This is a genomic window from Streptomyces sp. NPDC087215, from assembly GCF_044744885.1.
Lineage (GTDB): Bacteria > Actinomycetota > Actinomycetes > Streptomycetales > Streptomycetaceae > Streptomyces.
The window spans coordinates 338172-395842 of record NZ_JBIUZD010000002.1; the positions used below are offsets into that span (position 1 = coordinate 338172).

A 57671-nucleotide genomic window follows, 5' to 3' on the forward strand; every position below is an offset into this window, starting at 1 on the left:
CCGTCCACGTCGTCAGCGGACCCGCGCTCGTCCGCCGGGTCCTCACCGACCACCGGGGCTTCGACCGGGACGGCGTCCTCTACGACAAGGTCCGCGCCGTCCTCGGCGACGGACTCGCCACCTGCCCCCACGCCGAACACCTCTGGCAGCGCAGGACCCTCCAACCCGCCTTCCACCACCGGCTCATGGACCGCCACACCGCCGTCATGACCGCCGAGATCCGGGCCCTCACCGACCGCTGGCGGCCCGGGACGGTCGTGGACGTCACCGAGGAGGCGTTCCGGCTCACCACCGCCGTCACTCTGCGCGCCCTGTTCTCCGCCGGGCTCGCCCCCGCCGCCGCCGAGGAGCTGCGCGCCGCCCTCGACGTCCTGCTGCGCGCCGTCTACACCCGGGTCGTCGCCCCCGCCGTCGACCTGGTGCCCTCCCCGGCCCGCCGCCGCTACCGCCGCGCCCTCGCCGTCTGGCACGCGGGCGTCGGCGCCCTCGTCACCGCCCGCCGGGCGGCCGGGACCGACCGCGACGACGCCCTCTCGCTGCTCCTCGCCGCCCGCGACGACCGGGGGCGGCCGCTCTCGGACGGTGAACTCGGCGACCAGGCCGCCACCTTGGTCCTGGCCGGTGCGGAGACCACCTCCTCGGTCGTCGCCTGGGGCCTGCGGCTCCTCGCGGACCATCCCGGGCCCCGCGCCCGGCTGCACGCGGAGACCGACGCGGTGCTCGACGGCCGTCCGCCCACCGGGGCCGATCTGCCCCGGCTGCCGTACGCCGGTGACGTCGTCCGTGAGGTGCTGCGGCTCTACCCGCCCGCCTGGGCCGTCGCCCGGACCGCCGTCCGCCCGGTGGAGCTCGGCCCCGGAGCCACCGTCCCGGCCGGTGGAACGGTCCTGTGCTGTCTGTACCTCGTCCACCGGCGGCCCGATCTGCACCGTGACCCGGCGCGCTTCGACCCGGACCGGTGGAGTGCGGGCGAGGTGCCGCGCGAGGCCTTCCTGCCGTTCGGGCTCGGCGCCACCAAATGCGTCGGCGAGGCCTTCGGCACGGCCGAGGCCACCCTCGCGCTCGCCGCCGTCGCCGCCCGCTGGCGGCTGACCCCGGTCTCCTCGCGCCCGCCCCGCCCGGTCCCGCGCCTCGTGCTCTCCCCGGGCCCCCAGCGGATGCTGCTCACCGCCAGGACGGGGAGGCCCGAGGGCGAGCGGGAGCCCGAGGGGCGTCCCGCCGGGTAGCGAGGGCACCGGCCCGTACGGGCCGTGCGGCCGGGCCCGTACAGCGGGGGCCGGTGCTCGGATCGCGGCACGTCAGGGCCCCGCGTTCATCAAAACGTAAGGATCGAAATCCCTGGACGCCCCTATACTCACACCATGTCCGAGTTCACTGTCCGGCGTGCCACCGCCGAGGATTCCCCGAGGCTCACCCGGCTCGTCCGGACCTCCGGCGCCTATCGCGGAGACTACGCCTCGATGGTCGAGGGGTACCAGGTCGGCGGCACCTACATCGAGCACCACTGCGTCTTCGTCGCCACCGGCGCGGACGGCCGGGTCGTCGGGTTCTACGCGCTGCTCGTCGAGGAAGCCGAGCTCGACCTCGCGTTCGTCGCCGACAGCGCCCAGGGCCTCGGCGTCGGACGGCTCCTCATGGAGCACATGACCGAACGGGCCGGGGCCGCCGGACTCCGTACCGTACGGGTCGTCGCGCACCCGCCCGCCGAGGAGTTCTACCTGCGCACCGGAGCCGTCCGCACCGGAACCGTGCGACCCGCCGGACACGTCCACTGGGACCGCCCCGAGCTCCGGTACGACATCGCGTGACCGCCACCCAGCCGCCCCCGGGACCCGGCTCCCGGCCGGAGGGGCCCGCCACGGAACCGGCGGAGCCCGGCCGCCGCAGACTCCTCGCGGACCTCACCCCGCTGCGGACCTCCCCCGACTTCCGCAGGCTCTGGTTCGGCGGCGCCGCCTCCTGGGTCGGCCAGGGCATGACGACGCTCGCCATCTCCCTCCAGGTCTACGACATCACCCGCTCGACCTTCTCCGTCGGGCTCGTCGGTCTGTTCTCGCTGGTCCCGCTCGTCGTCTTCGGGCTGTACGGCGGGGCGGTCGCCGACACCGTCGACCGCCGCAAGCTCGGCCTCCACAGCGCCTGCGGCTCCGCCGCCCTGTCGATCGCCCTCGCCGCCGCCGCGTTCGCCGGATTCCACCACGTCTGGTTCCTGTACGGGATCGTCGCCCTCCAGGCCGTCTGCGCCGCGCTCAGCGCCCCCGCCCGCTCCTCGATGATCCCCCGGCTGCTGCCGCCCGAGCAGCTGCGCGCCGCCAACGCGCTGAACTCGATGGTCACCACCTTCGGCACCCTCGTCGGGCCCAGCCTCGGCGGTCTGATCGTCGGCCTCGCCGGATACCAGACCGCGTACCTCATCGACGCCGTCGCCTTCACCGCGAGCCTGTACGCGATGTGGCGGCTGCCGTCGATGCTCCCCGAACGGACCGGCGGCAAACGGGCCTCCGTCCTCGACGGGCTGCGCTTCCTCGCCACCCGCCCCAATCTGCGCATGACGTTCTTCTCCGACTTCTGCGCGATGATCCTCGCCCACCCCCGCGCCCTGTTCCCGGCCATCGCCGTCCTCTGGTACGGCGGGGACGCCAGGACCGCCGGACTCCTGGTGGCCGCGCCCGCGTTCGGCGCGCTGCTCGGCGGGGTCCTCTCCGGCTGGCAGGGCCGCATCCGCCACCACGGGCAGGCGATCCTGATCGCCGTCGCCTGCTGGGGCACCGCCATCGCCGTCTTCGGGCTCACCCGGAACCTGTGGCTGGGGCTGCTGTTCCTCGCCGTCGCGGGCTACTCCGACACCGTCTCGATGATCTTCCGGAACACGATGATGCAGGTCGCGGCGCCGGACGAGATGCGCGGCAGGCTCCAGGGCGTGTTCATCGTGGTCGTCGCGGGAGGGCCCCGGCTCGGGGACTTCCTCGCGGGCTCCGTCGCCGGTCTGACCTCGCCCGCCGTGGCGATCACGGGCGGCGGGACGGCCTGCGTCCTCGCCGTCGGCGCCCTCTCGCTGTACGCGCGCGGCTTCCGCCGGTACGACGCGCTCGACCCGACTCCCTGAGGAGCCGGGCCGTTCATCGAATCGCCCGCCCGTCTGCCCATCCGCCTGCCCGTCTGCCCGCCCGTACGTCTGCCTGCCCTTCCGCCCGTCCGGCGCACCCGGTCCGGCTCGGTGGCCGGGTCCGCCGGACGGTCCCGAACACCCCCGATACGGCCCGAACGACCCCTCCCGGTCTGGCGGTTGACCGCCACGGCGCATAACCGCCAGGGGCGACAGGCGTCAACTCCCGCCCCAGGGGCCAAGACTCCTCGCGGCACCCGGAAACACCCCCGACCCCGGGTCCGCGAGGAGTTCGAACGATGACGTCGAGGTCCACACCCTTCGGCAGAGGCAGGGCCGCCCTGCTCGCCGCGGGCGTCTCCCTCGTGATGCTCTCGGCCGGGCAGACCGCCGCCGCCGGGACCACCGCCCCCTCCGTACCGGACACCTTCAAGAAGGCGGCGGCGAGCAGCACCACCGTCACCCTCGTCACCGGCGACCGCGTCACCCTCACCGAACTCGGCGACGGGCGGCGGACCGTCACCGTCGACCGGGCCGAGGGCGCCACCGGCGCGATACGCAGCCGGATCACCGGCGGCCGGGTCACCGTCGTCCCCGACGAGGCCCGCCCCTACCTGGCCTCCGGCGCGCTCGACCCGCGTCTCTTCGACGTGACCGGTCTCGTCGAGCAGGGCGTCACGGGCGACCTGCCGCTGATCGTCACGTACGGCAAGGGCCCCCGCGCCGCCGCAGCCCCGCGCGGTACCGAGACCGTCCGCCCGCTGCCCAGCATCGGCGGCGCCGCCGTCACCGCCACCGACCCCGCCGCCTTCTGGGGCGCCTTCACCGCCACCGGGGCCGCACGGACCGCCGCCGCCCCCGGCAAGGTGTGGCTGGACGGCCGGGTCGAGGCCGCCATGGCCGACTCCAACGCCCAGATCGGCACCCCGAGGGCCTGGGAGGCCGGACTCACCGGCAAGGGCGTCAAGGTCGCCGTCCTCGACACCGGCGCCGACCTCACCCACCCCGACCTGGCCGGCCGGATCACCGAGTCGAAGTCCTTCATCGAAGGCCAGGAGGTCGCCGACCGCGACGGTCACGGCACCCACGTCACCTCCACCGTCGGCGGCAGCGGAGCCGCGTCCGACGGCAAGGAGAAGGGCGTCGCCCCCGGCGCCGTCCTCGCCGTCGGCAAGGTCCTCAGCGACGAGGGTTCCGGCACCGAGTCCCAGATCATCGCGGGCATGGAGTGGGCCGCGAAGGACATCGACGCGAAGATCGTCTCGATGAGCCTGGGCTCCCGGGAGCCCAGCGACGGCACCGACCCGATGGCCCGGGCCGTCGACACCCTCAGCGCCGAGACCGGCGCCCTCTTCGTGATCGCCGCGGGGAACTCCGGCGCGCCCGGTTCCATCGGCTCGCCGGGCGCCGCCGACTCCGCGCTCACCGTCGGCGCCGTCGACTCCGCCGACGAGGCCGCGTACTTCACCAGCCAGGGCCCCCGCCACGGCGACCAGGCACTCAAGCCCGATCTGTCGGCGCCCGGCGTCGGCATCCTCGCGGCCCGTTCCCAACTCGCCCCCGGCGATGGCCTCTACACCTCCATGAGCGGCACGTCGATGGCCACCCCGCACATCGCGGGCGTCGCCGCCCTGCTCGCCGAGAAGCACCCCGACTGGACCGGCGCCCGCCTCAAGGACGCGCTGATGTCCTCCTCGAAGACCCTCGACGCCTCCCCGTACGCGCTCGGCGCCGGACGCGTCGACGTGCCCGCCGCGATCTCCGCGGACCTCACCGCGACCGGCTCCGCCGACCTCGGCTTCGTCTCCTGGCCGTACGAGGAGAACAAGCCGGTCACCCGGACCGTCACCTACACCAACTCCGGTGACGGCGCGGTCCGCTTGGACCTCGCCGTGGAGGGAATGCCCGCCGGGGCCGCCACCCTCGCCGACACCGCCCTCACCGTCCCCGCCGGGGGCACCGCGAGCACCACCGTCACTGGCGACGGCACCAAGGCACCGGTCGGCCGGTCCACCGGCCGGATCACCGCCACCGTCTCCGGCGCACCGGTCGCGCACACGGCCCTCGGCCTCGTCAAGGAGGAGGAGCGCCACACCCTGACCGTCCACGTGAAGGACCGCGACGGCGCCCCCGTCCCCGCCTCCCTCGCCGTCCAGCACCTCACCGAGGGCGTCGACCCCTTCCCCGCCCAGGTCGGCGAGTCCGGCACCCTCAAGCTGCGGCTCAAGCCCGGCACGTACTCCGTCGACACCTTCCTCGACGTACGCGGCTCCCACGGCCCGGACTCCCTCGGCCTCGGCTTCCTCGCCGACCCGGAGATCACCCTCGACCGCGACCGCGAGATCACCCTCGACGGACGGGGGCTGCGCGAGATCCGCGCCGAGGTCGGCCGACGCACCGAGACCCGCCAGCTCCTCATGGAGTTCGACCGGAAGGCGAACGGCGCCGCCTTCGGCGAAGCCGTCCAGGTCCCGGCCGCCTACGACTCGGTCTTCGCCGCGCCCACCCGCAGGCCCGCCACCGGCACCTTCGAGTACCGGACCGTCTGGCGCCTCGGCAAGCCGCTCCTGGAGACGGGCGTCGACGGCACCCGGCTCTCCGACACCACCCCGCAGGCCGGAACCGCCCTCCTGGAGGGCGACCACCGCCTCGGACTCGTCGACGCGGGCACCGGCACCCCCGCCGAGTACACCGGCAGGAACGTCACCGGCAAGGCCGTCCTCGTCCGCCTCACCGGAGGCGCCGACCCGACACGGCTCGCCCAGACCGCGCAGGACGCGGGCGCCAGGGCCCTGTTCGTCACCGACGACCGGCCCGGCCGCCTCATGAAGTGGTTCGGCACCGACGGCTACGAGGAGCGCCCGCTGTCCGTCGCCACCGTCAACACCGCCGACGCCCGGCGGCTCGCCGCGGCGGCAGCCCGGGGCAAGCGCGTCGACCTCACCGGCACCCGCTTCACCCCCTACACCTACGACCTCTCCGAGGGGCACCCCGGCGCCATCGGGAAGGACCTCGTCCTCCGGCCCGGCCGTGACGAACTGGCCACCGTCGACTCCACGTTCCACATGCCGACCAAGCGGAAGGAACTGGGCGGCGAGTTCCGCTACTCGATCACCGACGCCTTCCCGATCGGCTTCGGGTTCAAGGAGCACGTCTCCTTCCCGGCCCGGCGCACCGAGTACGTCTCCACCGGCACCGGCCAGCGCTGGCACGAGTCCGTCGACCTCGGCGACTCCCTCGAACAGCGCGGCGGCACCCCGTCCTACCGGGGCGGCAGCCGGGTGGACCTCGACTGGTTCGGCCCGGTCTGGCACCCCTGGCTGGGCACCGGCCTCGGCTGGGGCCAGGAGCGCACCGGCAACGACCTGCGCTTCAACACCCCCGGCTGGGGCGACTCCGGCACCGACCACACCGGCTTCGGCGACGTGTGGGGCGACGACACCATGAGCCAGTACACCGAGGTGTACGTCGACGGCGTCCGCGTCGACCGCAAGATGAGCTCCGGAGCCTACGCGTGGGACGCGCCCGCCGAGGAGGCCACGTACAAGGTGGTCACCGACACCAAGCTCGACCAGGAGCGCTGGCGGCTCGCCACCCAGGGCCGCGGCGAGTGGACCTTCCGGTCCGCCGAGACCCCGCAGGGCCGCACCACCCGGCTGCCGATGCTCAACCTCGGCTTCGACGTCGACACCGACCTGAACGGGGACGTCCGCGCCGGACGGACCCTCTCCGTCGGGATCTTCGCCGAGTACGTGGAGGGCGCCACCGGCACCGGCACCATCGGCGGCGGCACCCTGGAGGTCTCCTACGACGAGGGCGCCACCTGGAAGAAGGTCACCCTGAAGAAGTCCCGGCACGGCGCCGCCTGGAACGGCGAGCTGCGCGTACCGTCCGGCGCGGCCTCCGTCTCGCTGCGGGCCGGGGCGAGCGACGACCGGGGCGGCTCGGTGAAGCAGGAACTGATCCGCGCGGTCGGCGTGAGGTAGCGCCACCGCGCACCGGGTCCGGGCCGGGCCCCTCCGTCGTGACGGGACGGAGGGGCCCGGCTCTCCCGTGCGGGGTGCGCGATACGGGATACGGCGAACGGGGGCGTGGTGGGCTCAACCCGCCCCCGGAAGCGCCTTCTTCAGGATCTTGCCCATGTCGTTGCGGGGGAGCGCGTCGAGGTGGCGCACCACCCGGGGCCGCTTGTGCGGGGCGAGCGACTCCGCCACATGGGCGGCGAGTTCCGCGTCCGTCGGCGGGCTCCCCGGGTCCACCGGCACCACCCAGGCCACGATCCGCTCGCCCAGGTCCGGGTCGGGCTCGCCGGTGACGGCCGCCTCCCGGACCCCGGGATGGTCGAGCAGCGCGTTCTCGATCTCCCCCGCCCCGATCTTGTAGCCGCCGCTCTTGATCAGGTCGGTCGCCCTCCGGCCCACCAGCCGCACCGCGCCGTCCGGGTCCCGTACCGCCATGTCGCCGGTGCGGAACCAGTCGCCGTCGAAGGCCGCCGCCGTCGCCTCCGGCCGCCCGAGGTACCCGGAGAACAGGTTCGGACCGCGCACCTGCACCTCGCCGACGGTCTCCCCGTCGTACGCCCCGAGCACCGACCCGTCGTCGTCGACGAGCCGCAGCCCCACGCCCGCGAGCGGCACCCCGACCGTCCCCGGGCGCGGCCCGCCGTCCGGCAGGACGCTGGTGTTCATCAGCGTCTCCGTCATCCCGTACCGCTCCACGACGGTCCGGCCCGTCGCCGCCGTGATCCGTTCGTGGTCGTGGACCGGCAGCGCCGCCGACCCGGAGACCAGCAGCCGGGCCCCCGCCAGCGCCCCGGTCAGCGCCGGGTCCCCGGCGAGCGCGTCCGCGAGCCGGTGGTACATGGTCGGTACGCCGAACAGCATCGTGCCGCCCCCGGCGCCCAGTTCCCGGGTCACGCCCTCCACGGAGAACGCGCCCAGGTGCCGCAGCTCGCCGCCGCGCCGCAGCGGGCCGAGCACCCCGAGGACGAGACCGTGGACGTGGAACAGCGGCAGCGCGTGCACGAGGACGTCGCCGGCCGTCCAGGACCAGGCCCCGGCGAGGGCGTCGAGGGACGCGGCGACGGCCCGGCGGGACAGCACCACGCCCTTCGGGGGCCCGGTGGTGCCCGAGGTGTAGACGACGAGGGCGGGGGCCTCGGGATCGTCCGGCTCCTCGGGCAGGAGAACGGGCCCTGCCCCGGCCCGTACGCCGTCGGGCCCGGTCCGTACGGCATCGGCCCCGGCGGGTGCGAGGTCCACGTCGATCCGGGGGACCCCGTCGAGCCCGGCGGGCAGGACGTCGGCGGGCCCGGCCAGTACGGCGGAGGGCGTGCTGTCCCCCAGGACGTGCGCCAGCTCCCGCTCACCGGTGCGCGGATTGAGCGGTACGGCGGGCACGCCCGCGAGCAGGGCCGCGACCACCGCGACCACGGTGTGCGCGCCGGGGGCCGCCCAGACCGCGACCCGGTCCGCTCCCGCGATCCGCTCCGCAAGGGCTCCGGCGGCCCGCGCGAGGCCCCCGTACGTCAGGGTGTCCGCGCCGCAGCGCACGGCGGTCCGGCCGGGATCGGCTCCGGCCGCCAGGGCAGGGAAGAACGCACTCACCGCTCGTGCTCCTCGGTTCGTCGAGGGCGAAGGTCGCCGGGGGGCATTCTGCCGGGACGCGGTCGTGCGGTGCGGTGGGGTGCGGTGGGTGTCCCACGTCCGTGTCCGTCAGGACCCGCCGGGTGTGGCCGCCGCCGGTGTCTTCGGCGCGGGCGGCTGCTCCCCGCCCTCCGGGCGGATCCCGCGCATCCGCCCGTACGCGTACACACAGCCCGCGAGCGCCAGGTCGGACAGGAGCATGAAGCCGATCGAGTACGAGCCCTTGGCGCTGTAGATCGCTCCCATCACCAGGGGCGGCAGGAAGCCGCCGAGCCCGCCCATCGCTCCCACGATGCCCGTCACCGAGCCGACCTTGGCCTGCGGGGTGACCTGGGAGACCAGGGCGAAGACGGAACCGCTCGCCGTGCCGAGCCCGGCCGCCATGATGAGCAGCGCGACCGTGCCGCCCGGGTCCAGCGGCGGGTCGAAGGCCTGGACGATGGCGAGCAGCGCGACCGTGCCCAGCGCGACGGCCGTCACGAGCGCCGGGTGGACCCGGTCCGAGAGCCAGCCGCCGATCGGCCGGAAGACCACGGTGACCAGCGCGAACCCGGCGGCCTTGGTGCCCGCGTCCGTCGGGTCCAGCTCGTACCAGGTCTTCAGGTACGTCGGCAGGTAGACGCCGAAGGCGACGATGCCGCCGAAGCCGATCGCGTACAGCGCCGACAGCTCCCACGTCACCCGCAGCCGCCCGGCCGCGCCGAGCCTGCTCGCCAGGGACGCGGTGGGCACCGGACGGCCGGGCCGGTCCGTGATGAGGAACGTGGCGAGCACCGCGTACACCGCGAGCGCGACCGCCACCACGACGAACGGCAGGTTCTCGCCGTGCTCCGCGATCCTGGGCGTGAAGTAGCCGGAGAGCGCCACACCGCCCATGCCCATGCCGAACACCCCGAGCGCCAGACCGCGCTCGGCGGGCGGGAACCAGGAGTTGACCAGCGGGATGCCGATCGCGAACGTGGTGCCGCCGAGCCCCAGGAGGAAACCGACGACCAGCATCAGGCCGTAGCTGTCCTTGACCACGATCAACAGCAGCACGGGCACGATCGTCAGCGCCGACACCAGCGGGAACATCACCCTGGCGCCGTACCGGTCGGTCAGCGCGCCCGCCGGGACCCGGCCGAGCGAGCCGACGAGGACGGGCACCGCCACCAGCAGCGACTGCTCGAAGGAACTGAGCGAGAGCCGGTCGCCGTACCAGCTCGCCAGTGGCGCGATCAGGTCCCACGCCCAGAAGGTCAGCGCGAAGCCGACGGTGGCCAGCACCAGATTGCGGTAGGCCGCGGCGGTCGGCGGCGCGGTGTCGGTGTCCACGCGTCCAGTCAAGGCCGGGGGAGGGGCCGGGGCGCGCGGGGCTGCTCCGTAGGGATGAGCCCGGCGCGCCGGATTCCACCGGATTCCGCCGGATTCCGCCGGATTCCGGCGGAGGGTCCGCGGCGGGTGGCCTCCGGCGGGGTGGCCTGGGCGCGGACTCCGGCGGTGGCACTCCGGCGGATCGTGCGGGGCCGCCGCCCGGCGGGGGAGCGACCGCCGCTACGGCCAGGCCACCGTCGTCGGCGGGGTGCCGTCGTCCGTGACCCGCAGCCGGGCGCCTCCCGCGCCTCCCGCGCCCGCCGAGACCTCGACCGTGATCGCGCCGACCCCGGGCCGCCGGTGCGCCGAGGCCAGCGCCCCGCGCAGCACCCCCAGGATCCTCTCCGCGTCCGCCTCCTCGACGAGGGTGTCCACGGCGCCGGAGAAGTGCACCGACGGCTGGAAACCGAGCAGGGCGGAGGCCCCGCCGGTCTCCCGCAGCACCTTCCCCCGGAAGGACGTGGGCGCGTCGGCGGGCGGCTGCTGGAGCGCGAAGATGGTCGTACGGACCTCCTGGATCGTCGAGTCCAGTTCGTCCACCGCCCGCCCGAGGAGCGCGTCGTCCTCGGCGGAACCGGCCGCCCGCCGCCGGGTCGACTCCAGCATCATCTCGGTGGCGAACAGCCGCTGCACCACCAGATCGTGCAGGTCGCGCGCGATCCGGTCCCGGTCCTCGAACACCGCGAGCCGCTCCCGGTCCTGCCGCGCCCCCGCGAGGACCAGGGCGAGCGCCGCCTGTGAGGCGAACTGCGAGGCGAGCAGCCGCTCCACCGCCGAGTAGGGCGGACCGCCGCGCCGCCGGGGGAGGGCGAGGGTGCCGATGAGCCGCCCGCCGCTCCGCAGCGGCAGCATCATCGACGGGCCGAACCGGGACCGCACAGGGGTGGTCATCCGGGGGTCGGTCGCCGAGTCCTCGATGAAGACGGGCTCCCCGCCGAGGAGTTGGACGAGGACGGGGGAGCCGGGCGCGATGGTGGTGCCGACCAGGTCGCCCGGGTCGTCCGTGGTGGACGCCGCCACGATCTCCATGCCGCCCTCGGGGGTGGGCTGGAGGACCACCCCGGCGGAGGCGCCGGACAGGACGCGGGCCTGCTCGGCGACGGCCGTCAGCGCGTTCTCGGCGGACTGGCCGGTCAGCAGGGCCGTGGTCACCGCGGCGGCGCCCTCGATCCAGCGTTCCCGCTGCCGGGCCGTCTCGTACAGGCGCGCGTTGCCGATGGCGATGCCCGCCTGCGAGGCCAGGACCCGCAGCAGGGCGAGGTCCTCCTCGGTGAAGCCGCCGTCCCGCTTCTCGGTGAGGTACAGGTTCCCGAAGACCTCGCTGTGCACCCGGACCGGGACACCGAGGAAGGACCGCATCTCCGGGTGCCCCTCGGGGACGCCGGAGGAGCGCGGATCGGCCGTCAGATCGTCCAGGAGCAGCGGCCGGGGGTCCCGGACCAGGGCGCCGAGGAGCCCGGTGCGGCCGTCGGGAAGGCGGCCGATACGGCTCCGCTGCTCGTCGGTCATGCCGGAGGTGAAGAGCCCGGTCAGCCGGGGGCCCTCGGGGTCGATCACCCCGAGGGCGCCGTAACGGGCTCCGGTCAGTTCGGTGGCGGAGTCCACGAGGTGCTGGAGCGTGGTGCGGAGTTCGAGGTCCGTGCCGACGCCGAGGACGGCTTCGAGCAGCGCGGGCAGACGGGAGGGGCCGTCGTGCTCGGCACCGCCTCGGGGCGGGGCGGGCGTGCCCTCGTCGGTCGCGGTGGCCGGGTGCGTACCGGTCGCCGTGCCCTGGGCGGTGTCGGCGTCCGCGCTTTCTCCGGTGGCCGTGGCCGTGGCCGTATCCCCTTCGGCGGGAGCGCCCGCTTCCGTGTCCTCGTCCGTGATCGTCATGATCCCATTGTCGTGCGGATGGTGGGTTTTCGCCTGGAGTGTCCAGGAGGGTCCGGGAGGGTCCGGGAGGCCGTGGGCGGCCCGACGGCCGCGCCCGCGCAGGGAGTTCAGTCGTCGTCGGCCAGCGGGTCGCGCTCCGCCAGCGGGTCGAGGATCATCGGCTGGACCTTGCCCTCCAGCATCGCGCCGAGCCCCAGGACCGCGCACACGTCCGGCCGTTCGGCGATGTGCACCGGCATCCCGGTCGCCTCGCGCAGCATCTGGTCGAGCCCCGGCAGCAGGGCGCTGCCGCCGACCATCATGATCCCCCGGTCCGCGAGATCGGCCACCAGGTCCGGCGGGCAGTCCCGCAGCACCTTCCCGATGCCGTCGAGGACCGCCGTCAGCGGAGTGTGGATGGCCTCCCGGACGGCGGCGGTGTCGACCGTCACCGACCTGGCCAGGCCCGTAGCGACGTCCCGCCCGTGGATCTCGGTCCACGCCGGGCCCTGCGGGGTCAGCCCGTTGCCGCTGAGGGCCAGTTGGAGCGGCCGTACCGACTGGCTCGGCAGCATCAGCTCGTGGTGGTGGCGCAGGTGCTGGATGATCGCGTGGTCGATGGCGTCACCGCCGACCGGCATCCGTTCCGCCGTGACGATCGCGCCGAGCGAGAGGACCGCGACCTGCGTCGTGGCCGCCCCGCACACCAGGATCATGGTGGCGGTCGGCTGCTCGACCGGCAGCCCGCAGCCCACCGCAGCCGCGATCAGCGTGTCCACCAGCTCCACCCGCCGCGCCCCGAGCCCGACGAGGGTCTCGACGGCGGCGCGCTGCGCCAGCGGATCGCTGTCGTGCGGGGTGCAGGCGGCGGCCCGCAGCCGGGGCTTGCGGCGCAGCTGGCGGCGGAGCTTCTCGCCGAGGAGGTGGCGGAGCATCCGCTGGGCCATCTCGATGTCGACGACCGTGCCGCCGGAGACCGGGCGGACGACCCGGATGTAGTCGGGGGTGCGGCCGGTCATCTTCTCGGCCAGCGCGCCGACGGCGATCAGTGCTCCGGTACGGGTGTTGACGGCGGCGACGCTCGGCTCGTCGACGACGAGTCCGGCTCCCTTGACGAAGACCCGGGTGCGGGCGGCACCCAGGTCGACGGCGACATGGCAACGACGCAGCTGTTCAAGGCTGACGGTCACGACGGTTCCTCCGGAGTGCGGTGCTGGCACGGGCGAGGTGGTGCGCGGTCCTTGTTGGCATCGTCCGGCGGTCCGGCGCGCGGCGCGCGCTGGGATGAGCCGCCCGGGGGCGTCGGAGGCGGGCCGGGCGGGGGGTGCCGAAGCGGGAGAATCACGACGCACCGCCGCCGACCTGCGGTTTCCTCACGGAATCCTCACGTCGGTGCCTCCCCTTGGGCGTACGGCCCGGCATAGCCTGCGGGCCCCATGGATTACTGCCACGCGTGCCGACGGCACCTCAACGGGGCCCTCGCCTGTGCCGGGTGCGGGACTCCCGCCGAGCAACTACGGCACGAGAAACCCCACATACCGCCCCCCCGGACCGGCCCCGTCAGCCCCGACGACCCGCGAGGCCCCGGGCACCCTCGCGGGGACGACAGCCCCGTACGAGGACCGGGCGGGTTTCCCGGGGGTGGCCGACCAGTCCGCCCCGGTCGGCTTCCCCGGCCCGGCGGAGCCCGGGCCGGACCGCGAGCACGTCTACGAACTGGACGCCGTCGAGCCACCGTGCCGTCCGGCCGGGAACGGGGGCCGCCGGGCCGTACGGGGCCGGGCGGCGAAGCGCGGCGGAAGAGGGACGCGGGGCGGCAGGGGCCGTACGGCCCTGGTGAGCGGCCTGGGCCTGGTGCTCGCGGTGGGCTCCCTGGGTCTGGCGAGGCTGACCCTGGAGGACCCGGCCCCGACGGGCGCGGCGACGGCGGTCGAGGAACTGGACACCACGACGGAGCCGCCACCGCCCGATCCCGTGGAACCCACCCCCGCCCCGGACACCGACACCCCGGACACCGACACCCCGGCCACGACACCCCCGACGAGCCCGCGCCGGACGAGCGCGGACCCGGAGGGCGCGGGCACGGAGCCGGATAGGACCCCTGATGCGGAAGCACCGCCCGCGGCCACGGGCACGGCTGAGCCCTCGGGCCCCGGCGCGGCTCCCTCGGTGGACCTCTCGGCCCCCGCCACCTCCGTGTCCACGATCCCACCGCCTCCGGCGCCCACCGAGCCGACCGGGACTTCGTCCCCCACCGCGCCCTCGCCGACCACTCCCGCCACTCCTACTCCGAGCAGTACCCCGACCTCCACTCCGAGCCCGACCTGCCGGCCCTTCCTGTGGTGGTGCGTGTAGGAGGAAACAGCAGAGGTCCCCGGCATCCACGGATGCCGGGGACCTCTGCTGTCATGGGTGTTCAGCGACTGCTACGGGTCTTCGCTGACCCTCGCGCGGAGAGGCATTGTCCGGATCAGCTCAGGTCCTGGAAGTCGCTCCAGCCGCCCGTGCCCACCACGCGACCCGCCCCCAGCGAGTTGGGGTAGAAGTGCAGGGTGGCGTCGCCCGTAGTGGCCCAGATGTCCGAGGTGCCGTCGCCGTTCGCGTCGGGTACTGCCGTGAACAGCGGCCGGTTGGCCGGGGTCCAGCCGGTACCGATGACCGAGGACGTGGAACCGGTGCCGAGACCTTCGACACCGGGTCGGGCACCCTCAGTGCCCCCGTGACGCTGTCCGCCACGACGGGCCGGGCCACCGTCCTCGCGGCCACCGCCGCAGCCGCCGGTTCTTCCGGCGACTTCAGGGCCACCTCGCTCGCGCCCTCCTCCTCCTGGTCGGCAGGCGGGGCCAACGGCGGCTTCTCCTGGAACTATGACATCGATGTCCCGGATGTTCCCGGCGATGTCAGCCCCCAGCTCAAGCTGTCCTACGGATCGCAGTCCCTCGACGGCCGGACGGCCGCGACGAACAACCAGCCGGGCGGGATCGGCGACGGCTGGTCGATGGAGCCCGGCTACATCGAGCGCCAGTACGTCCCCTGCACCGACGACAAGGCGGGGAGCAACAACACCACCGCCAAGGTCGGCGACCTGTGCTGGAAGAAGGACAACGCGGTCCTCAACCTCGGAGGCCGTACCAACCAGCTCGTCCGCGACACCGCCACCGGGGCGTGGACGCTGGAGGCCGACGACGGCACCAAGATCGTCAAGGCCGTCAGCACCTCCGCCGACAACTACGGCGACAACAGCGGTGACGACAACGGCGAGTACTGGAAGGTGACGACCCCGGACGGTACCCAGTACTACTTCGGTGCCAACCGCCTGGACGGCTGGGTCACCGGCAAGACGGAGACCCGCTCCACCTGGACCGTCCCTGTCTTCGGCAACCACACCGGCGAGCCCTGCTTCAACGCGACGTTCAAGGACGCCTGGTGTCAGCAGGCCTGGCGCTGGAACCTCGACCACGTCGTCGACCCGCACGGCGATGCCATGACGTACTACTGGGGCGAGGAGGCCAACTCCTACGGCCGCAACGTCGACCCGAACACCGGCGCCTCCACGTCCACCCCGTACGACCGCAGCGGCTACCTCAAGCGCATCGAGTACGGCCTGCGCGACACTAGCCCCTACGGTCAGCCGTCCGCGAAGGTCGAGTTCGTCTACTCCGAACGCTGCATCACCGGTTGTGCCACCTTCGACGCCACCAACGCGAAGAACTGGCCGGACGTGCCCTTCGACCAGTACTGCGCCACCGGGACCGAGTGCAAGAACCGCTACTCGCCGTCCTTCTGGACGCGCCTGAAGCTCACCACCATCGCCACCCACGTCTGGTCCGCCAGCGCCTGGAAGCCGGTCGACAGCTGGGCCCTCGACGCGAACTTCCCCTCACCGGGAGGCGGCGCCGCCCCGCTCTGGCTCAAGTCGATCAAGCGCACCGGACACACCGGCACGGGGGCCGTCACCATGCCCCAGGTCGGCTTCAGCGGCATTTCCCTGCCCAACCGCGTCGAGGGCGCCACCACGGGAGGAGACCCCGACCCGCTGCCCGGTATGTGGCGCTACCGGATCGCCGCCGTCAACTCGGAGTCCGGTGGCACCATCGGCATCGGCTACACGCCGCAGGACTGCTCCGCCACGAGCGTTCCGTCCCCGGCGTCGAACACCCGGCGCTGCTACCCGGTCAAGTGGTCCCCGCCGGACGCCCCGGCCGCCAACTACGACCCCTACCTCGACTGGTTCCACGCCTACGCGGTCAACCTGATCGTCGAGAACGACAACACCGGTGGACAGCCCGCCAAGCGGACCGAGTACACCTACCCCGAGGGCATGGCCTGGACGAAGGCCAAGGACGACGAGTTCACCAAGGCCGAGCACCTCACCTACAGCGACCGCAAGGGCTTCGGCCTCGTCCAGGTCCGGACCGGCTCCAGCCCCGTCCCGCGCACGCTGAAGGAGTACCGCTACTTCCGGGGCCTCCCCGGTGCCGTGGTGAAGGACAGCGAGGGGATCCCGGCCACCGACCACGAGGCGTTCGCGGGCATGACCCGCGAGGAGGCCGCGTACGACGGTGACGGCGGGCGCCTGGAGTCGACCAGCAGCTTCATCCCCTGGGTCTCCCCGGCGACCGCGACGGAGACGCGCGGCGAGGGGCTGCCGGCCCGCAAGGCGTACGTCACGGGCGGCGAGAAGGAGAAGACCCGCACCGCTGTCGGCCAGGACTGGCGCGCCACCGAGACCAGCCGCACCTTCGACGCCCAGGGCCACGTCCTCACCGAGTCCCGGCTCGGCGACACCGCGAAGCCTGGAGACGAGGAGTGCACCACCACGTCCTACGCTCCGGGCGCCCTTCTCGGGGTGCCTTCGGAGATCAGGACCGTGGCCAAGCCCTGTGATACGACTCCGAAGCTGCCCGCCGACCTGATCTCGGTCGAGCGCCGCTACTACGACGGTGCCACCTCGCTCACCACGGCGCCGACCAAGGGCGACGTCACCCGCATCGACGAGCAGGACGCGGCGGGCACCGGGTACCTCACCACGGCGAAGCACACGTACGACCAGCACGGCCGTGAGCTCACCGACACCGACGCGCTCGGGAACACCACCACGACCGCCTACACCCCGGACACGGGCATTCCCACCTCGATGAAGGTGACGAACGCCCTCAGTCACGTCTCGACCACGACCTACGACCCGGTGCGCGGAGTGGCCGTCGCGTCCGTCGACGCCAACGGCAAGCGCACCGACGCGGTCCACGACGGCCTCGGCCGTGTGATCAAGGTGTGGCAGCCCGGCTGGTCCAAGACCGGCCACGAGACCGTGCCCTCGGTGCAGTACGAGTACAAGATCTCCACCACCCAGGCCAACGCCGTCACCACCAGGACCCTCAAGCAGGACGGCACCTACCGGACCACGTACACCCTGTACGACGGTCTGCTGCGCGAGCGCCAGTCGCAGGCCCCGGCCGGCGGCACCCAGCACACGATCCTGACGGAGACCCGCTACGACTCCCGGGGCTGGGTCGACAAGAGCTTCGCGCCGTACTACGGAGAGGTCGCCCCGTCGGCGACCCTGTACACGGCCAAGCAGGAGCACCAGGTCGACAACGTCACCGAGAACACCTACGACGGCCTGGGCCGCGTCACCGAAGCCGTCTCGATGTTCCGGGGCGAGGAGAAGTGGCGGACCAAGACCGTCTACGGCGGCGACCGGGTCACGGTCCTCCCGCCGAAGGGCGGCACCGCCACCACCAAGGTGACGGACGCCAACGGCCGGACGACCCAGCTCATCCAGTACGCCGGGGCCGGGCAGACCCAGCCCCAGACGACCGACTACGTCTACGGCAAGTTCGACGAGCCCACCTCGGTCACCGACCCGGCGGGCAACACCTGGAGCTACACCTACGACAACCGGGGCCAGAAGACCGGGGTCGATGACCCCGACAAGGGCCTGACCGTCCTGACGTACGACGCCAACGGCCAGGTCGTCACCGGCAAGGACGCCAGGGACGTCACCCTGACGACCGTCTACGACAAGCTCGGCCGGAAGACCGAGGTCAAGAACGGCACGACCACGCTCTCCAAGTGGGCCTACGACACTGTCGCCAAGGGGCAGCTGACCAGCAGCACCCGCTACGACGGCACCGCCTCGTACACCACGGCGGCCGGTGGGTACAACGACCGCTACCAGCCGACATCGACCAGCCTCACCGTCCCCGGCACCGGGACCGCCCCGACCGACACGTACACCTGGACGTACGGCTACAACAGCCAGACCGGGGCGCTCGACTGGACGCTCAACCCGGCCGTCGGTGACATCCCCTCCGAGCGGATCGTCACCAACTACAACAGCGACGACCAGCCCTACCGGACGACCCGCGCCGGTGTTCTGCTCGTCGCCAACGTCCAGTACGACGTCTACGGGCGTCCCGTCGGCACCGAGTTCGGACAGGACCTCGACAAGAAGGTCTTCCGGACCCAGGCGTACGACGATCACACCGGCCGTCTGATCGAGCGGACCACGGACAGGTTCCTGGCCCCGCAGCGGGTCGACCGGTCCCTGTACGCCTACGACCCGGCGGGCAACGTCACCGGGGTCACCAGCACCACCGGCCAGGGCGCCACCGCGGCCACCGACCGGCAGTGCTTCACCAACGACGGCCTCGGGCGGCTGACCGAGGCGTGGACGGCGACCACCGACTGCGCGACGGCACCGTCCGCCACCGGCGTCGGCGGTTCCGACGCGTACTGGCTCACCTACGGCTACGACAAGCTCGGCAACAGGACCCAGCAGAGCGACAAGCTCGCGGGGGCCACGACCGACTACACCCACCCGGAGGCGAAGGCCGACCGTCCGCACGCCGTGCAGCAGGCCACCGTCACGGGCGGCCCGGACAACGGCCGGATCAGCACCTTCGCGTACGACGCCACCGGCAACACCACCAACCGGACCGTCGGAACCAAGGTGCAGGACCTGACCTGGGACGCCGAGGGGCATCTCGCCACCCTCACCGAGGGCGGCGCCACCACCTCCTATCTGTACGACGCCGACGGAGACCGCCTCCTCACGAAGAACCCCGACAAGAGCACGGTGCTGAACCTGCCGAACGGCGACGAGCTCAAGCGTGCGGAGGACGGCACCACGACCGCCACCCGCTACTACACCCACGGCGGAGAGACGGTCGCGGTCCGCACCGGGACGACCGTCTCCTACCTGGTCGGCGACCACCAGGGCACGGCGCTGACGGCCATCGACGCCGGTACCCTCGCGGTGACCTACCGCAAGCAGCTCCCCTTCGGCGGACTGCGCACGGCCCAGGCGGGGAGCTTCGGAACCCGGGGCTTCGTCGGCGGCACGAACGACCCGACGGGTCTCACGCACCTCGGTGCCCGTGAGTACGACCCGACGACGGGCCGCTTCCTCTCGGTCGACCCGGTCATCGACTTCGGTGACCCGGCCCAGATGAACGCCTACGCGTACGGCCACAACAACCCGCTGACCAAGGCGGACCCGACGGGCCTCCGCCCAGACGGACCGGCCGGCGGAGCGTCCTACAACGACACCCGCTGGGGCGACGACCGAGGCATGTCGGTCGGCTACACCTACAAGGGCGGCAACTGGGTCTGGCACCAGACCCCCCGCAAGGACTCGGAATCCCGGAAGCGGTACAAGTCGTACCGCGCGGACACGGCGAACTACAAGGTCTTCCACTACGACGCGAAGAAGGCAGCCGCGGCAAAGGCCCAGGCAGCGAAGCGGGCGGCGGAACGCAGGGCAAAGGAAGCCGCTGAACGGCGGAAGGCTGAGGTTCTGGGCCACATCACACGAGGGCTGAAAGCCGGACTCAGTCAGGGAGGCGGTTCTCTCTCCGGCTCCCTGCTCATGGCTGCGGCCGAGACCGCCTTTTCCGCTGGTGACTACAACACGCGAGGTTTCTGCGTAGGCGGTTCCGGCGGGTTGTACGTGGGAATCGGAGGCAGTGCGTGCTTCGTTGCTGTGGCCACACCTGAAGGGAACATGCGATACGGCTACACGCGATCGTTCGACTACGGAACCGCCGGGCCGCGATTCGGAGGTTCCGCGACCATTGGCGGCTTCCGGAGCAATGCCGACGACATTGGTAACCTCCGGGGCACGGGACATGTCGCGGGTGGTTCACTGAAGGCGGGGCTGGCTGTCTCCATGAACCACGAGACTGCCATCGGTACGAGGAACACCAGGGGACAGCAGGTGACGAGCGAGCACTTCGGTACCGGCCTCGGTATTGGCCTCGACGTCTACAACGGTTTCAACCAGACAGCTGCTGAGTGGTTCTAGCAGTTCGGTGCGGTGCCGGGCGCGCGGAGCGCCCGGCACCGTGTTCTCGACATGAATCAGAACGGATGGTCAAAGATGCTGCTCCTGCTTGCCGAAGGAAAGGAGAATGCCGATGTTCGCCTGGTCTATCTGATGGCGACCATTCTCATTCTTCTCGGGTTTCTCTTCGCCCTCAACTTCAAGGGGATGTCGGAGAAGTTCTTCTACTTTGTCACCAGGTACACCCCCAAGGGCAATGCGACACCGAATACGGTACGGATTATCGGTGGCGGTTGGGTGGTCGTCGGAGTGTTCATGTTCCTGCCTGAGATCGTCTCGGTGTTCCGGTAGCAGGCGCTCCGGGGTGAGGGAGGCTTCTTGTGGACGTGGGCTCTGAAATCCTCACCCCGCCTCCTCCCCCAGCATCCGCCTCAGCAGGTCCCTCAGCAGCGTGCGCTCGATCTCCGTCAGTTCGCCCAGGGGTTCGCGGGCGAAGTTGAGGGAGTCGCGGAGGTGGTGGGCCGTGGCGCGGCCCTCTTCCGTGGGGACGGCCAGTTTCACGCGGCGGTCGGCCGGGTCCGGGTGGCGCTCCACCAGGCCCCGGGCCTCCAGGCGGTCGACTATCCCGGTGATGTTGGACGGCTCGCACTTCAGCTTCTTGGCGATGCGCCGCATCGGCAGCGGGTCGAGCGAGAGCAGGCCGAGGACCCGCGCCTGCGCGCCGGTCAGCGCGTGCTGCGCGGCCGCCTGCTCGTACTCCTCGTAGTAGCGCGCCACGACCGTGCCGATCAGCTCGACGACTTCGAGGGTCAGGGGGTCCGTGCGTGAGGTGGCCATGCGCACCAGTCTACCCAGATACTTGACAACATGAAATATCCAGGCGCATGATTGTTTCAGTCAATGAAGCTTTTCTGATCCGAAGCTTCCCGAAGCTTCTCCCCGGAGGCCGTGCTCATGTCCGTTCTTCCCGCGTCCAGCCGTGAGTGGCACCTCGTCGCCCGCCCGCACGGCTGGCCCGTCCCCACGGACTTCGCCCTGCGCGAAGTGCCGGTCGCCGAGCCCGCCGAGGGCCGCGTCCTCGTGCGCAACCTGCACTTCTCCGTCGACCCGTACATGCGCGGCCGGATGAACGACACCAAGTCGTACATCCCGCCGTTCCAGCTCGACCGGCCCATGGACGGCGGCGCCGTCGGCGTGGTCGTCGCCTCCGCCGCGGAGGGGTTCGCGGTCGGCGACCACGTCCTGCACGGCCTCGGCTGGCGGGAGTACGCGGACGTGTCCGCGCAGCAGGCCACCAAGGTCGACCCGGAGCTCGCCCCCCTCTCCGCGTACCTCGGTGTCCTCGGCATGACCGGCCTCACGGCCTACGCGGGCCTCTTCGAGGTCGCCTCCTTCAAGGAGGGCGACGCGGTGTTCGTCTCCGGCGCCGCCGGAGCCGTCGGCAGCCAGGTCGGTCAGATGGCGCGGATCAAGGGCGCCTCCCGGGTCATCGGCTCGGCGGGCTCCGACGAGAAGGTGAAGTTCCTCGTGGAGGAGCTCGGCTTCGACGCCGCCTTCAACTACAAGAACGGCCCGGTCGACGAGCAGCTCCGCGCCGCCGCCCCGGACGGCATCGACGTCTACTTCGACAACGTCGGCGGTGACCACCTCGAAGCCGCGATCTCCTCGCTCAACGTGCACGGCCGCGCCACCATCTGCGGCATGATCGCCCAGTACAACGACACCGAGCCGGTGCCCGGCCCGCGCAACATGGCGATGATCATCGGCAAGCGGCTGCGTCTCCAGGGCATCCTCGTCGGCGACCACTACGGCCTCCAGAAGCAGTTCGTCCAGGAGGTCGGCGGCTGGCTCGCCTCGGGCGAGCTCAAGCACCGGGAGACCTTCGCCGAGGGCATCGAGCACGGCGTGGACGCCTTCCTCGGACTGCTGCGCGGGGACAACACCGGAAAGATGATCGTCTCGCTGACGCGTTAGTCTTCCCTCAGCCGCCGCGATCGTGGGCGCGAGTCGCGGCGAACCATGAAGGAAGTACCAGGTATGCCGATCCAGCACTCCGAGGTCCTCTACACCGCCGTCGCCACCGCCGAGGGCGGCCGGGACGGCCGGGTCTCCACCGACGACGGCAAGATCGACGTCGTCGTGAACCCGCCGAAGGCGATGGGCGGCTCCGGCGAGGGGACCAACCCCGAGCAGCTCTTCGCGGCGGGCTACAGCGCCTGCTTCCAGGGCGCGCTCGGCGTCGTCGCCCGCGACGAGAAGGCCGACATCTCCGGCTCGACGGTCACCGCCGAGGTCGGCATCGGCAAGAACGACGAGGGCTTCGGCATCATCGTCAAGATCTCGGCCCGCATCCCGAACGTGGACGCGGACACCGCCAGGGACCTGATCGAGAAGGCCCACCAGGTCTGCCCGTACTCCAAGGCGACCCGGGGCAACATCACGGTCGAGCTCGCCGTCTGATCCGAGCCCGTCGTCCGAGCGGAGCCCGCCGTCCGGTTCCGGACGCGCGGTACCGGCGAGGGCCGCACCCCACCCGGGGTGCGGCCCTCGCCGCGTCCGGGGGCCGGGAGCCCGTGCGCGGTCTCGGCGGGTCCGGGCGCCCGTCCCCGGACCGCTGGTCGGACCGCTGGTCGGACGGCTTCGGGGGCCTTCGGGCCCCACCGCTACAGTGGCCCCCATGCGTGATCTCGGGGTGGGTTTCAGATATCTGCTGCAGGGCCAGAAGTGGGTCGGGCAGCACGGGCGTTGGCTGGGGTTCGGGCTGCTGCCCGGACTCGTGACCCTCGTGCTGTACGCGGGGGCGCTCGTCGGGCTCGGTTACGGCGCCGACGACCTGGTCGCCTGGGTCACCCCGTTCGCCGACGACTGGACCTCGCCCTGGAACGGGATATTCAGGGGCACCCTGACCGCCCTCGTCTTCGCCTTCGGGCTCTTCCTCGCGGTCATCACCTTCACCGCCGTCACGCTCCTCGTCGGCCAGCCGTTCTACGAGTCGCTCTCCGAGGAGGTCGACCGCAGCCAGGGCGGCGAGGTCCCCGAGTCCGGGCTGCCGCTCTGGCGCGATCTGTGGATCTCGGCCCGCGACAGCCTGCGCGTCCTGCTGAGGGTGGCGTTCTACGGCCTCCTCCTCTTCGCCTGCGGGTTCATCCCGGTCGTCGGCCAGACCGTCGTGCCCGCGATCGGCTTCTGCGTCTCCGGCTTCTTCCTCACCGAGGAACTGGCGGCCGTCGCCCTCCAGCGCAGGGGCGTCGAGCTGAAGGAGCGGCTGCGGCTGCTCCGGGGGCGCCGGGCGGCCGTCCTCGGCTTCGGCGTTCCGCTGACCCTCGCCTTCCTGGTGCCCTTCGTCGCCGTCTTCCTGATGCCGGGCGCCGTCGCCGGAGCCACCCTGATGGCCCGTGACCTGCGCGGGGAGACCTCCGGCGGCGACCGCGACGAGGAGGGCGGTCCGGCCGCCGTCGCGCGGCCCGCCGTCGACGGCCCCACCCCCGCCTGACAGGACCTCGACCCAGCACAGCCCAGCCCAGCCCAGCCGGGCCGTACCGGACCCGAACCGGTCCCGGCTCCGCTCGGCAGACCCCGGGCCCCGGGCGGACCCGGCAGTGCGCGTCAGCCGGGCCTTCCCGGCCGGGCCGTGCGCGTCCGGGACCGGCTGGGGAGCGGGACCGGACGCGACCGGGCCCGTCGGCGGAGCCCGTACCGCCCCCGCTCAGACCTCCAGCACCGGGTGCAGTTCCGGGCGGGCGTCCCACCACGTCCGGTAGAACGCGTTGTTGTCGATGTTCGACAGATAGCCGGCCACCGCCGCCCGGTGCAGCAGTTCCGCGTGCCGGGCGGACACCGCGGACCTGTTCCAGGCCAGCCGGATACGGCCCATGACCGGGTCGCCCTCCAGCGGCCTCAGCACCGTGCCCTCGGTCCGCGGGGCGGTCGGCTGGCTCAGGGAGATCGCCCGCCCCGAGGCGATCAGGTCGTAGTGCATCTTCCGGTCGGGCACCCGGTGCCGCAGCGACGGGGCGAACCCGACCCGGGCGCACGCGGCGACCAGCGCCTCGGGACCGCCGTCGTCGTCCTCCACCAGCATCATCCAGTCCTCCCCGGCCAGCTCGGCGAGGGCGATCCGCTCCCTGGCCGCCAGCGGATGCGCCGCCGACAGCCGTACGCAGAACGGCTCCTTGGCGATCACGGTCCGCGCGGTGGTGCCCTCCGGCAGGGCCACCTCGTGGTCGTTGACCTCCCCGTACAGCACGGCGTCGTACCGTCCCGCGCCCAGCTGCCGGGTCAGTGCCGTCGCCGAGTGCTCCACGGTCACCGAGATGTCCTGCCCGGCCATCACCCGCTCCAACTGCCCGAGCAGCCCGTCGACGAGGACGAGCAGGATGCAGCCGAGGCGCAGCGGGGTGCCCGGGTCGGCGGCCCGCGCCCCGGCGGCGAGCGCGTCCATCTCGCCGAGCACCAGCCGGGCCTTCGACAGGACGAACTCGCCCAGCGGGGTGGGCTCCACCCCGTGCCGGCCGCGCAGGAACAGCTCCCCGCCCGCGACCCGTTCGATGCGGCGGAGCTGCGCGGAGAGCGCGGGCTGCGACACCCCGAGCCGCCCGGCGGCCCGTCCAAGACTGCCCGCCTCCGCTATCCGGCAGACGGCCTCAAGATGCCTCAACTCCAGCTGCATTTCAGCAGCGTACGCAGGGCCGTGCGGGCGCACCATAACCCGCGTCTTATGCCGCGTGAGATGTCCCGAACTAGCCATGTCCACGCCCATACTCGGCGCGACGAACCGTCTCCCCCACCACGATCCACCCCCCGATCGGAGCAGACGTGCACCCCACCAGACTGACGGCGGCCGTGGCCGCCCTGGCGCTCTCGGCGAGCCTCGCGACGGCCTTCGTCGCTCCGGCCGTCGCGGCCCCGCAGGCACAGCCCGTGCCCCCGGGCCACGGCAAGTCCCTGGCTCTCGCCGCCGCCGACGACGCGGCGGAGAGCGGTCTCGACGAGCTGCGGCACGGCGCCGACGAGGAACTCGTCCGCACGTCCGTCACCCCGTGGGCGAACGGCCTGTACTACGCCTCCTACGAGCGGACCTACCGCGGTCTCCCGGTCGTCGGCGGTGACGCGGTCGTCGTCTCGGACAGCACGGGCAAGGTCCGTGAGGTCACCGGCGCCCCGGCGCCCGCCCTCCGGCTCTCCACCCGGGCGAAGGTGACGTCCGCCGCCGCCCTGGCCACGGCCCGCGCGCAGCTGGCGTCCGTGGAGAGCGCGGGAGCCCCCGAGCTGACCGTGCTCCTCAAGGGCGGCAAGGCCGTGCTGACCTGGCACACCCGGGTCGTCGGCCGCACCGCGAAGAACGCGCCGAGCGCCCTCGACACCCATGTGGACGCGGGCACCGGGGCCATCGCCCGGTCGACCGACAAGATCCTGCACGCCGACGGGCGCGGCTACCACAACGGCAACGTCACCATCGACACCGCCGCGAGCTCCATGACCGACACCACCCGCGGCTCCTTCAAGTGCGGCGGCCAGAACGGCAGCGCGTACACGGGCTCCTCGCCGTGGGGCAACAGCGGCGCCAACGACCTCGTGACCGCCTGCGTCGACATCATGTACGCGGCGCAGAAGGAACACTCCATGCTCAAGGAGTGGTTCGGCTACAACGGCCAGAACGGTCAGGGCGGGATGGTCCCGGCGCGCGCCGGTCTGAGCGAGGTCAACGCGTACTACGACGGTACGAAGACCACGTACGGCCGCAACCAGAACGGCACCATGCAGCTCACCGGCATCGACGTCGTGGCGCACGAGTACGGCCACGAGATCTTCGACCGGACGCCGGGCAGCGCGGGCTCGTCCAACGAGAACGGCGGGATGAACGAGTCGACGGGTGACATCTTCGGCGCGCTCACCGAGCACTACGCCAACAACCCGAACGACACCCCGGACTACACGGTCGGCGAGAAGCTGAACTTCCTCGGCGACAACAAGCCCATCCGGTACATGTACAACCCGTCCCTCGCGAACAACGACCCCAACTGTTACCCCCAGTTGAGCTCGGGCACCGAGGTGCACGCGGCGGCCGGTCCGCAGAACCACTGGTTCTACCTGCTCGCCGAGGGCTCCAGCCCGGGTGGCGGCAAGCCCAACAGCCCCATATGTTCGGGCGGTCCGTCCTCGGTGACCGGCATCGGCATCCAGAAGGCGGGCAAGATCTTCATGGGCGCCCTGCTCATGAAGACGTCCTCCTGGAACCACCTGGCCGCCCGCAAGGCGACCCTGACGAGCGCCAAGAACACCTACGGCAGCGTCGAGTGCAACGCGGTGAAGACCGCCTGGAACGCGATCGGCGTTCCGGCCCAGTCCGGTGAGACCGACTGCGGCGGCACCAGCACCCCGGACTTCTCGCTCGCCCTGAACCCCTCCTCGGGTTCGGTCCAGGCCGGTGCCTCGGTCACCTCCACGGTGAACACCAGCACCACCGGCGGCAGCGCGCAGACCGTCCAGCTCTCCGCGAGCGGCGCCCCGAGCGGGGTCACGGTCTCCTTCAGCCCCTCCTCGGTGACCTCGGGCTCCTCGTCGACGATGACCGTGCAGGTCGCGGCGGGCACCGCCAACGGCACGTACCCGATCACCGTGACCGGTACGGGCTCCGCCACCCACACCGTCAGCTACCAGCTGTCGGTCGGCTCGACGAACCCGCCCACGGGCTGCGGCAACACCCAGAAGACCTACCAGGGCACCCTGGCCTCCGGTCAGGCCCAGGCGCAGCCGGACGGTTCGTACTACTACTCGGCGGCCTCGGGCACCCACGTGGGCTGCCTGCGCGGTCCGGCCGGTGCCGACTTCGACCTGTACCTGCAGAAGTGGAACGGCGCGAGCTGGGTGGACGTGGCGGTGGGCGGCACGGAGACCGCCGACGAGAACACCAGCTACTACGGCACCGCGGGCTACTACCGGTACGTGGTCCACGCGTACAGCGGCTCGGGCGCGTACACGCTGGGCCTGACGGCCCCGTAGGGGACCACCCGGTGGGGATCACCCGGTAGGGATCACCCGGTAGGGACGGTCCCGTGAGGGCCACCCCGTAGGGGGACCGTCCTTCAGGGGCTGTCCCTAGGGGACCTCCCCCGGAAGACCGCCCCTCAAGAGGGGCGGGGAGGCGGCGCGGACCGGGGGTTCCGTGATGTCTCTCCATGGAGCCGGGCCGCCGTATGTCCCACGGCGGCCCGGCTTCTCCGTGTCCGCCCCTCGGCCGCCGTTCCCGGTTCCTCCCCGTATCCGGACGCCGGTCCGGGCTGCTCCCCGTACCGTCCGGCGGGCCCTCAGCCGATCTCCGCCAGGACGAAGCCCCGTTCCGTGCCGCCCGCGTCCGCGAGGCGGGCGCCGTCCGGGCCCCAGGCCCCGGCCCGGCCGCAGCCCGTGCCGTCCTCGTTGGCCCCGAGGACGTTGCCGAGCACCACGTACAGACCGAAGTCCCGGGCCCGTACGGGATAGACCGTCTCGAACGAGTCGTTGTCGGCGGCCAGCACCGAGCTGGCCAGATAGGCGGCGCAGCCGTCGGCGGCGGCCCGTTCGGCCAGTTCGGGGAAGCGGTTGTCGTAGCAGGTGGCGGTGGCGAACCGGAGCCCGTCGAGGGTGAACCGCCCGTCGGCGGCGCCGGGCGCGAACACCTCCCGCTCGATCCCGTACAGGTGCCGCTTGTCGTAGCGGGCGAGGAGCGAGCCGTCCGGGCCGATCACCAGCGAGGTGACCGCCGGGCGACCGGTGTCCGTCCGCACCGGCCCGTTGACGACGGCCGCCGCCGACACCGCGCGGCAGGCGTCCCGTACGGGTTCGAGTCGGGGGTCGTCCTCGGTGAGGACCAGGGCGGGGGAGTCCCGGATCAGGGACGGTTCGTAGCCGGTGAGGCAGAGCTCGGCGAAGACGACCACGCGGGCGCCCTCGGCCCCGGCGGCCCGGATCAGGTCGGCGACGGTCCGGACGTTGGCGTCGAGGTCCCCCGCGACCGGGGCGAACTGGGTGGCGGCGATGATCATGCCCCCATCATCCCGCCCGGCCCCGTGACGGAAGCCGGGGGCTCCCTCGTCCCGCCCGGCCCGAAGCGGTGGCCGGGACCTCTCCTCGTCCCGCCCGGCCGCCGGGTGGAAAGCCGAGGCCGCCCCTCGGCCCGCCCGAGCCCTTCATTCCGCCCGGTCCACTCAGCCAGCTCAGCCAGCTCAGCCAGCTCAGCCCGCTCATCCCGCCCGGCCAGCCCAGCCCGCCCGGCCCGCTCATCCCGCCCGGCCAGCCCAGCCCAGCCCGCCCAGCCCGCTCACCCCGCCCGGTCCGCCCCCGGCCGTTCCGGGGTGTCCTCCGTCGTCCCGTTCCCGCCGAGCAGCGCCAGGAAGTCCCGGAAGGCGCCCGGCATGTCGACCGCCGAGGGGTCCAGGAGCCACTGGTACTGGAGGCCGTCCATCACCGCGGTGAGGAGCGGCGCGGCCCGCTCCGGGGTGAGGCCGCCCGGCAGCCGGTCGCCGAACTCAAGCCGCAGCACCCCCGCCATGTTCTCCCGCACCTGCGCGTACCGCTCGGTGAAGAACTCCCGGGCCGGGTGCCCGTCCGTGACGCTCTCGCCGAGCAGCGCGGAGAAGGTCTGCACGATCCCGGGCCGCATCGCGTTGTACTCGACGAGGGAGTCCAGCAGGTCGAGCCGCCATTTCTCGCGGTCGCGGCCACCGCTGGTGTCCCAGCGGTCGCGTTCCTCCAGGACGGCGACGAGCAGCGACTCCTTGGTGGGGAAGTAGTGCAGCAGCCCCTGCTGGGTCAGGCCGACGCGCTCGGCGACCGCGCCGAGGGCGGCGCCCCGGTAGCCGCGCTCGGCGATCACCTCCAGGGCGGCGCGCAGGATCTCCGCCCGGCGCTCCTCGCTCCTCGCCCGTGCCATCGGCCCGGCCCCTTTCCGCAGGTCCTCGTCTCCCAGGACGGTACGCCATCATGAAAATAACGAAAAGGTCACGTTGCCTACCTATCTACAGGCAAGTGGGTCCATGATGGCCCCACCAGCACTTCAACGCGGAGGTAACGGACGTGACGGACGTGAACGAGGACGCCGTGCGCGAGGGCATCGTGGACGAGGGCGCCGTGAACGGGGACGCGGCGAACGGGAGCCCGGTGAGCGGGGACGCCCTGCGCGAGGCGGCCGTGGAGGCGGCGCTCGCCCGGCTCGGCCTGGACGCCAAGGCGCGGCTGCTGGGCGGCCAGGACATGTGGTCCCTGCCCGCCCTCCCGGAGATCGGCCTGGCGTCGCTGGTCATGTCCGACGGCCCCATCGGGGTCCGGGGCGTCCGCTGGACCGCCGACGACCCGTCCGTCGCCCTGCCCTCCCCGACCGCGCTCGCCGCCACCTGGGACCCGGCCCTCGCCCGCCGGGCCGGCCACCTCCTCGCCCAGGAGGCCCGCCGCAAGGGCGTCCACGTCCTCCTCGCGCCCACGGTCAACCTGCACCGCACGCCCCTCGGCGGCCGTCACTTCGAGGCGTACAGCGAGGACCCGCTGCTCACCGGCGCCATCGGCACCGGCTACGTCCAGGGCGTCCAGGACGGCGGCGTCGGCACCACCGTCAAGCACTTCGTCGCCAACGACGCCGAGACCGACCGCTTCACCGTCGACAACCGGATCGCCCCGCGCCCGCTCCGCGAGCTCTACCTCGCGCCCTTCGAGGCCATCGTCACCAACGCCCGCCCCTGGGGCATCATGACCGCCTACAACCAGGTCAACGGCGTGACGATGACCGAGCACCACCACCTCGTCAACGAGGTGCTGCGCGGCGAATGGGGCTTCGACGGCGTCAACGTCTCCGACTGGATGGCCGCCCGCTCCACCACCGGCGACATCCTGGGCGGCCTCGACGTCGCCATGCCCGGCCCCGTGACCGTCTACGGCGAGGCCCTCGCCGCCGCCGTGCGCGCCGGAGAGGTCGACGAGTCCGCCGTCGACACCGCCGTCCGCAACGTCCTGCGGCTGGCCGCCCGCGTCGGCGCCCTCGAAGGCGCCCCGCCGGTCGTCACCGAACCCCCGGCCGCCCTCGACGGCGACGCCCTCGCCCGCGAGATCGCCCGCCGGGGCTTCGTCCTGGTCCGCAACGAGAACGGCGCCCTGCCCCTGCGGGCGGGAACCGTCGCCCTCTCCGGCGCCGCCGCCCGCGACGCCCGCGTCCTCGGCGGCGGCTCCGCGCAGGTCTTCCCCGAGCACGTCGTCTCCCCGCTCGACGGCCTCACCGCCGCCCTGCCCGACGGGAGCCTCTCCTACACGGTCGGCGCCGACCCCAGCGACGAACTCGCCCCCGCCGACCAGGGCTTCGCCCTCCGCGCCCGCTGCCGCGACGCCGCCGGACGGCTCCTCGGCGAGGGCTCCCTGCCCAACGGGCAGGTCCAGTGGATCGGCGACGACCTCCCGGCGGGCGTCAGCCACGAGAACCTCGCCTCCATCGAGGTCGTCGGCACCTTCACCCCGCGCGAGTCCGGGGAGCACTCCTTCGGCACCCGGGGGCTCGGCGCCTTCACCCTCGCCGTCGCGGGCACCACCGTCTTCGACGGAGTCCAGACGATGGGCCCCGAGACCGACCCCTTCGAGGCGTTCTTCGGCTCCCCGGTCGAGCGCGCCAAGGTCACGCTCACCGGGGGCGAGACCGTCGAGGTCTCCCTGCTGCACACCCTGGACAAGGAGTTCGCGGCCCCGCTCCCGGCCGTCATGTTCTCCTTCGTCCACCTCGGGCCCCGCCGGGACCCCGACGAACTGATCACCGAGGCCGTCGAAGCGGCCCGCACCGCCGACACCGCCGTCGTGGTCGTCGCCACCACCGAGCGGGTCGAGTCCGAGGGCTTCGACCGCGGGGACCTCGCCCTCCCCGGACGTCAGGACGACCTCGTACGGGCGGTCGCCGCCGTCAACCCGAACACCGTCGTCGTGGTCAACGCGGGCTCCCCGGTCGAACTGCCCTGGCGCGAGGACGTGGCCGCGGTCCTCCTCAGCTGGTTCCCCGGCCAGGAGGGCGGCGCCGCCCTCGCCGACGTCCTCACCGGCGCCGAGGAGCCCGGCGGCAGGCTCCCCACCACCTGGCCCGGCACCCTCGCCGACGCCCCGGTCACCGACGTCACCCCCGTCGAAGGCGAACTCGCCTACGAGGAGGGGCTGTTCGTCGGCTACCGGGCCTGGGACCGGGGCCAGGCCGTCCCCGCGTACGCCTTCGGCCACGGCCTCGGCTACACCACCTGGTCGTACGAGGAGCTGAGCACCGGCCCCGGCACCGCGACCGTCCGCCTCACCAACACCGGAGGCCGGGCGGGCCGCGAGACCGTCCAGCTCTACCTGGCCCCCGCCGACGACCCGGTGGAGCGCCCGGCCCGCTGGCTCGCCGGATTCACGAGCGTCGAGGCGGGCCCCGGCGAGACCGTCGAGGCCGAGATCGCGCTGCCCCGCCGCGCCTTCGAGATCTGGGACGAGGAGAAGAACGACTGGACCCTCGTCCCCGGCACCTACGAGGTCGTCGCCGCGCACTCCCTCGCGGACGCCCGCCTGAGCACGACCCTGGAGGTCTGACCTCCCCGGGGCGGCGCCGGAGGCCCGTTCTGATGGCACCGCCCCGGAGGCCCGGCCTACCGGCACCGCCCCCGGAAGCCCCGCCTACCGGGCCGCCCCCGGAAGGCAGGGGCCCTCCGGAGGGCCCCCGGACGGCCCCGGGGCGGCACCTGACAGCCGCTCCGGGGCCCCTCGCGCAGGGGGTGATCCCCCGGTACGAGGGCTCCCCGGGCCCCTCACGCCCTGACGGGCCGCCGAGGCGAAGGCTTCCCGGGGCCCCTCACGCCGTGGTGATCCGCCGGTACGCCAGCTCCGCGAGCCGCGCCTGGCCGTCCTTGCTCGGGTGGAACCAGTCCCACGGGCTCAGCTGCCCGCCGTCGAAGCGGAAACCGAAGACCGCCCCGCCGTCGTACCGGCAGCGCACGTCCCCGGCGCACACCTCCTTGAGCACCCGGTTGTACGCCACCACCCGGTCCTGCACCACCGCCCGCCGCCGCTCGGCGGCCGGGCCCAGGTCCTCCGCGTCCGCCAGCATCGCCCCGCAGATCCCCAGCTTCCACACCTGCCGTCCCACCGGACTGACCCGCCCCGTGGACCACAGGCGCTTGAGGTCCGGCACGCTCGCCACGTACACCTGCGCCTTCGGCGCGCCCTTCCGGAGCCGGAACAGCGCCGTCTCGAAGGACGCCCGGAAGTCCTCGACCGGGGTCATCAGGTCCGGGGTCGGGCGGCAGGCGTCGTTGGCGCCCATCATCACCGTCACGAGCTCCGGCCGCCGGGCCGCCGCCCCCGCCATCTGCTCCGGCAGCTCCGCCATCCGCGCGCCCGTCCTGGCCAGGTTCCAGCTGCGGGCGGCCACCTTCTCCGGGCCGAGGAGCCGCAGCGCCAGGCTGTTCACGGCGGTGTCCGTGCCGGTCGCCCACGACACCTCGGGGCAGTCCGCCAGGACCGCGCAGGCGTCGAAGGCGCGGGTCATGGAGTCCCCGACGGCGGCCACGGACGACGGGGAGACGTCCCACAGCGGCGTCGGGCTCGGCGCCGGTCTCGTGGCGGACCGCGCCGCGGACGGCTCCCCGGCCGTGCAGCCCGCGAGCGCCCCGGCGCTCAGCAGTGCCGCCGTCACGGCGGCGACGGCGGTGCGGAATCGGCGTCGGCCGCGCATCCCTGGCCCCTCCCTCGACGTCCTGGCGGGTGAAAGCTTCGTGTGCACCCGCCCCCGGACCGACCGTACGTCACACCGATGACGGTGCGGCACGGTAGCTTTTCCCCCGTCGAACCAGAGGCGCCTTGCCGACCGGCTCCGGTAAATTACATCACGTCACATGCTGTCCCCTTTTTGACGGTTTGTGACGTTCTGCTCCTGATGCTGTTTACTGAGGCCGCTGGGGAAAGGCGACCCTCGTCCCACACTGGAGGTCCCGGTGACGACACGTGGAGTCCTGTACGTACACTCCGCACCGCGCGCGCTGTGCCCGCACGTCGAATGGGCGGTCGCGGGTGTCCTCGGCGCGCGGGTCCAGCTCGACTGGATCCGTCAGCCGGCGTCCCCCGGCACCTGGAGAGCCGAGTTCTCCTGGAAGGGCCGCACCGGCACCGCCTCCGAGCTGGCCTCCGCGCTGCGCGGCTGGCAGATGCTCCGCTTCGAGGTGACCGCGGAGCCCTGCGCCACCGCCGAGGGCGAGCGCTACAGCGCCACCCCCGACCTGGGCATCTTCCACGCGGTCACCGGCCTGCACGGCGACATCCTGGTCCCCGAGGACCGGCTGAGGGCCGCCCTCGCGCGCTCCGCGCAGGGCGAGACCCAGCTGGAGGCCGAGATCGCCAAGCTCCTCGGCAAACCCTGGGACGACGAACTCGAACCCTTCCGGTACGCGGGCGAGGGCGCCCCCGTCCGCTGGCTGCACCAGGTGGTCTGAGCCCGGTAGATTCCGCCCGGGGCGCGCAGGGGGCGCGCTCCGGGGGGAGCACGAATGAAGAGTGGACGCACGGCGCCGCCGGGACCGGCCGCCGTTCTGCTGTCGGGCGCCGCGTTCGGCGCGGCGGCGGCCTTCCTGGGGGCGGGGGTCCTCGCCGGTTCCTGGCCCCGGGGCTGGGCGGCACTGGTGTGCGCCCTGGTCCTGGCGGCGCTGGGAGCGACCGTGCTCGCGGTGCGGAGCCGGAGCCGTACGGCCCCCGGTGTCCCGCCCGCCGCCGACACGCCCGGCCGGGCGCCCGGCCCGGCGCGCGGTCCCGCCAGGACCGGGTCCGCCCCGGACCTCACCACGACGGGGTCCGTCCAGGGTCCCGCCAGGACCGGTCGCCTCCCGCTCGTCTCGTCCGCCGCGCTCTGGGCCCTCGCCCTGCTGGCCTCCGGCCTCTGGGCGGTCGGCTCCGGCGACGACGAGGACGACGACCGGGCCGAGGGGCGGCCCGGCGCCCGGCCGACCGCCACCACCGGACTCGACCCCAGGCCCGCCGTCGCCTGGCAGGTCCCCGGTGCCGGCCAGAAGTACGACGAGGCCGTCGGCGCCTGGGGCCTCGGCTCCACCGTCGCCCAGGGCCGTATCGACGGGCTCTTCGCCTACGACGGCACCACCGGCGCCGTCCGCTGGAGCGTCCCGGCACCCGCCCGGCAGGCCTCCTGCGCGATGTCCCCCGACGCGGAGGAAGGGATCGGGCTCCTCGCCTTCGGCCGCCACGAACAGCCCTGCGCCGCCCTGCTCGCGGTCCGCACCGCCGACGGAGAGGTCCTCTGGCGGCGCGACCTGCCCGGCGACGGCCTCACGGGTGGCCTCGCGGTCGGCGGCGCCACCGCCGTCAGCGCCGAGGAGAAGGCCGTCCGGGCCCGGTCCACGGCCACCGGGAAGCAGAGCTGGCAGCGGCCCCACGGCAAGGGCTGCGCGCTCCTCGCCATGGACGCCGACGCCACCCGCACCCTCCTGGTGGAGCAGTGCGGCGAGCGCGCCCGGCTCCTCGCCCTGGACACCCGTACCGGCGCCGAGCGGTGGTCCCGGGACCTGCCCGTCGAATCCGGGGCGTCCGCGAGCGTGGTCTCCGTCTCCCCGGTCGTCGTCGCGGTCGACGAGGAGGACCAGCGGGGCACCCACGCCGTCCTCGCCTTCGACGAACGGGGCAACCCGAGGGGGAGCGTGCCGCTGGCCGGGCCCGAAGGCATCCTCTCCGTCCACGCCGATGTCGGAGACGGGGACCCGGCCCGGCCGCTCGTCCTCGGCGACCTCCTGATCACCCTCTCGGAGCGGGGCGAGCTCGTGCCCGACATCGTCGTCGCCCACTCCCTCGCCGACGGCCGCAAGGTCTGGTCGCATCGCGCGGAGCGCCAGACGATGGCCCTCGCGGCGGAGCCGGACGGCACCGTCGGGGTCCTGGAGAACGAGGGCGTCGGCCATGTCCTGCTGCTCGACTCCGCCACCGGGAAGGTCCGGGACCGGATCGCCCCGGACACGGATCCGGACACCGCCCCGGACATGATCTCCATCCGCCCCGAACTCGTCCCCGTCAAGGGCGGGCACGTCGTCCTCAACCAGATCCTGATGCAGGCGGAACCGGCCGCCTTCGCCCTGCGCTGAGCCGGGACCGCGTACGGCGAAGGCCCGTCCCCGGTGCCGGGGACGGGCCTTCGCCGTGTCGGGGGAGCGCTCGGAGGTGCTCGGACGGCGCTCGCCCGGACGGAGTTCGGACTGATGCCCGGACTGATGTCCGGACGGACGTTCAGACGCTGCGGAACGCCAGGACGACGTTGTGGCCGCCGAAGCCGAAGCTGTTGTTGATCGCGGAGATCGTGCCCTGCGGCAGTTCGCGGGGCTCGTCGCGGACGATGTCCGCGTCCACCTCCGGGTCCAGCTCGTCGATGTTGATCGTCGGCGGGGCCAGCCGGTGGTACAGCGCCAGGACCGTGGCGACGGTCTCGATGCCGCCCGCGCCGCCGAGGAGGTGGCCGGTCATCGACTTCGTCGCGGAGATCGCGACATGGTCCAGGTCGTCGCCCAGGACCCGCCGCAGCGCCTTGATCTCGGCGACGTCGCCCTGCGGCGTCGACGTGGCGTGCGCGTTGAGGTGGACGACCTCGGACGGCTTCAGGTCCGTCGTGTCGAGCAGGTGCCGCATCGCGGCGGCGATGCCCCGGCCGGTCGGCTCGGGCTGCGCGATGTGGTGGCTGTCGGCCGACAGGCCCTGGCCGAGGACCTCGCAGTAGACGCGCGCGCCGCGCGCCTTCGCGTGCTCCTCGGACTCCAGGATCACGACGCCCGCGCCCTCGCCGAGCACGAAGCCGTCACGGCCCGTGTCGTACGGGCGGGAGGCCTTCGTCGGCTCGTCGTTGCTCTTGGACATCGCCATCATGTTGGCGAAGGCGGCGATCGGCAGCGGGTGGATCGCGGCCTCGGTGCCACCGGCGACGACCACGTCGGCACGGCCGGTACGGATCATCTCGACGGCGTAGCCGATCGCCTCGGCACCCGAGGCGCACGCGGAGACCGGGGTGTGGACGCCCGCTCGGGCGTTCACCTCCAGACCCACGTTGGCGGAGGGGCTGTTCGGCATGAGCATGGGCACGGTGTGCGGGGAGACGCGGCGGACGCCCTTCTCCTTCAGCACGTCGTACTGGTCGAGCAGGGTGGTCACGCCGCCGATGCCGGAGGCGATGACGGAACCGAGCCGCTCGGGGACGACCTTGTCGTCCTCTCCGGCGGGCGCGGTGTAGCCCGCGTCGGCCCAGGCCTCGCGGGCCGCGATCAGCGCGAACTGCGCCGAACGGTCCAGCTTGCGGGCCAGCGGGCGGGGCAGGACGTCGCCGGGGTCGACGGCGGCCGTCGCGGCGATCTGGACGGGCAGTTCGGCGAAGCGCTCGCCCTCCAGGGGCCGGACGCCGGAGCGCCCCGCGATCAGACCTTCCCAGGTCGATGCGGAGTCGCCACCCAGCGGTGTGGTTGCGCCGATACCGGTGACGACCACGGTGCGATTGGTCGAGCTCACAGGAATTCGTTCTCCATGTGTGTGATGGTCGGAATACGGCGCCACCGCCGGGTGGCGGGCCGGGTCAGCGTGGGCCGAATCAGGCCTGGTGCTTCAGGATGTAGTCGGCGGCGTCACCGACGGTCTTGAGGTTCTTGACGTCCTCGTCCGGGATCTTGACGTCGAAGCGCTCTTCGGCGGCCACGACGACCTCGACCATGGACAGCGAGTCGACGTCCAGGTCGTCGGTGAAGGACTTGTCGAGCTGGACGTCCTCGGTCGGGATGCCGGCGATCTCGTTGACGATCTCGGCGAGACCCTCGACGATCTGCTCCTGGGTGAAGGCCATGGTGGCGCTCCTTCTTGTGATTGCTGGTGAATGGTTTGCCGGAAGGATGATCCGGTGTGCCTAGGGGAGGGTAACGACCGACGCGGCGTAGACGAGACCCGCCCCGAAGCCGATGACGAGCGCGGTGTCGCCGCTCTTCGCCCGGCCGGTCGCCAGGAGCCGTTCCATGGCGAGCGGGATCGAGGCCGCCGACGTGTTGCCGGTGGTCTCGACGTCCCGCGCGACCGTGACGTGCTCCGGCAGCTTGAGCGTCTTCACCATCGAGTCGATGATCCGCATGTTGGCCTGGTGCGGGATGAAGACGTCCAGGTCGTCCGCCGTGATGCCGGCGGCGTCCAGGGCCTGCTGCGCGACCTTCGCCATCTCGAAGACGGCCCAGCGGAAGACCGCCTGACCCTCCTGCGTGATGGCGGGGAACTTGATCTCGCCCTGCTGGTTCAGGGGAAGCGTCGAGGCGTCACCCGCGTGGAACTCGTCCCACGGGACGGTCTGCTTGATCGTCTCGGACTTGTCGCCCTCCGAACCCCACACCGTGGGGCCGATGTGCGGCTCGTCGGAGGGGCCGACGACCACGGCACCGGCGCCGTCACCGAACAGGAAGGCCGTCGCGCGGTCCTCCAGGTCCGTCAGGTCGCTGAGCCGCTCGACGCCGATGACGAGGACGTACTCGGCCGAACCCTCGACGATCATGCCCTTGGCGAGGGTCAGGCCGTAGCCGAAGCCCGCGCAGCCCGCGGAGATGTCGAACGCGGCGGGCTTCCCGGCGCCGATCCGGTCGGCGATCTCGGTGGCGACGGCCGGGGTCTGCTTGAAGTGGGAGACCGTGGAGACGATCACGGCGCCGATCTGCTCCGGGGCGATCCCGGCGTCGGCGATGGCCTTGCCGGAGGCCTCCACCGACATGGCGGCGACGGTCTCCTCCGGCGAGGCCCAGTGGCGGGTCGCGATGCCGGAGCGCGAGCGGATCCACTCGTCGGACGAGTCGATCTTTTCGAGGATCACCTCGTTCGGCACGACCCGGGTGGGGCGGTAGCCGCCGACACCGAGGATGCGCGCGTACGGGGCGCCCTTGCTGGGCTTGATCTTCGACATGATTCTCGACACTCCTTGTCAGACGGCCGCGTGCTCAGCGATGAGCGTACGGGCCGCGTCCAGGTCGTCGGGAGTCTTCAGGGCGACCGTGGCCACGCCCGGCAGGGCCCGCTTGGCGAGGCCGGTCAGGGTGCCGCCGGGGCACACCTCGACCAGCGCGGTCGCGCCGAGGGTCCGGAAGGTCTCCATGCACAGGTCCCAGCGGACCGGGTTCGCGACCTGGCCGACCAGACGGGCCACGATCTCGGCACCGTCGGCGACGACCAGGCCGTCCTTGTTGGACACGTAACGGGTGGTGGGGGCGGCCGGGGACAGTTCCCGCGCGGCCTCCTCCAGCGTCGCGGCGGCCGGGCCCATGTGGTGCGTGTGGAACGCGCCCGCGACCTTGAGCGCGACGACCCGGCGGACGCCCTCGGGCTTGTCCGCCTCCAGAGCGGCCAGCTGCTCCAGGGTGCCCGCGGCGACGATCTGGCCCGCGCCGTTCACGTTGGCGGCGGTCAGGCCGAGCCCCTCCAGGTGCGGGACGGTGACCTCGGGGTCACCGCCGAGCAGCGCCGACATGCCGGTCGGGGTGATCCCGGCGGCCTCGGCCATCGCCCGACCGCGGGTGCGGACGAGCCGCAGGGCGGCGGTGTCGTCGAGGACGCCCGCGAGCGCGGCGGCGGTGAACTCGCCGACGCTGTGCCCGGCGACGACCCCCGGGGACACGTCACCGAGCGCGGTCGCGGAGAGCAGACCGGCGGCGACCAGGAGCGGCTGTGCCACGGCGGTGTCGCGGATCTCGTCCGCGTCCGCCTTCGTGCCGTAGTGGGCGAGGTCGAGACCGATGGCCTCGGACCAGGCCGCGATGCGGTCGGCGGCGCCGGGGAGTTCGAGCCAGGGGGTCAGGAAGCCGGGCGTCTGGGCGCCTTGGCCGGGAGCGACGAGTACGAGCACCCTCACACTCTCTCTTGGGGACGGCTCCTGGCGCCCGTGGGGACAAGGACGAAGAACCGTCGGGGTAATTGTCGGTGTTCTACAAAAGTCTAGAGCTGGGGATCCGCGTCGGCCAAGCGCCCGAGGATGAGCGCGATCCGCAGCGTGAACGCCGAGCGGACATCGGAGGGTGACCAGCCGGTGACGTCGGTCACACGTCGGAGCCGGTAGCGCACGGTGTTCGGGTGGACGAAGAGCATCCGCGCCGCGCCTTCCAGGCTGCTGGCCTGCTCCAGGTAGACACTGAGAGTTTCGAGGAGCGCCGAGCCCGCTTCCTCCAGCGGTCTGTAGATCTCCTCCACCAGTTGCTCGCGTGCCGCGGGGTCGGAGGCGATGGCGCGCTCCGGGAGGAGGTCGTCGGCGAGGACGGGCCGGGGCGCGTCCTGCCATGCCGAGCAGGCCTTGAGACCGGCCGCCGCGGCCTGCGCGGAGCGGGTCGCGGCCAGCAGGTCGGGGACGACGGGACCGGCGACGACCGGACCGGCCGCGTACGGGCCGATCAGGGCCTTGGCCACGGAGAGCGGGTTGTCGTTGCCACCCGCGATGACGACGAGACGGTTGCCGAGGACGCCGGTGAGGACCTGGAGCTTGGCGTGCCGGGCGGCCCGCCGGATCGCCTCGACGGTCAGTTCGCTGTCGCCGTCGGGGGCGGTGCCGAGGATCACGCACACATGGTCGGGGGAGCTCCAGCCGAGGGCCGCGGCGCGGGAGACGGCGCCCTCGTCGGCCTCGCCGGACAGGACCGCGTTCACGACCAGTGACTCCAGGCGCGCGTCCCAGGCGCCCCGGGCCTCGGCGGCCTGCGCGTACACCTGGGCGGTCGCGAAGGCGATCTCCCGGGCGTAGACGAGGAGCGCCTCGCGCAGCACCGCCTCGTCGCCGGGGGCGGCGACCTCCTCGATGGCCGACTCCATGACCTCGATCGTCGTACGGACCATCTCCACGGTCTGGCGCAGGGTGATCGCCCTGGTCAGTTCGCGGGGGGCGGTGCCGAAGACGTCCGTCGAGATCGCCTGCGGGGTCTCGGGGTGCCGGAACCACTCCGTGAACGCGGCGATGCCCGCCTGGGCCACCAGGCCGATCCACGACCGGTTCTCGGGCGGCATCGCCCGGTACCACGGCAGCGTCTCGTCCATGCGGGCGATGGCGCCGGCGGCGAGCCGCCCCGAGGACTGTTCGAGGCGCTTCAGGGTCGCGGCGTGCGGATGGGCGGCGTTCGTGGGTTCTGGCACGGGACAAGACTGCCTTATCGGGACGGCGCTGTGCGGGGTCGGGGCGGGTTCCCTCCCCGCGCGGGTGCCGGTCCGCCTCCGGCGGGGGGACGGGGGAGGTTACGGTGGGGCGCGTGATACGCATCCAGCGCGCGGCGGAGCGCTACCCCGGTGGTGACCCGGAGGCCGGGATCGAGACCCGGCACGCCTTGTCGTTCGGGCCGCACTACGACCCCGACAACCTCCGCTTCGGTTCGCTGATCGCCTGCAACGAGGAGCGGCTGGCGCCGGGGGCCGGGTTCGACGAGCATCCGCACAGCCACACCGAGATCGTCACCTGGGTCGTCGAGGGCGAGCTCACCCACCGCGACTCGGCGGGGCACGCGACCGTCGTCCGCGCGGGAGACCTCCAGCACCTCGGTGCGGCGGCCGGAGTGCGCCACGTGGAGCGCAACGACGGGGACGGGCCGCTGGTCTTCGTGCAGATGTGGCTGGCCCCGCCGGAGCCGGGCGGCGAACCCTCGTACGAAGTGGTGCGGGGCGTCGGCGACGGCACTTCGTACGCGGTACCGGGCGGGACCCTGCGCGTCCACCGGCTGGAGAAGGGCGGACGGGCGCCGCTCCCGGACGGCGACTTCGTGTACGCGCACGTGGCGCGCGGCACGGTACGCGTCGGAGGCGAGGAACTCACCACCGGTGACGCGGCTCGCGTCACCGGCGCGAAGGGGCTCGCCCTGTTCGCGGCCGGTGACGCGGAGGTACTGACGTGGCAGATGTGGAGCGGGTCCTAGCGGAGGCCGCCGGTGAAGGTCTGCCATGCCTGGGTGCTGACGATCAGGGTGGGGCCTGTGGGGTTCTTGCTGTCGCGGACCGGGACGGCTCCGGGGAAGCCGTCGGCGACCTCGACGCAGTCACCACCGTTGGGACCGCTGTGCGACGACTTCCGCCACTGCGCTCCGGTCAGGTCAGGTCGACGGGTCTCCATGGTGTTCCTCCATCACGTGAGAGAGGTGTGGAGCGGGTCCTAGCGGAGGCCGTCCGTGAACGTCTGCCATGCCTGGGTGCCGATGATCAGGGTGGGGCCTGTGGGGTTCTTGCTGTCGCGGACCGGGACGGCTCCGGGGAAGCCGTCGGCGACCTCGACGCATTCGCCACCGCTGGGACCGCTGTGCGACGACTTCCGCCACTGTGCTCCGGTCAGGTCAGGACGGGTCTCCATAGTGTTCCTCCATCACACGAGCGATCAGTTCCGCTGAGTCCTCGGTAGAGAGGGCCATAGCCTGCAGTCGAGCGTAGCCGACGGAACGCTCCTTGATCACGGGAGGATTGGCGGTCATGTGACCCTGGTCGTAACTCTCGACGTAGAAGATGTCGGGGTCGTCCTCGAACCTGAGGAGCGTGAACGATCCCATCAGCCCCGTGTGTTCACCGGCCGAGAACGGGAGCACCTGGATGTGCACCCACGGGTTGTCGCGGAAGGTCAGCAGGTGCGCCAGTTGCTCGCGCATGACCTCACGGCTGCCCACCTGCTGCATGAGCACGGCTTCGCTCATCACGACCCACAGGACCGGCGGCTCGGCGCGCTCCAGGATGCGCTGGCGTTCGAGCCTGGCCGCCAACAGTTCCTCGACCTGGTCCGCGTGGTCGATGGAGAGCATGGCCCGCGCGTACTCCGGCGTCTGCAGCAGGCCGTACACCACCTGTGCCTGGAAGGCGGAGATGTACGTGGCGCGTGCCTCCAGATCCGCGTACGGCTGGAACCACGCCGGGAGCCGACTGCGCAGCACCAGGCCGATCAGCCGCGAGAACACTCCGCCCGTGCCGAGCGCCGCGTCCACCCGCTCCGAGAAGGCGCGGGTGGGGAGCTTCCTCGTCGTCTCGATCTGCCCGATGAGGGAGCCCGTGCAGAAGATGATGTCCCCGAGCTGCTGCTGCGTGAGCTTGTGCTCCTCGCGCAGACGGCGGAGTTCCCAGCCGTAGTAGTCCAACGGGGAAGCACTGGGATCGAGTTCCTGAATGTTGACCATGGTCAGCACCTCCGGCCCTGCGGCACGCACGCTGTGTTTCTCGGCATCGCCGAGCGTAGCCAAGAGGTGACGGGCCGGTGGCGCGAACCACCTAAACCACCCTGGGGAGTGGTTCGGTGGTGCGCCCGGCACTCCACACAGCGCGCTCCCGCGCCCGGCGCTCACCGCAGCGCGCTCTTCGCCTTCCACTGCTCCCAGCTCAGGTTCCACGCCCCGTAGCCGTTGCCCTCGGCGACCGTGCCCTTGGTGTCCTCGCCGGTGATCTCGAAGGGGTCGCCGACGTTCACCGCCGCGTAGAAGGAGGCGGCGTCCCCGTCGCTCATGCCGATGCAGCCCGAGCTCTTGTTGGCCCTGCCGAAGTACGCCGCGTTCCACGGGGCCGCGTGCGCGTACATCCCCGACCAGGTCAGCCGCATCGAGTAGTCGACCATCTTGTCGTAGGCGTCACCGAGGCCGACCGTCTCCGAGTTCATGTTGATGGTGCCCTCCTTCGCCATCAGCACCGCCGTGCCCCGCCAGGACCGCTTGTCGCCGCCCGGGGTGCCGCCGGAGACCGGGATCGTGCGGACCGTGCGCCCGTCCTTGGAGAGCGTCAGCCGCTTCCGGTCCAGGTCGACCTTGACGACCTGCGCGGTGCCGACGGTGAATCCGGTGAGGTAGTCGCGGACGAACCAGCCGCCGCCGGAGTCCGTCCCGTTCAGGTCCGCCGCCAGCGTGACCTTCGTGCCGGGCTTCCAGTACTCCCGGGGCCGCCAGTCGGCCCGGTCGCGGCCCGAGTGGTCCTTCACCCAGCCCCAGGAACCCTCGGTGGCGTTCGAGGTGGTGACCTTCAACTGCCGCTCCACGTCCGCCTTCCGCGTCACCGGCAGGTCGAAGACGATCGACAGGGGGTGGGCGATGCCCACGGTGGTGTTCTTGCCGGGGGCCAGGGTCAGCTTGTTGACCTTCTCCGCCGCCGGGGTGCGGAAGGAGGACGTCGTCGTCGACTCCTGGCCGCCCGCCCCGCGGGCCGTCACCTCGACCGTGTACGAGGTGCCCGGCGCGGCCTTGCGGTCCGAGGTCCAGGCCGCCCCGCCCTTCCCCGTACGGCCGGTGAGCGCCCCGCCGTCCGCGTCGGTGACGGTCACCCGCGCGATCGTGCCGCCCGTCGCGGTCACGATCACCGGCTTGCCCGCCTCCTGGGTGACGACCCGCACCTTCGCCGGGGACTTCTGGGCGGCGGGTGCGCCCGAGGCGGCGGGGCCGCCCGCCGCCTGGGCCGTACAGGCGGTGAGGGAGACGGCGAGGGCGGTCGCCGCGAGAACGGAACGGGGCGTGCGTATGACGGAACGGGGCGTGCGTATGTGGGACACGGAAGACCTCCGCGGAGGGAAGCGAGTGGGATGATCCGGACTTTAGGCCGCGCCCGGCATCCACCGGGGGCGGGAGGGCCCATGTGACGAGGGCTGCGGCACAACCGTCACCGTTCTGTCACACACGCCGCGCGACCCGGTCTCATTCGGCTGTGAGCCTGCTGTGCGCCCCGACCACCGAGGGGCGGAACCAGGAGGCCCCGTTGTGTCAGCGCTGCTCGTGACGGCCGCACCCACCGACCACCACGCCCCCGCGGGGCCGCTCCGCCTCGGGCCCGTGACCCCGGAGACGTACCGCGCGTTCCTCGCCTCCCGCTCCGGTGCGCACGGACCCAGCTTCCTCCAGGTCCCCGCCTGGGCGCGGGTGAAGGACGGCTGGCAGCACCAACTGATCGGCTGGGGGCCGGAGTCCGGCACCCTCACCGGGGTCGCCCTCGTCCTCCTGCGTCCCTTCCCCGGCACCCGCAAGTACTTCGCCTACCTGCCCGAGGGGCCCGTCGCCGACTGGGCCGACCCCGACGTCGACGGCTGGCTCGCCCCCCTGCTCGGGCACCTGCGGGCCTCCGGCGCCTTCGCCGTCCGCATCGGCCCCACCCCCGCCTACCGGCGCTGGCACGCCCCCACCGTCAAGGCGGGCACCGGCCCCGGGCGCAGGCTCTCCGACGTCCTCGCCGACGAGGTCGACCCGCTCGGCACCCTCGTCGCCGACCGGCTCAGGGCACGCGGCTGGCGGCGCTGCGGCGGCGAGTCCGAGGACGGCGCCGACGCCCAGCCCCGGCACGTCTTCCAGGTCCCGCTCACCGGCCGCACCCCCGACGACCTGTGGACCGGACTCAACCAGGAGTGGCGGCGCAACGTCCGCAAGGCCCGCAAGTCCGGCGTCGAGATCACCGTGGGCTCCGCCGCCGACCTGCCCGAGTTCTACCGGCTGCTCCGCGTCACCGAGGAACGCGACGGCTTCCGCCTCGGCCGCTCCCTCGCCTACTACGAGCGCCAGTACGCCGTCCTCAACGCCGAACACCCCGGCCGGATGAAGCTCTACCTCGCCCGCCACGAGGGCGAGGTCCTCGCCGCCCACACCATGATCACGGTCGGCGGCCGGGTCTGGTACCAGACCGGCGCCTCCGCCGACCACCGCCGCGAGGTACGGCCCTCCAACGCCCTCCAGTGGCGCATGATGCTCGACGCCCAGGCCCTCGGCGCCGACGTCTACGACCTGCGCGGGGTACCCTCCACCCTCGATCCGGGCGACCGCGCCCACGGGCTGCTCCGCTGGAAGCTCGGCACGGGCGGACAGGTCGTCGAGACGCTGGGAGAGTGGGAGACACCGATGCAGGGCACGGCCAACCAAGCGCTGTACCGCGCCTTCCAGGCGTACCTGGCCCGCCGGTGACGGCCGCCCTCACCACCGGACGGCCCGGCGGGAGACGGGCGAAGGCCCCGCCGACCGCGCTCCGCAGCGGCGCCCTGATGGCCGCCGGATCGCTCGTCTCCCGGGCCACCGGCTTCGTCCGCGCCGCCGTCGTCGCCGCCGCCCTCGGCGCGGGCTACGTCGCCGACGGCTACGCGGTCGGCAACTCCGTCCCCACCATCGTCTACACCCTGCTCCTCGGCGGCGCGCTCAACGCCGTCTTCGTCCCCGAACTCGTCAGGGCGGCCAAGGAACACGCCGACGGCGGCGTCGCCTACACCGACCGGCTCCTCACCCTCTGCGCGCTCGCCCTCACCGCGCTCACCGCCGCCGCCGTCCTCGCCGCGCCCCTCATCGTCGACCTCTACACCGACTACACGGGCGACCAGCGCGCGATGACCGTCGCCTTCGCCCGCACCTGCCTCCCGCAGATCCTCTTCCTCGGCGTCTTCACCCTCCTCGGCCAGGTCCTCAACGCCCGCGGCCGGTTCGGCGCCATGATGTGGACCCCGGTCCTCAACAACGTGGTCGTCGTCGCCGTCTTCGGCCTCTTCCTCGTGGTGAGCGACGGCGGCGCCCTCACCCCCGGCGAGACCGCGCTGCTCGGCTGGGGCACCACCGCGGGCATCGCGCTCCAGGCCCTCGCCCTGCTGCCCCCGCTGCGCGCCGCGGGCTTCCGCTGGCGGCCCCGGTTCGACTGGCGGGGCAGCGGTCTCGCCGCCCCGCTGCGCTCGGCCGGCTGGCTGGTGCTGCTGGTCCTCACCAACCAGGGCGCGTACTGGGTGACCACCCTGCTGGCCACCTCGGCGGGCGGCACGGTCAGCGGCGGCGGCCTCGCCGCGTACAACAACGCCTATCTGCTGTGGACCGTCCCGCACGGCATCGTCACCGTCTCCCTGGTGACGGCGCTGCTGCCCCGGATGAGCGGCGCGGCGGCCGACGGCGACCTCGCGGGCGTCCGGCGGGACATCGGCTACGCCCTGCGGACCAGCGGGGCGGCCGTCGTCCCCGCCGCCTGCGCCCTCTTCGCGCTCGCCGTCCCCCTGATGACGGTCGTCTTCCGGTACGGGGCGACCAGCGGCGACGACATCCGCGCCATGTCCTGGATCCTGATGGCCTTCGCCCCCGGACTGGTCGCCCTGTCCGGGCAGTACGTGTGCACCCGCGCCTTCTACGCGCTGCGCGACACCCGCACCCCCTTCCTGCTGAACCTGGTGATCGCGGGCCTCAACGCGCTCCTCTCGCTGGCCGCGCACCTCCTCCTGCCGACCCGCTGGGCCGTCACCGGCATGGCCGCCGGATACTCCCTCGCCCTGTGGGCGGGCTGGGCCGTCACGGCGTACGTCCTGCGCCGACGGCTGCGGTCCACGGGCCGGGGCGCCACCCCGGGCCTCGCCCACGCCACGCGACCCACCGGCACTCCGGGCCTCACCGGCACCACGCGGCACACCGGCACCCCGGACCCCACCACCCCCGCCACCCCCGGCGCCACTCCGGACGGCGGCTCCGCCGGGGCCCTCGGCCGTCTGCTGGTCGCCGCCCTGCCCGCCGCCGGATACGGGCTGGTCGTCACCCACCTCACCGGTCCCGCCGGAGCCGTGCCCGCCGGGCTCGCGGGCGCCCTCACGATCGCCGCGATCTTCGCCGTCCTCGCCCGGCCCCTCCGCCTCACCGAGGTGAGCGCCCTGCTCGCCGCCGGGTCCCGCCGCCTCCGCCGCCGCACGTGAATCCCGCCGTACCCGGACCCACCGCCCCCGCCGCGCTCGAACCCCCGCCGACCCGCTCACCGCCCCCTCCTGACGAGGGCCCCGCCGACCTTGGGATACTCCACAGATGCCCCGCGTGCTGCTGATCGAAGACGACCCCTCCGTCCGCGAAGGCGTCGAGCTCGGACTCCGCCGCCGCGGGCACGAGGTGCGGACCGCCGCCACCGGCGAGGCGGGGCTCACGGCCCTCGGGGAGTTCCGTCCCGACCTGCTGCTCCTCGACCTGATGCTGCCCGGGATGAACGGCGTCCAGGTCTGCCGCACCGTCCGCGAGAGCAGCCAGCTGCCGATCATCATGCTGACCGCCCGGGGCGACGACTTCGACGTCGTCGTCGGACTGGAGGCGGGGGCCGACGACTACATCGTCAAACCCGCCCGCACCGAGGTCATCGAGGCCCGGATACGGGCCGTGCTCCGCCGCATCGAGGAGCCCGGGTCCGGCCGGTCCGCCGTCGAGTTCCACGGCGAACTGACCATCGACCGGGCCGGACTCACCGTCGCCAAGTCCGGCGAACGCATCGGCCTCGCCCCCTCCGAGATGAAGCTCCTCCTGCACCTCACGGCCGCCCCCGAGCAGGTCTTCAGCCGCCAGCAGCTCCTCGAACACGTCTGGGAGCACAGCTACCACGGGGACGCCCGGCTGGTCGACGCCTGCGTCCGCCGCCTCCGCAACAAGATCGAGGACACCCCCGGCGAACCCCGCTACATCCAGACCCTGCGCGGCTTCGGCTACCGCTTCGGACCCCTGTGAGAACCTGCGTCGGACCGGAACCCGACACCCTCGACCCGACGGAGCCCGAGCCCCGGGACCGGCACTCCGAAGACCCCGCCCCCGGCCCCCGGCGCCGCCACCGCGGCCCCCGGCTGCGCCCGCACCCCTTCGGACTGCGCACCCGGCTCATCCTCGCCTTCCTCCTCGTCGCCGCCGTCGGCTGCGGCACCACCGCCGCCCTCACCTACCGGGCCGCCCGCAACGCGATCCTGGAGCAGACCCAGAACACCGCGGTCTCCGCCTTCCGCGAGCAGGCCGAGGACCTGCGCATCCAGCTCCCCGTGGAGCCGGACACGCTGCGGAGCCAGCTCATGCTGATCGCCCGGCAGGGCAAGCCGCGCCCCTGGCGGGTCTACGCCGAGTACGGCACCGTCCGGGTCTCCTCCACCGACCGGCCCAGCTCCTCCGTCGTCACCCCGGAGCTGCGGAGCCGCGCCCTCGACCAGAACGTGCCGCACGCCGCTTTCCAGCGGGTCGTCAAGGACGGCGTCCCGTACCTGACGATCGCCGTCCCCGCCGTCTTCCTGGCCCACTCGCCCGACGGGGCGCCCCAGCGCACCGGGCTCGTCGTCTACGCGGTCATGGAGCTCGACGAGGAGGAGGCGAGCGTCGAGGCCATGGTCATGGCCGCCCGTGACGGGGCCCTGCCCGCGCTCCTCGTCGCCCTGATCCCCGCCCTGATCGCCGCGCGCGGGGTGCTCCGGCCGGTGCGGGAGCTGCGGATCGCCGCCCACAGCATGGGCCGCGGCCGTCTGGACACCCGTATCCACGCCAAGGGCAGGGACGAACTCGCCGACCTGGCAAGGACGTTCAACGAGTCCGCCGCCGAGCTGGAACGTTCCGTCACGGAACTCCGCGACGCCGAGGCCCGCGCCCGCCGCTTCGCCTCCGACGTCTCGCACGAACTGCGCACCCCGCTCGCCGGGATGCTCGCGGTCACCGAGGTCCTCGACGAGGACGCCGCGGGCCTGGACACCGACACCGCCCGTGCCGTCCGTCTGATCAGCGCCGAGACCGGGAAGCTCGCGGTGCTCGTCGAGGACCTCATGGAGATCTCCCGCTTCGACGCGCGCGCCGCCGCCCTGCACACCGACGAGGTCGACGCGGCCGACTGCGTCCGCAAGACCCTCCAGAACCGGCGCTGGACCGACCCGGAGCGGATCGTCCCGCACCTCGCCGGGGGAGTCAGGGCCCGGCTCGACCCGCGCCGCTTCGACGTCGTCGTCGCCAACCTCGTCGGCAACGCCCTGCGGCACGGCGGGACACCCGTCACGGTCCGGCTGTACGCGGCGGGCGGCGAGCTGGTGACGGAGGTCGCCGACCGGGGTCCCGGCATCCACCCGGACGTCCTGCCGCACGTCTTCGACCGCTTCTACAAGGCGGACCGGGCCAGGACCCGGTCGGAGGGCAGCGGCCTCGGTCTGGCCATCACCCTGGAGAACGTACGGCTCCACGGCGGCACCGTCACGGCCGCCAACCGCCCCGACGGAGGCGCGGTCTTCACCGTGCGGATGCCGTTGTGAGGCGCGGCGCGGTCGCCGCCGTCCTGCTCGCCCTGCTCCCGCTCGCCGGATGCGGCATCCAGGAGAGCGATGTCGTCGAGTCGGGCGGGGCGGCGACCGCGCTGGTCGATCCCGGCCCCGGGGGCCGGGCGGTGCTCTACTTCCTGGGCCCCGACGGCAAGTCGATGCCGGTGGCCCGTGATGTCGGCGCGCCCGGCGCGACGCCCGACTCCCCGGCGGGCGACGGTAGGGGCGCCACGGAGCGAAGCGCCGGGGAGGTCGATCTCTCCATGAACCCGGGCGCCCTCCGGATCGGCATCGACAAGCTCCTCGCCGTCCTCCTGGCGGGCCCCCTGCCGGGCGAGGCCGAGCAGGGCGTCACCACCGCCCTGCCGGACGGCGCGACCGGTCGGCTGCGCGTCGTCCAGGACCCGGCCGACGCCGCCTCCCCCACCGCCTCCGCCCGCCGTCTGCTGCGGATCGAGGCACCCTTCCCGGTCATGGAACTGCCCGGGGCGGCCGTCCGCCAACTGGTCTGCACGACGGCCTACGCGGAACACCCGGCGGGCCTCGTGGACATCGTCCTCAACGGCCCCGACGGCGCCCTGCCGGTCGCCACCTGCGACGGCCCGGCAGCCTCCCGGGAGGACTGAGCCGGGCCGTCCCCTCCGGGTGCCGGTCAGGCCCCCCGCAGGTCCGCGAGGACCGCGTCCGTGAAGGGCGGCCAGGCCTCGGCGGCCCACGGGCCGAAGGGGCGGTCGGTGAGGGCCACACAGGCGGCGCGCGCGTCCGGGTCGACCCACAGGAAGGTGCCGGACTGCCCGAAGTGCCCGAAGGCGCGCGGCGAGGAGGTCACGCCCGTCCAGTGCGGGGTCTTGCCGTCGCGGATCTCGAAGCCGAGACCCCAGTCGTTCGGCCGCTGGTGCCCGTAACCGGGCAGGATGCCGGTCAGACCGGGGTACGCCACCGTCATCGCGGCCAGCACGGTCCGGGGGTCGAGCAGCCGGGGCGCCTGCACCTCGGCGGCGAACCGGGCCAGATCGTCCACCGTGGACACGCCGTCCTTCGCGGGCGAGCCGTCCAGGCTCGTCGCCGTCATGCCGAGGGGCTCCAGGACCGCCTGGCGCAGATAGTCGGCGAAGGGGATGTCGGTGACCTTGGCGAGATGGTCGCCGAGGACCTCGAAACCGGTGTTGGAGTAGATCCTGCGGGTGCCCGGCGCGGCCGTCACCCGGTTCTCGTCGAAGGCGAGCCCGGAGGTGTGGGCGAGCAGATGGCGCACGGTCGCGCCCTCGGGCCCGGCCGGTTCGTCGAGGTCGACCGCCCCCTCCTCGTACGCGACGAGAACGGCGTACGCGGCGAGCGGCTTCGTCACGGAGGCCAGCGGGAACCGCTTCCCGGTCGGCCCGTGGGACCCGGCCGTGGTGCCGTCCGCGCGGACCACGGCCGCGGCGGCGGTGGGGACGGGCCAGTTCTCGATCGACGCCAGGCTCGGCACGCTGCTCTGCATGGCCCCGAGCCTACTTGCTTCGAGTGCACTCCAACCTTTTAGCGTGGGGGCATGAGCGTGATCGCGAGCACGAGCCCCAGCCCGGTCCCGGTCCGCACCCGGACGCACTACACCATCAGCGAGGTCGCCGCCCTGACCGGTCTCACCGCGCACACCCTGCGCTGGTACGAGCGGATCGGCCTCATGCCGCACGTCGACCGCACGCACACCGGGCAGCGCCGCTTCACCGAGAAGGACCTGGGCTGGCTGGCGTTCGTCGGCAAGCTGCGGCTGACCGGGATGCCGGTCGCCGACATGGTCCGGTACGCCGAACTGGTCCGGGAGGGCGACCACACGCGTGACCGGCGCAGGGAACTCCTGGAGACCACCCGGCGCGACGTGCTCTCGCGGATCACCGAACTCCAGGACACCCTCGCCGTGCTCGACAGCAAGATCAGTCATTACGGGACCATCTGCGGAGGAACACCTTCATGACCAGTGTGACCAGGATCGACACCGTCCGCCTCGGCCAGGACGGACCCGAGGTCGGCGTCCAGGGCTTCGGCGCGATGGGCATCAGCGAGTTCTACGGCGACACCGACGAGGCCGCCGCCCGTGACACCCTCGACGCGGCCCTGGAGGCGGGCGTCACCCTGATCGACACCGCCGACATCTACGGCAGCGGCGCCAACGAGGAGTTCCTCGCGCCCTTCCTCGCCGCCCACCGCGACGAGGTCGTCCTCGCCACCAAGTTCGCCATCGAGCGGGACCCGGCCGAGCCCACCCGGCGGGCCGTCCGCAACGACCCCGCGTACATCAGGAAGGCCGTCGAGGGCAGCCTGCGCCGCCTCGGTGTCGAGACCATCGATGTGTACTACATGCACCGCCGCGACCCGGAGATCCCCTTCGCCGAGTCCGTCGGCGCGATGGCCGAACTCGTCCAGCAGGGCAAGGTCCGCCACCTGGGCCTCAGCGAGGTCACCGGCGCGGAACTGCGCGAGGCCCACGCGGTGCACCCGATCACCGCCCTCCAGTCGGAGTGGTCGCTCTTCTCCCGGGACGTCGAGCGCAGCGCCGTCGGCGCCGCCGCCGAACTCGGAGTGGCGTTCGTGCCGTACTCGCCGCTCGGCCGCGGCTTCCTCACCGGGGCGTTCGCGGACGCCGCCAAGGACCTGTCGGGCAGCGACTTCCGCCGCCACCAGCCCCGCTTCACCGGCGAGAACGCCGAGCGCAACGCGGCCCTCCTCGACCCGGTCCGGAAGATCGCCGCCGCGCACGGGGCGACCCCCGCGCAGATCGCGCTCGCCTGGGTGCAGCGACGGGCCGCCGTGCACGGGCTGACGGTCGTACCGATCCCCGGCACCCGCAAGCGCTCCCGCCTCCTGGAGAACGCGGCCGCGACCCGGATCGTCCTCACCGACGCCGAACTCGCGGAACTGGAGCCGATCGCCTCCCGGGTGGCGGGCGACCGCTACCCGGACATGCGGTTCACCTCGGTGGGCCGCGAGGACTGAGCCTCCGGCCGCTCCGGCCGGAGGACTGAGCCCCCGGCCGCTCCGGCCCGGGTGGCCACGCCCCGGGCCGGAGCCCCCGCCCGACCGTCGCAGGGCGGTACCGGCCGTCACACGAGCCTCAGGGCGAAGGCCGCGAAGCCCGCCGCCAGCAGCCCCGCAAGGACCCGGAGGCCCGGACCGGTCCGGGCCCACGGGGACTCGAACTTCCGCGCGTACCGGCCGATCAGCACCAGCAGCCCGGCGAAGACCGGCATCCAGGCCAGCCGGGCGAGGATCCAGCCGACCGAGTCCGGCGCGCCGACCAGACCGGGGACCTCCCCGAGGTACGAGCCGGGCACCGCCGCCGCCAGCATCGCCGTCTGGTGCCAGCACAGCACCGTCATCGCCGACAGGTTGACGACCACGACCGGCGCCCACAGCGCGGGCCGGGCGAGCAGCCGCCCGAGCCGCTCCCTGAGCAGGATCGCGGCGCCGCTCTGCGCGGCGGCCAGGGCGAGCACCAGCAGCGACGGCGGGTGCGAGTTGGTCCGTGCCTCGCCCGGGACGCCGACCATCGACGCCGGGTACCCGAAGACCAGCAGCAGCGCGGCGAACAGCGCGGCCCCGCCCGCGAGGAGGGCCCACGCGTGGCGCCGGGTGACCCGGCCCTCGCCCCAGGAGACGCCGAGCTGATAGGCGAACAGCCAGCCGGGCAGGATGTTCAGGAGGCTGATCCAGGACGGTACGGAGTCGGCGAACGGCCCGTACCGCAGGAAGTCGACGACAGCGACCGAGCCCAGCAGCGGGGCCGCCGCCCACACCCCCAGGCGCCGGGCCGCCCGCACGCACAGCGGGGTGAGCGCGGTGACGACCGTGTAGACCCCGACGAACCACAGCGGCTGGATCACCAGGGTGGACGCGGTCCGCAGGGTGTCCACCGGCACGCCCGCGCCGAAGTGCAGCAGCGGCAGCAGCGCCGCCCACACGGCGGTCACCCCCAGGACCGGGCGGCCCAGCCGGGCGAGCCTGCCCCGCAGCCAGTCGCCGGTGGAGCCCTTCCCGCGCCGGAACGACAGGACGGACGCGTAACCGCCGACGAGGAAGAAGATCCCCAGCATCTGGAGGACCCAGCTGACCGGTGCGAGCCCCGCGAACGTGCCCAGCGGGCTCGCGTTGTGGATCGCGCCGTCGGCGGAGAGCGTGAAACCGCCCAGCAGCCAGTGCCCGGTCGGCACGGCGAGCAGGGCCAGGGCCCGCAGCCCGTCGACGGCCCGGTCGCGGTGGGCGGGGGTGCCCGACTCGATCCGCCGGGCCAGTGTGGCGAGGGCGCTCATCGGACGTCCCCCTCGGCGATCGCGGCGAAGGCGCGCAGCGAGGAGGTGCCCGCCGCGAAGTAGCCGCCGTGCCCCCGGGCGTCGTCGGCGGGGACCCGGCGGGCCCCGAACGCCGGATCGGTGGGGTCGGTGCCGTGTCCGAGGTCCGCGAGCCGGACGTCCGGGACGCGGTCGATCCAGTCGCTGGGGTCCTTCGCGGCCCACACCCGGGCGGAGGTCCCCAGCTCGCCGACGTTCTCGGCGCGCATCCCGGGGGAGCCGAGGACGACCAGGTCCTTGGCCTTGAGGCCGTGGGCGGCCAGACCGCAGACCACGGAACCGTAGCTGTGGCAGAACACCGAGGGTTCGGCCGCGCCGACGGCCGCGAGACCGTCCGCGAACCGGGTGAGCCGGTCCGCCCCCGCCTCCGCGAGACGCCCGGTGGCCGCGTCGAGACCGACGCCGACCGGGGTGGTGTACCCGGCCCAGGCGATGACCGCCGTACGGCCGCCGGTCGCGCCCCGCAGGGCTTCCGCCATGGCCGCGAGCGGGCGTACGTGCGCCGCGTCGACGTCCGAGCCGGGCACGATCACCGCCACGTGCTCGGCCCGCGCCAGATCCCCGTAGACCAGGGCGACCTGCCCCCGGCCGCGCGTGTCGTGGGCGAGGACCCGCGCCCCGCCGAACTCCCCCCGGACGGCACGGGCGTTGGCCGCGTACCGCAGCTCCAGCGGTGCGCCGTCCAGGTTCCCGACGACCGTCGGATGGGCCAGGGCCAGGGCCCGCTGCCGTACGGGACCCAGTCCGGCGAAGAACCGCGCGACCCCGGCCGGGCTCATGGACTCCGGGTCGGGCAGCCCCGCCGCCCGCCACCGCTCCGTCCCGACGGGCGCCCCGGTCACGGCCCGCTGCTCCTTCCCGGACGCCCAGCCGGCCGTTCCGGCGACGACGGCGGTCACCAGGGCCGTCGTGATCAGGGTCCTCGTCAAGCGGCGCATGGGTTCGCCCTCCCTCTCCGGTACTCGCTCGTTCGCTGCGAGAGGAAGGTAGGAAGACGACGGGTGACGGCACGTCACCCCGGGGAGCCAACTCCGCTCCGATACCGGGGTAGGGGGTGGTGGAGCAGCCACCACCAGGAAGGGGGTGGGGTTTTCCCCCGGAGGGAAGGGGGTGTGCGCGGCGCACGAGGTCTACGGGTACGGGCCGGGCGGACAGGGCGGGCCGGGCGGGCCGGGCGGGCCGGGCGGGCCGGGCGGACCGGGCAGGACCCACGGGCACGGGCACGGTCCGGTGGGCCGGGCGGGCTCCGGAGCGGTGGGCGGAGGGCCCGGACCGGCAGGGGGCCGGGGGCTGGGCTCCCGTGGGGGAGAAGGGGCCGGGCGGCGGGCCCCGGTACCGGTGGCGGTTGAGGTGTCGGGTCCGGTTCCCGGTCGGCCGGAGGCTTCCGGCGGCGGGGAGCGTCAGGACGCGCCCGGTGTCACCAGACCGGACTCGTACGCGAAGACCACCGCCTGCGCCCGGTCGCGCAGGTCCAGCTTGGCGAGGACCCGCCCGATGTGGGTCTTCACCGTCTGCTCCGCGAGCACCAGCCGGTCCGCGATCTCCTGGTTCGACAGGCCCCGCGCGATCAGCTCCAGGACCTCCGTCTCGCGCGGGGTGAGACCGTTCAGGCGCAGCGCCGTGGTGTCCCGGCGCGGGGCCGGGCGGGAGGCCGCGAAGTCCGCGATGAGCCGCCGGGTCACCGAGGGCGCGAGCAGTGCCTCGCCCGCCGCCACCACCCGGACCGCCGAGATGAGGTCGGCGGGCGGCGCGTCCTTGAGGAGGAAGCCGGACGCGCCCGCGCGCAGCGCCTCGTACACGTAGTCGTCGACGTCGAAGGTGGTCAGCATCAGCACCTTCGGCCGGTGCGTGACCCCGACCGGGGGGTGCAGGATCTCCCGGGCGGCGGCCAGCCCGTCCAGCTCCGGCATCCGTACGTCCATCAGCACCACGTCCGGGTGCGTCGTCCGGGCCACGTCCACGCCCTGGCGTCCGTCGGGTGCCTCGCCCACGACGTCGATGTCGGGCTGCGCGGCGAGCAGGGCGGCGAAACCGGCCCGCACCATGGCCTGGTCGTCGACGATGATCACACGGATGGTCACTCGGGGTCCTTGACGGTCGGGGCGGTGTCCGGCGCCGGGGAGGGGACGACCGGATCCGGGTCCAGCGGCAGCCGCGCCGCCACCCGGAAGCCCCCGTCCGGCAGCGGCCCGGTGTCGAGCGAGCCGCCCGTCAACCGTACGCGCTCCCGCATCCCGACGAGCCCGTGGCCGGTGCCGGGGACGCCCCGCTCCACCGGCGAACCCGCCTCGGCGGCGGGCCCGTTGACGACCAGGACGGTCAGCAGGCCGTCGTCCGCGCGGACCGACACCCGGGTCGCCGCGCCCGGCGCGTGCCGGACGACGTTGGCCAGGGCCTCCTGCACGATCCGGTAGGCGGACAGGTCCACCGCCTGCGGGACCTCCCCGAGGTCGGCGGCGAGCCGCAGCTCGGCGGGCACCCCGGCCCGCACGGTCGCCTCCACCAGCTGCTGGACCCGGTCGAGGCCCGGCTGCGGGGCCCGTTCGCCCTCGCTGCCGTCGCTGCGCAGCACCGACAGCAGCCGACGCATCTCGGCCAGGGACTCACGGGCGCTCGCCGCGATCGAGGCGAACTCCTCACGGGCCGCGTCGGGCAGACCGGGGACGCGGTACGGGGCCGAGTCCGCCTGCACGGTGATCACGGACATGTGGTGGGCGACCACGTCGTGGAGCTCGCGGGCGATCCTGGCGCGCTCCTCCAGGAGGGTGCGGCGGGCCCGTTCGGCCTCGCTGATGTGCTCCTGCTCCACCAGCTTGCGCTGGGCGTCGCCCCGGGCCCGTACCGCCGAGGTGAGCAGCAGCAGGACACCGCTGAGGACGAGCAGCAGGGTGTGGACGCTGGTGTAGCCGTCCGGCCGGAACACCTCCAGGACGTATCCGGCGGCCCCCGTCGCCAGCCACACCCCGAACAGGGCCCGGCGGGACTCGCGGAGCCCGAGCGCGACCATCAGGGCGCAGTAGCCGACGACGGCGGGCGGGGTCCAGGGCCAGAGGTGGGCGCGGGGGCCGTCGGCGCCGAGCAGGACGAGCGCGCCGAGGACATCGGCGGCGAAGACGATCCACCAGGCCTGGAGGGGACGGGAGACGGCCAGCAGCAGCGGCGCGGCCTGCGCGGTGCCGAGGGCTCCGGCGAGGGCGCCGTTGACGCCGTAGTCGCGGGAGAGGAGCAGGATCGTGGTGGGCAGCAGGGAGGCGGTGAAGGCGACGGCCACGGCGTACGGCAGCAGCCGCATCCAGGGGGAGGAGGCGCCGGCGAGGAACGGCGCGCCGGGAGCGGCGGGGGTGGTGAGCGCGGTCCCGAGGCCTTGGAGCATCGTGCGGGTCCGGGCGCCGAGCCGGTGCGGGAGGGGCGGCTGGTGCCGCTGTTCGGTAGCCATGACCCGCCCAGGGTAGGCAGCGGACCCGCCCCCCGACGTCATACCGGAGACCGGACCGCACCCTGCTACCGGGGTATGACACGAGCCCCCGGAACGGCCCGGGGCGCGGGGCGCACGGGCGCGGGGGTCCCGGTCGGCCCCGGCACTGTGCCGGTCCGCCCATCCGGCCCGGCTCCGCCGGTGCTTCCCGGCCGCGGACAGGGCCCTTGTCGTACGGGGGGCTTGCCGGGCGGGGGCCGGGCCTTGTCGTACGGGTGGTGCTGGCCTGGCGGGGGCCGGGCCCTTGGCCGTACGGGCGGTGTTTGCCGGAGGTACGACCGGATTTCGCCGTACGGGCGGCCCTCCTCGGGTGCGGATCCGGCCCCCCGTAGCTCGGCCCCTTCAGCCGCAGGCCCCGGCCCCCTCCCCGGTGTCAGGCGCGGCCGTTCCGGGGGTCACAGCTCCGCCAGGAGTTCCGCTTTCTTCGCCGAGAACTCCTCGTCCGTCACCAGTCCCGCCTGGTGGAGTTCACCCAGATGGCGAATCCTTTCGGCAACGGCCCCGGGCGCGGCCACGCGCGCGGGGGTGCGGTCCGTGCTGCGGATCGCCGCGAGGACCGCCGCCGCGAACGGCAGCGACTCGTGCACCGGCCCGTAGCCGAGGCCGAACACGACCGTGTCGGGGTCCTGGTCGGGCCGCCCCGCCCGGGGT

General features: G+C 73.2%; 45 protein-coding genes (2 of these 45 cut by a window edge). 21 read left to right on the forward strand and 24 right to left on the reverse strand.

What is annotated here, in order from left to right; genetic code table 11:
* From ACIO92_RS06140 to ACIO92_RS06155, 4 genes are all read left to right on the forward strand, one after another.
* A protein-coding gene (locus tag ACIO92_RS06140) for a cytochrome P450 (protein ID WP_366440456.1) crosses the window boundary here: on the forward strand, positions 1-1226 show its 3' portion. Its footprint begins 172 nt before the window's first position; the window shows 1226 of its 1398 coding nt (coding positions 173-1398); its start codon lies off the left edge, out of view; the stop codon is at positions 1224-1226.
* A gap of 135 nt (positions 1227-1361) precedes the next feature.
* Positions 1362-1808, forward strand: a complete 447-nt coding sequence (locus ACIO92_RS06145) for a GNAT family N-acetyltransferase (protein WP_366440455.1) — start codon at positions 1362-1364, stop codon at positions 1806-1808.
* Between the two features lie 101 nt (positions 1809-1909).
* A complete protein-coding gene (locus tag ACIO92_RS06150; protein WP_366440670.1) occupies positions 1910-3106 on the forward strand; it encodes an MFS transporter in 1197 nt (398 codons plus the stop codon).
* A 299-nt stretch (positions 3107-3405) separates the two neighbouring features.
* The gene (locus ACIO92_RS06155; protein ID WP_402279763.1) at positions 3406-7092 is read left to right on the forward strand and encodes a S8 family serine peptidase; all 3687 of its coding nucleotides are present in this window, start codon (positions 3406-3408) and stop codon (positions 7090-7092) included.
* 114 nt (positions 7093-7206) lie between these two features.
* Here ACIO92_RS06155 and ACIO92_RS06160 read toward each other — a convergent pair whose 3' ends face one another.
* The 4 genes from ACIO92_RS06160 to ACIO92_RS06175 form a co-directional block, all read right to left on the reverse strand.
* Positions 7207-8712, reverse strand: a complete 1506-nt coding sequence (locus ACIO92_RS06160) for an acyl-CoA synthetase (protein ID WP_402279761.1) — start codon at positions 8710-8712, stop codon at positions 7207-7209.
* 108 nt (positions 8713-8820) lie between these two features.
* Positions 8821-10065 (reverse strand): MFS transporter, encoded by a 1245-nt coding sequence (locus ACIO92_RS06165; RefSeq protein WP_401240069.1) that lies wholly within the window; start codon positions 10063-10065, stop codon positions 8821-8823.
* A gap of 219 nt (positions 10066-10284) precedes the next feature.
* Entirely contained in the window at positions 10285-11976 is a 1692-nt protein-coding gene (locus tag ACIO92_RS06170) for a GAF domain-containing protein (RefSeq protein ID WP_366440451.1), read from the reverse strand.
* 107 nt (positions 11977-12083) lie between these two features.
* Positions 12084-13145, reverse strand: coding sequence for a rod shape-determining protein (locus ACIO92_RS06175; RefSeq protein ID WP_351789164.1), 1062 nt, complete (start codon positions 13143-13145; stop codon positions 12084-12086).
* 1529 nt (positions 13146-14674) lie between these two features.
* On the opposite strand from ACIO92_RS06175, the gene ACIO92_RS06180 reads away from it, so the two are divergent.
* Positions 14675-20263, forward strand: a complete 5589-nt coding sequence (locus tag ACIO92_RS06180) for an RHS repeat-associated core domain-containing protein (protein WP_402279758.1) — start codon at positions 14675-14677, stop codon at positions 20261-20263.
* Positions 20264-20338: 75 nt separating this feature from the next.
* The gene (locus tag ACIO92_RS06185) at positions 20339-20593 is read left to right on the forward strand and encodes a hypothetical protein (protein WP_402279756.1); all 255 of its coding nucleotides are present in this window, start codon (positions 20339-20341) and stop codon (positions 20591-20593) included.
* 51 nt (positions 20594-20644) lie between these two features.
* Here ACIO92_RS06185 and ACIO92_RS06190 read toward each other — a convergent pair whose 3' ends face one another.
* Positions 20645-21079 (reverse strand): MarR family winged helix-turn-helix transcriptional regulator, encoded by a 435-nt coding sequence (locus ACIO92_RS06190; RefSeq protein WP_402279754.1) that lies wholly within the window; start codon positions 21077-21079, stop codon positions 20645-20647.
* Between the two features lie 117 nt (positions 21080-21196).
* Between ACIO92_RS06190 and ACIO92_RS06195 the strand changes: the two genes are divergently transcribed.
* The 3 genes from ACIO92_RS06195 to ACIO92_RS06205 all read left to right on the forward strand — a co-directional run bounded on the left by ACIO92_RS06195 (position 21197) and on the right by ACIO92_RS06205 (position 23735).
* Positions 21197-22216 carry an NADP-dependent oxidoreductase gene (locus tag ACIO92_RS06195; protein WP_366440447.1) on the forward strand — a complete coding sequence of 340 codons (1020 nt, stop codon included), beginning with the start codon at positions 21197-21199 and terminating at the stop codon, positions 22214-22216.
* A 63-nt stretch (positions 22217-22279) separates the two neighbouring features.
* Positions 22280-22702 (forward strand): organic hydroperoxide resistance protein, encoded by a 423-nt coding sequence (locus ACIO92_RS06200; RefSeq protein WP_366440446.1) that lies wholly within the window; start codon positions 22280-22282, stop codon positions 22700-22702.
* Positions 22703-22919: 217 nt separating this feature from the next.
* Positions 22920-23735 (forward strand): EI24 domain-containing protein, encoded by an 816-nt coding sequence (locus ACIO92_RS06205; protein WP_366440445.1) that lies wholly within the window; start codon positions 22920-22922, stop codon positions 23733-23735.
* Between the two features lie 213 nt (positions 23736-23948).
* Here the strand turns inward: ACIO92_RS06205 and ACIO92_RS06210 are convergent, their stop codons facing one another.
* Positions 23949-24911, reverse strand: coding sequence for a LysR family transcriptional regulator (locus ACIO92_RS06210; RefSeq protein ID WP_366440444.1), 963 nt, complete (start codon positions 24909-24911; stop codon positions 23949-23951).
* Between the two features lie 146 nt (positions 24912-25057).
* On the opposite strand from ACIO92_RS06210, the gene ACIO92_RS06215 reads away from it, so the two are divergent.
* The gene (locus tag ACIO92_RS06215; protein ID WP_402055377.1) at positions 25058-27244 is read left to right on the forward strand and encodes a M4 family metallopeptidase; all 2187 of its coding nucleotides are present in this window, start codon (positions 25058-25060) and stop codon (positions 27242-27244) included.
* Positions 27245-27549: 305 nt separating this feature from the next.
* Here the strand turns inward: ACIO92_RS06215 and ACIO92_RS06220 are convergent, their stop codons facing one another.
* Both ACIO92_RS06220 and ACIO92_RS06225 read right to left on the reverse strand, forming a co-directional pair.
* Positions 27550-28263: a carbon-nitrogen hydrolase family protein gene (locus tag ACIO92_RS06220; protein ID WP_402279750.1), complete on the reverse strand. Its 714-nt coding sequence runs from the start codon at positions 28261-28263 to the stop codon at positions 27550-27552.
* 275 nt (positions 28264-28538) lie between these two features.
* Positions 28539-29150 carry a TetR/AcrR family transcriptional regulator gene (locus ACIO92_RS06225; protein WP_366440441.1) on the reverse strand — a complete coding sequence of 204 codons (612 nt, stop codon included), beginning with the start codon at positions 29148-29150 and terminating at the stop codon, positions 28539-28541.
* A 197-nt stretch (positions 29151-29347) separates the two neighbouring features.
* Between ACIO92_RS06225 and ACIO92_RS06230 the strand changes: the two genes are divergently transcribed.
* Positions 29348-31804 carry a beta-glucosidase gene (locus tag ACIO92_RS06230; RefSeq protein WP_401240139.1) on the forward strand — a complete coding sequence of 819 codons (2457 nt, stop codon included), beginning with the start codon at positions 29348-29350 and terminating at the stop codon, positions 31802-31804.
* Between the two features lie 259 nt (positions 31805-32063).
* Here the strand turns inward: ACIO92_RS06230 and ACIO92_RS06235 are convergent, their stop codons facing one another.
* Positions 32064-32945: an SGNH/GDSL hydrolase family protein gene (locus ACIO92_RS06235; RefSeq protein WP_366440440.1), complete on the reverse strand. Its 882-nt coding sequence runs from the start codon at positions 32943-32945 to the stop codon at positions 32064-32066.
* A gap of 259 nt (positions 32946-33204) precedes the next feature.
* Here ACIO92_RS06235 and ACIO92_RS06240 point away from each other — a divergent pair, with 259 nt between their 5' ends.
* Positions 33205-33699, forward strand: a complete 495-nt coding sequence (locus ACIO92_RS06240; protein WP_366440439.1) for a DUF3145 domain-containing protein — start codon at positions 33205-33207, stop codon at positions 33697-33699.
* 54 nt (positions 33700-33753) lie between these two features.
* Positions 33754-35349 carry a PQQ-binding-like beta-propeller repeat protein gene (locus tag ACIO92_RS06245; protein WP_402279748.1) on the forward strand — a complete coding sequence of 532 codons (1596 nt, stop codon included), beginning with the start codon at positions 33754-33756 and terminating at the stop codon, positions 35347-35349.
* Between the two features lie 142 nt (positions 35350-35491).
* Here the strand turns inward: ACIO92_RS06245 and fabF are convergent, their stop codons facing one another.
* The 5 genes from fabF to ACIO92_RS06270 all read right to left on the reverse strand — a co-directional run bounded on the left by fabF (position 35492) and on the right by ACIO92_RS06270 (position 40381).
* On the reverse strand, positions 35492-36754 hold the full coding sequence (gene fabF / locus ACIO92_RS06250) for a beta-ketoacyl-ACP synthase II (RefSeq protein ID WP_366440437.1): 1263 nt from the start codon (positions 36752-36754) through the stop codon (positions 35492-35494).
* A 79-nt stretch (positions 36755-36833) separates the two neighbouring features.
* Positions 36834-37082 carry an acyl carrier protein gene (locus ACIO92_RS06255; RefSeq protein ID WP_366440436.1) on the reverse strand — a complete coding sequence of 83 codons (249 nt, stop codon included), beginning with the start codon at positions 37080-37082 and terminating at the stop codon, positions 36834-36836.
* 60 nt (positions 37083-37142) lie between these two features.
* Positions 37143-38174, reverse strand: coding sequence for a ketoacyl-ACP synthase III (locus ACIO92_RS06260; RefSeq protein ID WP_366440435.1), 1032 nt, complete (start codon positions 38172-38174; stop codon positions 37143-37145).
* 18 nt (positions 38175-38192) lie between these two features.
* Positions 38193-39110: an ACP S-malonyltransferase gene (locus ACIO92_RS06265; protein ID WP_401240046.1), complete on the reverse strand. Its 918-nt coding sequence runs from the start codon at positions 39108-39110 to the stop codon at positions 38193-38195.
* Positions 39111-39199: 89 nt separating this feature from the next.
* Positions 39200-40381 carry a helix-turn-helix domain-containing protein gene (locus ACIO92_RS06270; protein ID WP_351789112.1) on the reverse strand — a complete coding sequence of 394 codons (1182 nt, stop codon included), beginning with the start codon at positions 40379-40381 and terminating at the stop codon, positions 39200-39202.
* A gap of 113 nt (positions 40382-40494) precedes the next feature.
* On the opposite strand from ACIO92_RS06270, the gene ACIO92_RS06275 reads away from it, so the two are divergent.
* A complete protein-coding gene (locus ACIO92_RS06275; RefSeq protein WP_366440433.1) occupies positions 40495-41151 on the forward strand; it encodes a pirin family protein in 657 nt (218 codons plus the stop codon).
* Here the strand turns inward: ACIO92_RS06275 and ACIO92_RS06280 are convergent.
* From ACIO92_RS06280 to ACIO92_RS06295, 4 genes are all read right to left on the reverse strand, one after another.
* Complete coding sequence (locus ACIO92_RS06280) at positions 41148-41345, reverse strand: DUF397 domain-containing protein (RefSeq protein ID WP_402279744.1); 198 nt, start codon at positions 41343-41345, stop codon at positions 41148-41150. The genes ACIO92_RS06275 and ACIO92_RS06280 overlap by 4 nt on opposite strands.
* 39 nt (positions 41346-41384) lie before the next feature.
* Entirely contained in the window at positions 41385-41579 is a 195-nt protein-coding gene (locus tag ACIO92_RS06285) for a DUF397 domain-containing protein (RefSeq protein WP_402279742.1), read from the reverse strand.
* The gene (locus ACIO92_RS06290; protein WP_402279740.1) at positions 41563-42387 is read right to left on the reverse strand and encodes a helix-turn-helix transcriptional regulator; all 825 of its coding nucleotides are present in this window, start codon (positions 42385-42387) and stop codon (positions 41563-41565) included. Before ACIO92_RS06290 ends, ACIO92_RS06285 begins: the two co-directional genes overlap by 17 nt.
* 161 nt (positions 42388-42548) lie before the next feature.
* The gene (locus ACIO92_RS06295; protein WP_366440430.1) at positions 42549-43739 is read right to left on the reverse strand and encodes an Ig-like domain-containing protein; all 1191 of its coding nucleotides are present in this window, start codon (positions 43737-43739) and stop codon (positions 42549-42551) included.
* A gap of 205 nt (positions 43740-43944) precedes the next feature.
* Between ACIO92_RS06295 and ACIO92_RS06300 the strand changes: the two genes are divergently transcribed.
* The 5 genes from ACIO92_RS06300 (at position 43945) to ACIO92_RS06320 (ending at position 49843) form a co-directional block, all read left to right on the forward strand.
* Positions 43945-45132 carry a lipid II:glycine glycyltransferase FemX gene (locus ACIO92_RS06300; RefSeq protein WP_401240033.1) on the forward strand — a complete coding sequence of 396 codons (1188 nt, stop codon included), beginning with the start codon at positions 43945-43947 and terminating at the stop codon, positions 45130-45132.
* Entirely contained in the window at positions 45129-46877 is a 1749-nt protein-coding gene (gene murJ, locus ACIO92_RS06305) for a murein biosynthesis integral membrane protein MurJ (protein ID WP_366440429.1), read from the forward strand. Before ACIO92_RS06300 ends, murJ begins: the two co-directional genes overlap by 4 nt.
* A 106-nt stretch (positions 46878-46983) precedes the next feature.
* On the forward strand, positions 46984-47667 hold the full coding sequence (locus ACIO92_RS06310; protein ID WP_366440428.1) for a response regulator transcription factor: 684 nt from the start codon (positions 46984-46986) through the stop codon (positions 47665-47667).
* Positions 47664-49211: a sensor histidine kinase gene (locus tag ACIO92_RS06315; RefSeq protein WP_401240027.1), complete on the forward strand. Its 1548-nt coding sequence runs from the start codon at positions 47664-47666 to the stop codon at positions 49209-49211. Before ACIO92_RS06310 ends, ACIO92_RS06315 begins: the two co-directional genes overlap by 4 nt.
* Positions 49208-49843, forward strand: a complete 636-nt coding sequence (locus ACIO92_RS06320; protein ID WP_402055401.1) for a hypothetical protein — start codon at positions 49208-49210, stop codon at positions 49841-49843. Before ACIO92_RS06315 ends, ACIO92_RS06320 begins: the two co-directional genes overlap by 4 nt.
* Positions 49844-49869: 26 nt before the next feature.
* On the opposite strand, the gene ACIO92_RS06325 is transcribed toward ACIO92_RS06320, so the two are convergent.
* On the reverse strand, positions 49870-50700 hold the full coding sequence (locus ACIO92_RS06325) for a serine hydrolase domain-containing protein (RefSeq protein ID WP_366440426.1): 831 nt from the start codon (positions 50698-50700) through the stop codon (positions 49870-49872).
* Between the two features lie 51 nt (positions 50701-50751).
* On the opposite strand from ACIO92_RS06325, the gene ACIO92_RS06330 reads away from it, so the two are divergent.
* Positions 50752-51174 carry a MerR family transcriptional regulator gene (locus tag ACIO92_RS06330; RefSeq protein WP_366440425.1) on the forward strand — a complete coding sequence of 141 codons (423 nt, stop codon included), beginning with the start codon at positions 50752-50754 and terminating at the stop codon, positions 51172-51174.
* Positions 51171-52193, forward strand: a complete 1023-nt coding sequence (locus tag ACIO92_RS06335; RefSeq protein WP_366440424.1) for an aldo/keto reductase — start codon at positions 51171-51173, stop codon at positions 52191-52193. The genes ACIO92_RS06330 and ACIO92_RS06335 overlap by 4 nt, the downstream gene beginning before the upstream one ends.
* Positions 52194-52300: 107 nt before the next feature.
* Here ACIO92_RS06335 and ACIO92_RS06340 read toward each other — a convergent pair whose 3' ends face one another.
* The 5 genes from ACIO92_RS06340 to ACIO92_RS06360 all read right to left on the reverse strand — a co-directional run.
* On the reverse strand, positions 52301-53506 hold the full coding sequence (locus ACIO92_RS06340; RefSeq protein ID WP_402279735.1) for an acyltransferase: 1206 nt from the start codon (positions 53504-53506) through the stop codon (positions 52301-52303).
* Positions 53503-54483: an alpha/beta hydrolase gene (locus ACIO92_RS06345; RefSeq protein ID WP_366440422.1), complete on the reverse strand. Its 981-nt coding sequence runs from the start codon at positions 54481-54483 to the stop codon at positions 53503-53505. Before ACIO92_RS06345 ends, ACIO92_RS06340 begins: the two co-directional genes overlap by 4 nt.
* A gap of 462 nt (positions 54484-54945) precedes the next feature.
* A complete protein-coding gene (locus ACIO92_RS06350; protein WP_366440421.1) occupies positions 54946-55626 on the reverse strand; it encodes a response regulator transcription factor in 681 nt (226 codons plus the stop codon).
* Positions 55623-56981 carry a sensor histidine kinase gene (locus tag ACIO92_RS06355; protein WP_401240013.1) on the reverse strand — a complete coding sequence of 453 codons (1359 nt, stop codon included), beginning with the start codon at positions 56979-56981 and terminating at the stop codon, positions 55623-55625. Before ACIO92_RS06355 ends, ACIO92_RS06350 begins: the two co-directional genes overlap by 4 nt.
* A 434-nt stretch (positions 56982-57415) precedes the next feature.
* Positions 57416-57671, reverse strand: the end of a protein-coding gene (locus tag ACIO92_RS06360; RefSeq protein ID WP_401240010.1) for a DUF4429 domain-containing protein. Its footprint extends 635 nt past the window's final position; only the last 256 of its 891 coding nucleotides appear in the window; the start codon falls outside the window, past its right edge — the gene reads right to left on this strand; it ends in the stop codon at positions 57416-57418.

Coding starts and splice junctions, on each gene's coding strand:
- ACIO92_RS06145 (WP_366440455.1), top strand. CDS start 1,362: ATGTCCGAGTTCACTGTCCGGCGTGCCACCGCCGAGGATTCCCCGAGG.
- ACIO92_RS06155 (WP_402279763.1), top strand. CDS start 3,406: ATGACGTCGAGGTCCACACCCTTCGGCAGAGGCAGGGCCGCCCTGCTC.
- ACIO92_RS06170 (WP_366440451.1), bottom strand. CDS start 11,976: ATGACGATCACGGACGAGGACACGGAAGCGGGCGCTCCCGCCGAAGGG.
- ACIO92_RS06185 (WP_402279756.1), top strand. CDS start 20,339: ATGCTGCTCCTGCTTGCCGAAGGAAAGGAGAATGCCGATGTTCGCCTG.
- ACIO92_RS06190 (WP_402279754.1), bottom strand. CDS start 21,079: ATGGCCACCTCACGCACGGACCCCCTGACCCTCGAAGTCGTCGAGCTG.
- ACIO92_RS06195 (WP_366440447.1), top strand. CDS start 21,197: ATGTCCGTTCTTCCCGCGTCCAGCCGTGAGTGGCACCTCGTCGCCCGC.
- ACIO92_RS06200 (WP_366440446.1), top strand. CDS start 22,280: ATGCCGATCCAGCACTCCGAGGTCCTCTACACCGCCGTCGCCACCGCC.
- ACIO92_RS06205 (WP_366440445.1), top strand. CDS start 22,920: ATGCGTGATCTCGGGGTGGGTTTCAGATATCTGCTGCAGGGCCAGAAG.
- ACIO92_RS06210 (WP_366440444.1), bottom strand. CDS start 24,911: ATGCAGCTGGAGTTGAGGCATCTTGAGGCCGTCTGCCGGATAGCGGAG.
- ACIO92_RS06220 (WP_402279750.1), bottom strand. CDS start 28,263: ATGATCATCGCCGCCACCCAGTTCGCCCCGGTCGCGGGGGACCTCGAC.
- ACIO92_RS06225 (WP_366440441.1), bottom strand. CDS start 29,150: ATGGCACGGGCGAGGAGCGAGGAGCGCCGGGCGGAGATCCTGCGCGCC.
- ACIO92_RS06235 (WP_366440440.1), bottom strand. CDS start 32,945: ATGCGCGGCCGACGCCGATTCCGCACCGCCGTCGCCGCCGTGACGGCG.
- ACIO92_RS06245 (WP_402279748.1), top strand. CDS start 33,754: ATGAAGAGTGGACGCACGGCGCCGCCGGGACCGGCCGCCGTTCTGCTG.
- ACIO92_RS06255 (WP_366440436.1), bottom strand. CDS start 37,082: ATGGCCTTCACCCAGGAGCAGATCGTCGAGGGTCTCGCCGAGATCGTC.
- ACIO92_RS06260 (WP_366440435.1), bottom strand. CDS start 38,174: ATGTCGAAGATCAAGCCCAGCAAGGGCGCCCCGTACGCGCGCATCCTC.
- ACIO92_RS06280 (WP_402279744.1), bottom strand. CDS start 41,345: ATGGAGACCCGTCGACCTGACCTGACCGGAGCGCAGTGGCGGAAGTCG.
- ACIO92_RS06285 (WP_402279742.1), bottom strand. CDS start 41,579: ATGGAGACCCGTCCTGACCTGACCGGAGCACAGTGGCGGAAGTCGTCG.
- ACIO92_RS06290 (WP_402279740.1), bottom strand. CDS start 42,387: ATGGTCAACATTCAGGAACTCGATCCCAGTGCTTCCCCGTTGGACTAC.
- ACIO92_RS06310 (WP_366440428.1), top strand. CDS start 46,984: ATGCCCCGCGTGCTGCTGATCGAAGACGACCCCTCCGTCCGCGAAGGC.
- ACIO92_RS06325 (WP_366440426.1), bottom strand. CDS start 50,700: ATGCAGAGCAGCGTGCCGAGCCTGGCGTCGATCGAGAACTGGCCCGTC.
- ACIO92_RS06330 (WP_366440425.1), top strand. CDS start 50,752: ATGAGCGTGATCGCGAGCACGAGCCCCAGCCCGGTCCCGGTCCGCACC.
- ACIO92_RS06335 (WP_366440424.1), top strand. CDS start 51,171: ATGACCAGTGTGACCAGGATCGACACCGTCCGCCTCGGCCAGGACGGA.
- ACIO92_RS06340 (WP_402279735.1), bottom strand. CDS start 53,506: ATGAGCGCCCTCGCCACACTGGCCCGGCGGATCGAGTCGGGCACCCCC.
- ACIO92_RS06345 (WP_366440422.1), bottom strand. CDS start 54,483: ATGCGCCGCTTGACGAGGACCCTGATCACGACGGCCCTGGTGACCGCC.
- ACIO92_RS06355 (WP_401240013.1), bottom strand. CDS start 56,981: ATGGCTACCGAACAGCGGCACCAGCCGCCCCTCCCGCACCGGCTCGGC.